The organism is Halioglobus sp. Uisw_031 (genome assembly GCF_047729875.1).
In the GTDB taxonomy this organism is placed as follows: domain Bacteria; phylum Pseudomonadota; class Gammaproteobacteria; order Pseudomonadales; family Halieaceae; genus Marimicrobium.
Genome location: NZ_CP159826.1, coordinates 1,037,403 through 1,095,073 on the forward strand (window position 1 = coordinate 1,037,403; position 57,671 = coordinate 1,095,073).

Consider the following 57,671-nt stretch of genomic DNA (forward strand, 5'->3'; position numbering starts at 1 on the left):
GTTGAATCCGGGAGGTGAAAATGCGCAGCATTGGGACCAATTATAAAATAGTGGTAACTATAAAACAATGGATATATATTGACTGTCATCCAATTCATTCGTCCTCATATCTTTGCGGGAGCAGACATTGATTAAAAAAGAATTAGCGAAATATAGTCGACTGCAACTTGCCCAGCTTGGTCGAGAATATATGCTGTGTGCACAGTTCAATAGCCGCACCGGTTACGCTGCTTTGCGCATCAATCATGGTGATGAAGCATATAAAGAGGTTGCTATCGCCAACTGGATGGGGGCGAGCCCGGTTTATACACGGCGAATGCAAAAAGCGATGGGCTTTGCTGGAGGCACCGACGTTGCAACCATTTTTAAGGGTTTGCAGTTGGAGTGTGGTTTTACACATCAGTATTTCGATGTGCACTTTGAAGTGTCATCCGCCGATAGTGGCCGCTTCTGGCTTAACAGCTGTGGCGCACTATTGGAAACTGAACCACGCGGCCCGGACGCGGTAAAGGTAATGTGTCACGATATCGAAGATCCGACCTTTAATGCCACTGCGATAGCGACCAATGCGCGTGCTCGCATGGTGCCAGTCCATCGGCCGCCGCGTGTGCCCGCTAATAGAGAGCCACACTGTGAGTGGACGGTGTCTATTGACCCTGCTGCTGAAGAAGTGACAGAGCCTGAAATCACTCGGGTGATGAGCCGCACCCGTCTGGCTAACATCGTGATCCCGCGTCCGAAAAGCACTCAGTCCGGGGGTATGGACTATTACGACGGTTCGGTATTCGAGCAATTGCAGCTCGAGCAACTGTCTCATGCGGCTTTGGTTGTTGTGTGCAGTGAACTGGCGGTACAAGTGCATTTGCTAGTGGTGGGACTGATGTACGCAGTGGCTGAACGCTATGGCGAGGCTGCTGCAATGACTGTCGCTGAGTTCCAGATGGCGGGGAGTGGTTGGGTCGTCAGTGAGCGATTGAAAATATGGCTGGGTTGTGACGGTGAGGGCATTGATGACGTTATTTCAGTGCTGCAAGTACACCCTGCGTTTCAGCCGCGTGAGTACTGGTCAATTCAGCTTACACGCTTGGACGACACACGAGCCCTGTTCGAGCTGCTGGACTGCCCTGCGTCTGCAGAGGATCTGCCCTACGGCTGGCACGCCTTGTTGACACGAGGGATGATCGGTGGCTTGGAAGGTATTGCAAAAGGAGTAGACGTTCGAGCACAGGTTGTTGCGAGTGAGAAGAGCTCCCTAGCGTGGGAGATTATTATCGACGGAACCAACGCTTCTTCAGAGGAAATGTTGTCGGTTCAAATCGCCAAAGGTACGGTGTTGTATCAAACCAAACTGCAGGATCACATTCAATTGCTGCAGCTGTAAGTGCGAATCCATGCGATATCACTGCATGTAACTTAGTCGGCTGGGATCTGGAGGAAAATACCTGCGGTCAAAACCGGAAGAGGCTTGCTATGAAAAGAATGGCGTTATTTTCTGCGGCGATGGCAGTACTGATAGGTTTAGTAGCCATGGCGGCCTTAAAGGCTAGAGTATCAGTGTTAGCGAAAGTACCCTGGCTTTAAACCTGCACAAACTGCCGCGCAAATGCTTCAACCCTTTTTTTCTTGTCATCAATGCTCGACAGAACGGTGCGTCCATCCTCATTCAAGAAATTGCAGCCGTTGACCATAGTCACGCCTGCTGCTGCGAGTCGCTCATGGGTGCCGTCACCCGGATTTTTAACACCTGTCCAGATATCGAAAGGTTTATCAGCAGCGGCTTGTTCCTTGCGGATATTGCTGAGCGTGTCGAGAAGAGGGTAGATCTCTGCTTCTTCGTGTGAGGTCGCCATCCAGCCATCGAAACGACAGGCTCTGCGCATTGCGGCGGGTGCGTAGCCCCCGATCATGATGGGTAATGGTTTTCTAATTCCCGGTGACATTTTGACCGGCGGAATATCGTAGTAGGTGCCGTGGTACTCAGTCATTTCCCCTGATAGCAGCTGAGGGATGATCTCCAGCATCTCATCTGCGCGTTTTCCGCGCGTGTGGAAGTCTTGTCCGGCCATTTCAAATTCTGCTTTTTGCCATCCCACACCGGCCCCCAGTGTGACTCTTTCTTGGGACATAAATACTGCAGTGGACAGCGCCTTTGCCGCACTCAGTGGTTCCCGCAATGGCAGTATGTAAATAGTGGACAAAAAGTGTAAGCGCGTCGTCGCTTGAGCGAGTGCCGCGGTAAGAACCCAGGGGTCTGGCCAGTGCGTGTCAGGATTCCACAGAATGTTACCGCTATCCTGGTAGAGGTATTCGTCGACCTGGTCTTTGGTCGTTATCAGGTGGTCGCCATAGGAAACACCGTGAAACCCAAGCTCTTCGCAAAAGGTCGCCAGTTCAACCATTTGGTCCATTTCCACGAAGGCCAGTGACTGCCAGAACTTCATGTGCTCCTCCTTTTTATTTATAGTTGCAACTATATAATAACTTGGCTATGGTGACTTTGATAGTGTGCTTTGAACAGTTTCGGGGTTGAATTTAGAGGGGTTTTTAAATGTCCGCATATAAGCGTGAAGAAATGGAAGAGATGATGCGCCGCTGGCTGGCGGTGAACGATAAGGCGGAGCAGGAGGGCAACTGGCGCCATTTGGCAGACTTCTTTTCTGAGGATTGTCTCTATGGTTGGGACACGCCCAATGGCAAGTATGAATTCAGGGGACGCGAAACCATCCGTGAGACCTGTGTCGGTGCAGCGATGGACCCCTATAAGGGCTGGACTTATCCGTATGAGCGAGTTGTGATCGATGAAACTCGTGGCAGCGCTATGGCGATATGGTGGCAGACTCCGCCGGGTGCGCCAGTGCGTGAAGATGGTACTCCGATGAAAGTCATAGGCGCCTCCTATTTTCAGTATGGTGGGAATTACCAGTGGTGCGAGCAGCTGGACCTATATGACTACACCAACATCACCAACCTGATTAAGGAATGCGTAGAAACGGGTATTCTGAAAGAGATGCCGGTGATGTCGAGCCAGCAGGTGTCAGAGGCAGAGTCGACATGAGTCCGAGTGTTGTCGCATCCTTGAAATTACCGCCCAAGGTAAGCGGTGAAAAGCCGGGCAGTGGTCACATGGAGGAGTTCGGTGTCAATTTTGCGCGCTTTATGATGCGTTGCAATGCGGAATGCGGGGAGCTGGCAGAGTTCAATATGGGTGGTCAGCAGACCGTGCTGATGAGTGGCCCTGAGGCCCAAGAAGCATTTCTTAAAACCTTGGACCTTAAGCTCAGCCGCGCAGCTGCCTACCAGGCAACCGTTCCCGTTTTTGGCAAGGGTGTTATTTTCGACGCGCCGCCTGACAAGATGAAAGCCCAACTAAAAATTCAGGTAGACGCCCTGCGTTACCAAAACATGAAAAACTATTCGACTGTCATCTCTCAGGAGGTGGAAGACTGGGTGGCCAGCTGGGGCGATGAAGGCGAATTAGACTTTCTGGATGAGTTTTTACGATTGACGCTGCATACCGCGACGCACTGTCTACTGGGAAAAGATTTTCGTGACAGGATGACCGAGGAGTTTAGAGAGCTTTATCACGCCTTAGAAAAAGGGCTGCAGGCCATTGCATTCGTCGATCCTTACATGCAGCAGCCCGTTTTTGAGGCCCGCGATAAGGCTTTGATACGACTACAGGCGTTAATTGGCGGGATCATCGCTGAGCGTCGGGCTAGCAGTCATATTGAGTACGGCGATGCGCTGGAAACCTTCATGGCGGGCACCTACACTGACGGCAGTCAATTAACGGAGAATGAGATCACAGGGTTGGTGATCGCGACTATGTTTGCTGGGCACCACACCAGTTCCGGCACGGCGACTTGGACGCTGACAGAGTTGGCTCGTCAGAAGGAGTACTCGGCAGAGGTGTCCGAGGAGCTGCAAGCACTATTCAAAAGCGACAGTGAGATTACACTCGAATCTCTGCGTGAAATTCCGAAACTGGAAGCTTTTATTGAAGAAGTCCTGCGTCTTCACCCGCCGCTGGTCCTGCTGATGCGCAGGGTAATCGAGGATATCGATTATAACGGAACATTGATTGAAGCAGGCAAGACGGTGGCGATATCGATCTACGGCTCACATCGCAACACGGATTATTTCCCAGATCCTGAGAAATTTGATCCGTATCGTCCTAAGCCTGATACGTTGTTTGCCTATATTCCCTTCGGGGGCGGCCCACATAAGTGTGCGGGCAACGCATTCGCCATGATGCAGATGAAGGCAATTTTCGCCGCATTGTTGCCGCGCTATGAATTCGAATTGGTTGATCCCGATGTGACGTACCAAGACGACCTCTCTGCGATTGTGTTAAAGCCAACAGGTCCTTGTCGATTACGTTATACGAAGCGCAAGTAACGGAGGGAGAGTTTGTCGATGAAGATAAAAATCGATTTAGCCCTGTGCCAGGGGCACAGCGTTTGTCTAGGTGAGGCGCCTGAGGTGTTTGCTGTGATTGATCAGGATGATGGTTACCCTCAGGTTAGGGTCTTGCTGGAAAATCCGCCGCGGGAGCTGCACGAAAAAGTGATGAAAGCGGCTAAATACTGCCCTAATAATGTCATTACCGTGTTAGAAGATTAACCGCCATCGTGACTAAGATACTGATAACCGGTGGAACCGGCTTCGTAGGTTCGCATATTTGCAGGCAGCTTATGGCTGCGGGCCATGCGGTACGATTACTGGTGCGGGACAGCAAAAAAGCTGAAGCTTACTATCGGGAGTTGGGAGAGAGAATTCCTGAGATGGTAGTCGGTGACGTCACCGATGTTGCGTCAGTAAAAAGGGCACTAGTGGAGTGTCATGCGGTCGTGCATGCGGCGGCGGGTACACCGATGCAGACAGGTTCGATCGAGCAATTGTTTCGAGTCAACGTCGACGGCGTGAGGCATGTCGTGGGCAGTGCGCTAGCGCTTGGTGTCGAACGAATTGTGTGTATTTCTAGTATCACTGCGATCTTTAATCCAGATGCCTCGAAGGTCACTCCAGATACGCCTCCGACGAAATCAGACTTACCTTATGGACAGAGTAAGGTCGAGGCTGAAATCTATTTGCGCGAGTTGCAGGCGCAGGGTGCTCCCATCTCAATTGTCTATCCCGGTGGCGTTATTGGTCCAGATGATCCCGGGTTTTCAGATTCATTCAAAGCGCTAAAGCATCGGATTGAGAATGGCTTCCGGATCTTCGGTGACGGTGGTATGCAGTACATTGATGTGCGTGATCTTGCCGCCTTTGTGTGTTCTTTGGTTCAAGACGGCGGCTCTGGGCGGTTCCTGATGCCGGGTGTTTACTGCACCTGGACCGAGCTGGCTGATATCATCGAAGGAGTGTCGGGTTGCCAGCTCAAGCGTATTCCTGCCAAGGGCTGGAAACTTCGTTTGGTCGGTCGAGTGACGGATTTTCTCAGACACTTTAAGACGATTGATTCGCCTATTTCAGCGGAAACCATGCGTTACGCCACGCTGTGGCCCAATATCAACAACACCGATGAACTCGCGCTGCGCGAGCTTGGCTTGCGCAGTACAAAAGAGACATTCTCTGACGCTATTACATGGATGGTGAAGGTCGGCCATTTGCAAGCGAGTCAGTGTCCGAAGGTTACTGTCAGTGATTAACCGTGTGAGGCTGTAAATGTCGTTAGAGTTGCAGGGAAAACCTTTTTATTTTGACGATCTCGTGGTCGGTGCGGAACACGCGGCGGCTAGTTATACCGTCACGGCGCAGGCGATAATCGAGTTCGCACAAACATGGGATCCGCAGCCTTGGCACATCGATGAAGTATTCGCCAGTACATCCATTTTTGGCGGTCTCACCGCCTGTTCAGCCCACATATTTTCCATTTTTTGTATTACCAGTCAGCGCTGGCAGAGTGGTGTGGTGCAGCAGGTAATTGCTGGGCTGGGCTTTGATGAGATGCGCATGCATAAGCCTGTTTATGCCGGTGATACGCTTCGGTCTTTGTCTATTGTCGAGACGGCGAGGCTTTCTAAGAGTAAGCCTGACCGCGGTATCGCAACCTACAATACACAGCTCATTAATCAACACGATGAGCTGGTGTTCAGTATCAAGGCCTCGACGCTGATGGCTAGGGACCCGGCAAGATAATAAACGTTCTTTTGCAGGCTAGGTCTCCGCATGCGCACTTTTTTTTGGGCGATGTCTGCAGCTTTAGGCGATAGCTAAAATGTCATACGTCTTATAGCGCATGTATTGACATGCTCTACGTACGCAAAAGTTTAAAAAGCGAGGATAACTAAACATGAAGATAAGAAATAAGAATAATCGCCCTAATTATTTTATAGCGACGCTGCTCTCGGCAGCGATTTGTATACCGGTTTTGCCGGCTAATGTTTGGGCATTACAGGTGCTGGAAGAGGTTATTGTTACCGCCCGAAAGCGAGCGGAAAGTTTGCAGGAAACGCCGGTTGCAGTGTCCTTTCTTAGTGGCGAGGATCTTGCTCAGTCTGGAATGCGCGACGTTTTGAAACTGGCTGAAGTGGTTCCTAATCTAACCTTTACGACAGGCGGTTCCGGCGGCAGCGCAGCGCCAAATATTCGCGGTGTAGGAGCCCGCAATAATGGCGCAAATTTCGATAGTGGTGTTGCTCTTTACCTTGACGGTGTGTATGCATCGCGCGCGGATGGGGCCATTATCGATAGCGTTGATATACGCAGCGTACAGGTCGTAAGGGGGCCTCAGGGTACGCTATTTGGGAAAAATGCTACTGGTGGCGCCATTATTTACGCGACGAATAAACCTACAGAACTCTTTGAGGGTAATGTGGAGGTGGATATTGGCAATTATGATCGTCAGAACGGACAAATAACGGTCAACGTTCCACTAATAGACAATACGCTGTACTCCAGGGCATCACTTTACCGTACTGCGCGTGATGGCTATCTTGACGATGCCGAGACCGGTGAGAATCTTGGCAACGTGGACCGCTGGGGCGGCCAAATGCAGCTACGTTTTATCGCCGGAGACAGCCTTTTAGTCGACCTTAATGGCGTTTATGGCAAGGTGGATCAGACCACTAAGGGTTTTCAGTGTCAGCCGGCGCTGGGCGTTCCAGGGTCGGGTTGGTTAAGCGGGCTGCAGAACGGCGCGATATTAATCCCGTCGACCGGAAAATCATTTCTACAGCATTGTCAGGATTCCTATGTGCTAGACAAGGATCAGGCTTTAACCCCTTGGTCCGATGACCTTCCACCTAAATATGAAGCAACAACAAAGACCATTGCCGCTACCGTAGACTGGGAAATCAATGATATTTTTAGTCTTAAGAGTATCACCGCATGGCGCAATACTAATGCGGGAGAAGCGAATGATATTTTTGGCCTAGGGATTCCCTTTCAAACGCGCACTAATTTTGGGCGCTCTATCACGGCGAATAGGAACACGGACTGGTACAGCGAGGAACTGCAGTTAAGCGGATCTGCATTTGATCAAAAGATTGATTACATTGTAGGGCTATTTGCCTCTAGGGAAGAGACCGATGAGGGCAATGCTGCAGGGGTGGCTGGCCCGTTTTTTGGAGCCCTGGGAGACCCACTGGTTGCGTCTTATCTGGCGCAGGGCACCGAGCTGCGCACTGACAATAAGTCTTATGCGGTATTCAGCCAAGCTGACTGGAACATAACGGATACATGGCGACTCAGTCTGGGGCTCCGGTACACTTGGGAGGAACGTTTGCTGCGCAGAACCACCTATGATCCTGACGTCTCTTCTCTTTCCTCGGGAGCAGCAGCGATCAGCGTGTTCGATCCATTTTATAGCTTTCCTGACGGCCCTGACAGCTTCAATGCCAACCACGGATATGTTCTCGGTGATGATCAGAATAAGAAAATTGATAACGATGACTGGAATCCAATGGGTAGCATCCAATACCTGTTTCAGCGCGGCGATATGTTGGACAATGGAACCGCGTATTTCACGATATCCACCGGCTTTCTTTCAGGCGGGCTTTCTGAGAGTCTGGATTTTGAGACTGGCGAGATTCCTGAATACAAACCTGAGGAAGCAACCAACTATGAGATCGGGCTCAAGGCTGATGTTTTTGACAGTACGTTGCGAATCAATACCGCATTATTTCATACGCAGTATGATAACCGTCAGTTGACCGGTATCGGTGTAAACCCGGAAACGGGAACGATCTCGTCAGTGACGACTAATGCAGCTAAATCCAGTATCTCGGGTCTTGAAATTGAGGCTTTATGGCTGCCGATGACAAATCTTGATATCACTTTTAATGTAGCGCTTAATCATGGCGATATAGAAAAATTTGAGGACACCACGGTAGCGGTTCCTGGAGAGCTACCGGCGGCAGATTGCACGCTAGCGACGATTGGTCCGGGCACGACGGTGGATGGGTGTAATGTTGATCGCAGTGATGAAGACCTTCCTCGGCTGCCCAAGCAAACCTACTATGCTGCGGTGCAGTATTTTTGGGAAACAGACGTGGGTTCGTTTACTCCTCGCTTAGACGCGACGTATAAAAAAGACATTAACAACTGTTTTGACTGGGCGAGTTGCCAGTGGGAAAATGGGAAAGGGATGGAGTATGATTTTTATTCTTTAAACGCCCGGCTTACTTGGCGTTCCACAAGTGAAGCAATTCGCGTGACTGCCTATGGTAATAACCTCACAGATAATCAGTCCGCGGAAGGCGGGAATCCGCTTATTGGTTCGACGGAATCACGAGCCGTGGATTGGAGCGCGCCTAGAAGCTATGGCGTTGAGCTGGCATACACTTGGTAGGGCAGTATTCCCTATGAGTAGGGGCCTTACATGGCAGCAAAAATACCAGGAATATTCGGTTGGTTGTTGCTGCTGCCTAGCCCTCCATCGATCACGATTTCGGTACCTGTAATATAGCTGGATGCAGGGGATAGCAGGAATACAATTAGTTGGGCAACCTCTTCAGCTGTTCCCGGACGCTGCAGGGGAATACGTTCTAACCAGTCATCGTGGATGGCATCAACAGAGCCAGCGGCTGCGGTGAGTGGCGTTGCGATGTATCCCGGGCAGACAGCGGTCGCCCGAATTTTTTCTCGCGCGTGATCTAGAGCAAGCGTGCGAGTGAGGTTGATTACGCCGGCTTTTGCGGCGTTGTAAGCGGCAAAGCCATAATCAGCGCGCACGCCACTGAGTGATGCGATGTTAACGATATTGCCGCCACCGCGCTTGCGTAACAGCGGAATAGCGGCTCGACAGGCATAGAATACCCCATGTAAATCGACGCTGATGACCTTGTGCCATTCCTCCATGGGCATGTCCGCAACGGTGCCCAGGCTGCCAATGCCAGCGCTGTTGACGGCACCGTCGAGTCCTCCAAATGTTGTCTCTGCCAGTTCGCAGGCCGCTTCCAGCTGCGCTAACTGCGTGACATCGGTGTTCAGGTAGCGCAGTTGTTGCGGATATTGCGCTACCAGTGCATTACCTGCCTCGTCATTGATATCGGCAATGACTGCGCAGCCATGGTGCCGTGCGAGGTAGTGCACCACAGCTGCGCCGATACCCGAAGCGCCGCCTGTGACGAGGTAAACCTTCCCGTCAAAATCGATATCCATACTTTTCTTAAAACCTCTTTCTGCTGCGGTTGTAGTTCATCGTTAGTCCACTGGTTGTTTGATCGCACTGATCTGCCGTCCTATGCGAGCTGCTGTCTTTTCCATTAATGTACGGTCAAAACCAAACACGTCGATGGCATTTTCGCCGAGCATATTTCGAATCTCACCTTCCTCGACATCGTGAAACGTTTCACGCAGTTTGTGCTCGGTGTTAGGCCATGTGCCTTCCATGTGGGGATAGTCTGACCCCCACATCAGCTTGTCGACACCGATGTTGTGGCGACTGCCAATTTCATGTGGTGCCAAGAATGAGGCGCCTATGTAACAGTTGCGTTGAAAGTACTCTTCTGGAGTGAGGGATAGGTCCTTCATGAAGTGGGCGAAGATGGGGTTATCGATTTTAAATTTCAGGACCCGCAGGGTCTCGAGAATCCAACCGCAACCGGTTTCGGTAAAGACCATTTTCAATTTCGGGTGCTTTTCAAATACGCCGGACCAGAGCAACGCGGTGAAGGGACGGTGGGCGTACATGTCCACTTCGCTGATAAACATCATAGTGGCACTGGGAACATCACCGTAATCCGGTGACCAGCCAGAATGGGTGTGAATCGGCATATTCAGTTCTTCGCAGACACTCCACAGTGGGGCATAGCGCTTGTAGTCATGGTAAAACGGGTGTGGGCCGGTGCTGGTGGGCAAGAGTACCCCTCCGAACAGACCCATTTTGTGTGCGTCACGGACTTCTTGCACCGATACGCTGATGTCATCGACATTGATAATGGCAACACCGGCATGGCGACCTGGATTGACGCTGCACAAATCTGCTAACCAATGATTGTAGGCGCGGTTGCCCACAAGGCTTTCTTGCTGCGTGACCTCGTGTCGGTATTGCATGAGACCTGCACCAAACGGCGCCATTTGCGGGAAAATCACTTCTCCGGCGATGCCGTCATCTTCCAATTCGCGCAAACGGACGTCGGGCTCGTATTCGCCGCGGCGTGGCGCGATCATGCTGTCCGGGTCACACAAAAAATCCCACAGCTCAGTATCACTGGCGCGTGCCGCAGTGGATGCCGCTTCCGGGTCCATCCGTCCGGCCCCCTGGTTTCCGGAGCGACTATTAAACTCTTCAGCGGCTTCCTGATCAAAAAATGTACCCATACGCTTCATCATTTCGCGCGCATATTGAAGCCACCAAGTGTCTGCAGCGGCGTGAAATTCTTTCGGCATATAGGGCTTGTAGCCGTCTGGTAGAGCGCCCGCATGACAATCCGAACTGATCATTACAACTTTAGACATGCTGCCTTACCCCATATCGTCTTCTACGAAAGTTGTGGAGTGTATTGGAGTGGCTGGGTGCCTGACAAGTTGGTATAAACGCCAGCTCCGTCTATTCTTCAGTGCAGTACACTTGTCTGTGCCATGCCGTGGTCACTGAAGTAGAATCTGAGTATTCGTCGCCGATGCAGAAGGAGCTGCTAGCAGTGCTCCGTGGTCATTGTGATAGCCTGAATGAATGGGCGATGAATCCAATGACATGGCATAGAACGGGTTATTCGAGAGGGCCAAATCTTTTATGGTATCCTCTGGTTACATGCCATAAAATAATTTGTATATATTATTCAGTAGCTTAGAGGTCCGTCAGTCGATATGCTGGGGGAATTCAACGGGGGATTGGAGCGCTAATAATGACCAACTCGGAAGACGCATTACTGCAGTGCTTGCTCACCCTGTGTCGCTTCCACGCAGTCGGCACTACGGAGGCAGCAATATACGCAGGCCTGCCATTGAAGGATGGGAAGCTGACGCCAGTTTTGTTTGAGCGCGCTGCAGGTAGAGTGGGGCTGGCCAGTAGAATTGTTTACCGGACCATTACTGATATCGAGCCAGCACTTTTGCCCGCTGTGGTCATCCTTAAGGGTGAACGCGCCTGCTTGCTGACAGGGTGGGATGAGAGCGGCGAAATCGCCCACATTGTTTATTCAGCGCACAATGAAGCAGTGGTAAACGTACCCCGAGAACAGCTGCTTGATGACGCCTCGGGTGAAGTGATTCTCTGTCGGCCTCGTTTCCGTTTCGATTCCCGAGCGCCCCGCGTCGGCACTAGTGTGCGCGGGCATTGGTTCTGGGATGCTATCCGAGCGAATGCGCCGATTTATCGAGATGTCTTATTGGCCGCTTTTTTTATTAACGTATTTGCACTGGCCATGCCGTTATTTGTTATGAATGTGTACGACCGTGTGGTTCCCAATAATGCAACGGAAACCCTGTGGATGTTGGCTGCAGGGGTGATACTTATGCTGCTGGCAGATATAAGCTTGCGCACCATGCGGGGTTATTTTCTTGACCTTGCCAGTCGCCGAGTCGATATCCAGTTGTCCGCCTTGATTATGGAGCGGGTGCTGGGGATCAGGCTGGAACATCGTCCAGCTTCGGTCGGCTCTTACGCTGTGAATCTTCGTTCTTTTGAAACTGTGCGGGATTTCATTACTTCTGCTTCAATCACCACCATCATTGATATTCCCTTTGCCTTGATTTTTGTCGTGGTTATCGGTTGGATTGCCTGGCCTGTGTTGATACCAGTAACCATAGGTTTAGTGGTAGTCGTGGGGTACGCTCTGTCGGTGCGCGGTAAACTGAAGGAACTGGCCGAGACGACCTACCGTGCGGGCGCCATGCGTAACTCGACTCTCATTGAGAGCCTCGTGGGGCTCGACACTATCAAGGCCCTAGGGGCGGAATCGCGTATGCAGCGGCGCTGGGAGGATGCAACGAGTTTTCTCGCACACGTTGGCGTTAAGCTCCGGTTGATATCCAATTCGGCTGTCAACGTGACCCAGTGGGGCCAGCAGTTGGTCGCGGTGTTTGTCGTTGTAACCGGGGTTTACCTGATCACTGCTGGCGAGCTCTCCCTCGGTGGGTTAATCGCCTGTTCCATGCTTGCGGGCCGTATCATGGCGCCTTTTGGCCAACTGGCAGGGCTGATCACCCAATATCACAATGCTCAGATTGCGCTGACAAGCCTTGAAGAAGTCATGGCAAAGCCGGTGGAGAGGCCGGACGGTGCTCAGTTCCTGTCCCGCGATCTGTTCAAGGGTGAGGTTGAGTTCAAGAACGTCTCATTCTCCTACCCGGATGCACAGATGGAATCACTCAGTAATGTGTCCTTCAAGATTAAACCGGGGGAGCATGTTGCCATTCTCGGCCGTGTGGGCTCGGGTAAGTCCACGCTGCTAAAGTTGGCCATCGGATTGTTTCAGCCGACCTCCGGTGCAGTTCTCATCGATGGCATTGACCTGCGCCAGCTCGACCCCTCGGATCTGCGTTCTCAGGTCGGTTACGTGCCGCAGGATGTCATGCTTTTTTACGGGAGTCTGCGCGACAATCTGACGCTATCCCACCCGCAGGCTTCTGATGCAGCCATCGTGCGCTCGATTGATATTGCTAACCTCGCCGAGTTTGTGAACCGGCATCCTCAGGGCTTTGATATGATGATAGGGGAGCGCGGTGATTCGCTTTCCGGGGGTCAACGAAAGTCAGTGGCCCTAGCTCGGGGTGTAATAGGCGAACCCTCATTGCTGTTGATGGACGAGCCGACCGGTTCCATGGATCACTCCACCGAGGCCGCCGTGCAAAAGCAACTTTTGCAATTTATCAAAGGTCGCTCCTGGCTTGTCGTAACGCACCGTAACTCGCTGCTGGAAATGGTCGACCGAATCATCGTGATCGATAATGGAAAACTAGTCGCTGACGGGCCGCGTGAGAGCGTGGTAGAGGCACTGCAGCAGGGCCGAATAGGCAAATCGAAATGAGCGACGAACAGCCCACAGTGTCTGATCCTATGTTGGAATTGGCAGGCGAAGCTGAGAAAAAGCCCTCTGTGTTGCGAAAGGTCGTCGATTGGATTTTTTCGCCCTGGATAAAGGAGGAATCGACGAGCGCCTTTGATTGGCAGCAGGATGCGCGCCTAGCCTATTTCGACCAACAGCCGCTTCGTGCTCGCGCAATTCTTTATGCTGTGGCGATCACAATGATATGTCTGATCATATGGTCTGCTCTAGCAAAAATTGATGAGGTAACCCGTGGTCAGGGTAAAGTGATTCCGTCTCGCCAGGTGCAGGTGATTCAGTCGCAGGACGGTGGTGTTGTCACCGAAATTCTGGTTCGCGAAGGTGATTTTGTCGAGAAAGAGCAGTTGCTTGTGCGTCTCGACCAGACACGGTCACAGTCTAGCTTTCGAGAGAATCGTGCCGAGTTTCAGGCCCTTTCAGTCAAAGCCGCACGTCTGCGAGCGCTGGTTGAAAAAACGGAATTCGTGCCCGATCCTGCGCTTGCAGAGGCGGTACCGAATATCGTCGCTGAGGAGATAGCTCTGATGGTGTCTAGACGCTCAGAGTTGACTCTGGCCTTGGAAATCGCACAGGCGCAGTGGGTGCAGCGCGGTGAGGAGCTGGTTGAACTGACGGCTCGGGAAGCTCAGGCCGCACGTTCACTGGAGCTGGCGAACAGGGAGTTAACTATAACCCGTCCGATGGTATCCTCTGGCGCAGTCTCTGAGGTAGAAATCCTGCGCTTGGAGCGAGATGTTAATAAGTTGAGCGGGGAGCGCCAGCAGGCCGATGCGCAGATGCATCGAATAGAGTCGTCTATTGTTGAAGCACAAAGCAAGCTTAACAGTGTCCAAGTGGAGTTTGATAACGAGGTTCGAGAGGAATTGGCGGACATTCTTTCCCGGATAAATTCTCTGCGAGAGACGGGAGAGGGGCTGTCTGACCGAGTCAGGGGGACCGAGGTTCGTTCGCCGGTTAAGGGCACGATAAAGCAGCTTTATTTTTACACGATTGGAGGCGTAGTGCTGCCTGGCAAAGAGATTATCGAAATTGTGCCTGCTGACGACACGCTCTTTTTAGAGGTTAGAATTCACCCTAAGGACATTGCATTTATGGTGCCAGGACAAGAGGCGTTGGTAAAGTTCACCGCCTATGACTTTATTGTCTATGGTGGCCTTAAAGGCGTGGTGGAGCACATCGGAGCGGATACTGTGATGGATGAGGAGGGAAACCCATTCTATGAGGTCACCGTGCGCACGATTAAATCAAGTCTGGCCAGCGATAAACCCATCATTCCGGGCATGGTGGTGGAAGTGGATATTCTCACGGGCAAGAAAACGGTATTAGCCTATTTAATGAAACCTATACTGCGAGCGAAGCAGTATGCAATGACGGAGCGTTGATGGAGAGGATATTTGTTACCACGATTGGTTATATGCGAGAACGGTGGCAACTGGCGTTTCCTGCTGCCCGTCTTGTCTCAACCATCGCTGAGGTAGATGGCCTGAATAGCTCGGTACCGACAAGTCTGTGGCTCGATGTCGGTGTTATCGCGCCAGAATCCCGACTGTCGTGCATTGTTGCCGCATCCGCTCTGGGATGTCCCGTTGTCGTCATGACCGGCGTGCCAAAGGAGGCCGAGGCCTTCACCGCACTCAACGCAGGCGTCCGAGGGTATTGCCACGTTAAGGCCGCTTCGGAGCAGTTGCTCGAGATCGCCCTGGTTGTTGAAAATAGTGGGCTGTGGATGCCCAAGGAATTAATGCAGCGTCTCCTCGCGGTATCGACCCGGATATTGCCTCCCAGCGCGCCTGATATACCTCAGCTCAATAGCCTTACCTCCCGTGAGTCTATGGTAGCCGAGCGCGTGGCGCATGGTGCCAGCAATCGTGAGATCGCTGAGGCGCTGGAAATTAGCGAGCGGACTGTTAAAGCGCACCTAACGACGAGTTTTGAGAAGCTGGAAGTGCGTGATCGGGTGCAGCTGGCATTGAAGATGAATAATATTGCGATCTACAGCACGATAAACTGATTTCTCTGATTTCTCTGAGTTGTCAGTTGTGTCGGACTCGCCAGATCGGTCACGGTGATCTCGGCGATAACCTCTAAATATAAATTCAAAAACTACCCAAAAGTACAATGTCTATGTTTTTAGGGGGGCATAGTATTAGGTTGTGAGTTCCCGTTAAGCCAAACGAATCGTTGGCTTATAGCGTAACTAATAAGGTGATTTATATGAGTGAAGCAATGGCAACAGTGACAGCTATCACTGGCAGCGCACAGGCTTGCGATGCGAACGGTGACCTAAGAATCTTGAAGGCCAATGATACGCTGTTGGAAGGCGAGATAATCATCACCCCCAATGGAAGCCGAGTGGAGCTGGCTTTCGCAGACGGTAACTCGTTGCTAGTGACTGATATACCAGAAATGGCCATCACACGAGATCTGGTTGCAGGCACCGCTGCGAGTCCCGGTGAGAGCGCAGTCGCAGATGAGACGCTTCAGGGCATATTGTCTGCCTTGGAAGCTGGGGAAGGCGTATTGACCCCGCCGCCTCTGGTTTCGACGGACTCGAGACATTCGGCGGGGTCCAGAAAGAGAGCCATTCCTGGTATTAAGTGGGCTGAGCTATTAAATCGACGCATTAGTCCCAGGGCATGACATTGTATTTAATCTGAACGAACAGCTAAGCATGACGTTGTATTTAATCTGAACGAACAGCTAATTTATAAAAAATAAGTAGGGTGATCGATATGGTTGATGAAGCAATGGCAACAGTGACCTCCATAAGTGGCAGTGCCCAGGCGCGCAACGCCAATGGCGACTTAAGGATCTTGAAGGTTGGCGATACGCTGTTGGAAGGTGAGACAGTCATTACCCCCAATGGCGGCCGGGTAGACTTGACGTTGACAGACGGTAGCGTGCTTCTAGTGACGGATATCCCAGAAATGGCCATTACTCGGGATCTCGTTGCGGAGACTGCTGTCGGTCCCGACGAAAGCGCAGTCGAAGATGAGACTGTTCAGGCCGTATTGTCTGCCTTAGAAGCGGGGGAAGACTTGAGTGATCTGCTCGATCCCACTGCTGCTGGTTCCGGTGGACTCGAGACGGCCGGTGGCCTTCAGGGGGAGGGCCATTCTTGGGTGCGAGTGGGTCGAATTATTGAATCGACTGATGAATTTCAAGGTGTAGCCGGAAGTGTTGCTACTGATTCCACTGTGAGTTTCCCAGATATCGATTTTATGCCGGTGGAAGCTGTTAACGATGTCGGCACTACCGAGCAAGCCGTGCCCGTCATTATCGACGTCCAATCCAACGATATATTTCAGGTAGGCTCGAATCTTATTGCCGTGACCGATGGCAGTAATGGCACCGTGGTGATTAATGCGGACAATACTGTCACCTACACGCCTGAGGACGGTTTCTCTGGTGTAGACACATTTACGTATACTGCCCTGTCGGCCAATGGCAATGGCGAGAGCGTTGCGACAGTGACAGTGACGGTCGATCCGCCTGTAGTGCCGCCGCCACCACCGCTGCCACCAGATCCGCCAGGGCCGCCACCACCGCTGCCACCAGATCCGCCAGGGCCGCCACCACCGCTGCCACCAGATCCGCCAGGGCCGCCGCCACCAGATCCGCCGCCGCCAGAGCCGCCCGTCATCCCCACACTGCTTGTGGATGAGACGGTAGGCCAGCAGGCCGATCCTAAAGACACGGTCGCTGACCGTGTGTCGTCGGCTGACTTCAGTGGTGCCTTCGCGAGTGTCGCTGGGGCGACTTACGCCTTGAGCGTGTCTGATGCCAGTGGTGCCCCGGTGCCTACTGGTGTGGGATCAGGCGTGTTTGCGGTGGATAGAGGTCCAGGTGCTGTTGGTCAAGGACAAGAGATCCTGTTGTACAACACGGCTGGGGTTATTGAAGGCCGAATTACCAATCCGATTACTGGTAGTGGTGAGTGGGTTTATTTCACCATCAGTACGAATGATGCAGGTACGATTACGCTGTCTCAGTCGTTCAGAGATCCCTCTGACAGTTACAATTTGACGATGTTTAATCCGGACGGTTCGAATCCTGATGATGTTGTGTCACTGGATGGCACTGGGCTTTATCAGATTAATCTGACGCAGACTGCTGGTGGGGCTAGCGAGAGTGTGGATCTGGCAGCCGGTGTGTTCAGCTTTGCTGATGCTGTGCCGGAAGCGCGAGATGACTTTGCTGGCGATGCACTTGTGGTCTCTGGTGGCTCTGTCGAATTTAATGTCTTTGACGATAACGGTGCTGGTCAGGATTTGACAGGTGTCGATGCGGTGACCGATATCGCGGCCCTTGGCTCGAGTATTGTTGTGACAAGCGATCCTGATAAAGGGTCGTTGGCGTATGACGGTTTCGGTGGCTTCACGTATACGGCTGCTGGGGGAGCATTCGGTGCTGATAGCTTCGAGTATACGATCACCGATGATGACGGCGATGCGTCTACTGCCACCGTTTATCTGACGATTGATGTCCCGACGACGCTCATTGTGGATGAGACGGTAGGCCAGCAGGCCGATCCTAAAGACACGGTCGCTGACCGTGTGTCGTCGGCTGACTTCAGTGGTGCCTTCGCGAGTGTCGCTGGGGCGACTTACGCCTTGAGCGTGTCTGATGCCAGTGGTGCCCCGGTGCCTACTGGTGTGGGATCAGGCGTGTTTGCGGTGGATAGAGGTCCAGGTGCTGTTGGTCAAGGACAAGAGATCCTGTTGTACAACACGGCTGGGGTTATTGAAGGCCGAATTACCAATCCGATTACTGGTAGTGGTGAGTGGGTTTATTTCACCATCAGTACGAATGATGCAGGTACGATTACGCTGTCTCAGTCGTTCAGAGATCCCTCTGACAGTTACAATTTGACGATGTTTAATCCGGACGGTTCGAATCCTGATGATGTTGTGTCACTGGATGGCACTGGGCTTTATCAGATTAATCTGACGCAGACTGCTGGTGGGGCTAGCGAGAGTGTGGATCTGGCAGCCGGTGTGTTCAGCTTTGCTGATGCTGTGCCGGAAGCGCGAGATGACTTTGCTGGCGATGCACTTGTGGTCTCTGGTGGCTCTGTCGAATTTAATGTCTTTGACGATAACGGTGCTGGTCAGGATTTGACAGGTGTCGATGCGGTGACCGATATCGCGGCCCTTGGCTCGAGTATTGTTGTGACAAGCGATCCTGATAAAGGGTCGTTGGCGTATGACGGTTTCGGTGGCTTCACGTATACGGCTGCTGGGGGAGCATTCGGTGCTGATAGCTTCGAGTATACGATCACCGATGATGACGGCGATGCGTCTACTGCCACCGTTTATCTGACGATTGATGTCCCGACGACGCTCATTGTGGATGAGACGGTAGGCCAGCAGGCCGATCCTAAAGACACGGTCGCTGACCGTGTGTCGTCGGCTGACTTCAGTGGTGCCTTCGCGAGTGTCGCTGGTGCGACTTACGCCTTGAGTGTGTCTGATGCCAGTGGTGCTGCGGTGCCTGCGGGCGTGGGATCAGGCGTGTTCGCGGTGGATAGAGGTCCAGGTGCTGTTGGTCAAGGACAAGAGATCCTGTTGTACAACACGGCTGGGGTTATTGAAGGCCGAATTACCAATCCGATTACTGGTAGTGGTGAGTGGGTTTATTTCACCATCAGTACGAATGATGCAGGTACGATTACGCTGTCTCAGTCGTTCAGAGATCCCTCTGACAGTTACAATTTGACGATGTTTAATCCGGACGGTTCGAATCCTGATGATGTTGTGTCACTGGATGGCACTGGGCTTTATCAGATTAATCTGACGCAGACTGCTGGTGGGGCTAGCGAGAGTGTGGATCTGGCAGCCGGTGTGTTCAGCTTTGCTGATGCTGTGCCGGAAGCGCGAGATGACTTTGCTGGCGATGCACTTGTGGTCTCTGGTGGCTCTGTCGAATTTAATGTCTTTGACGATAACGGTGCTGGTCAGGATTTGACAGGTGTCGATGCGGTGACCGATATCGCGGCCCTTGGCTCGAGTATTGTTGTGACAAGCGATCCTGATAAAGGGTCGTTGGCGTATGACGGTTTCGGTGGCTTCACGTATACGGCTGCTGGGGGAGCATTCGGTGCTGATAGCTTCGAGTATACGATCACCGATGATGACGGCGATGCGTCTACTGCCACCGTTTATCTGACGATTGATGTCCCGACGACGCTCATTGTGGATGAGACGGTAGGCCAGCAGGCCGATCCTAAAGACACGGTCGCTGACCGTGTGTCGTCGGCTGACTTCAGTGGTGCCTTCGCGAGTGTCGCTGGTGCGACTTACGCCTTGAGTGTGTCTGATGCCAGTGGTGCTGCGGTGCCTGCGGGCGTGGGATCAGGCGTGTTCGCGGTGGATAGAGGTCCAGGTGCTGTTGGTCAAGGACAAGAGATCCTGTTGTACAACACGGCTGGGGTTATTGAAGGCCGAATTACCAATCCGATTACTGGTAGTGGTGAGTGGGTTTATTTCACCATCAGTACGAATGATGCAGGTACGATTACGCTGTCTCAGTCGTTCAGAGATCCCTCTGACAGTTACAATTTGACGATGTTTAATCCGGACGGTTCGAATCCTGATGATGTTGTGTCACTGGATGGCACTGGGCTTTATCAGATTAATCTGACGCAGACTGCTGGTGGGGCTAGCGAGAGTGTGGATCTGGCAGCCGGTGTGTTCAGCTTTGCTGATGCTGTGCCGGAAGCGCGAGATGACTTTGCTGGCGATGCACTTGTGGTCTCTGGTGGCTCTGTCGAATTTAATGTCTTTGACGATAACGGTGCTGGTCAGGATTTGACAGGTGTCGATGCGGTGACCGATATCGCGGCCCTTGGCTCGAGTATTGTTGTGACAAGCGATCCTGATAAAGGGTCGTTGGCGTATGACGGTTTCGGTGGCTTCACGTATACGGCTGCTGGGGGAGCATTCGGTGCTGATAGCTTCGAGTATACGATCACCGATGATGACGGCGATGCGTCTACTGCCACCGTTTATCTGACGATTGATGTCCCGACGACGCTCATTGTGGATGAGACGGTAGGCCAGCAGGCCGATCCTAAAGACACGGTCGCTGACCGTGTGTCGTCGGCTGACTTCAGTGGTGCCTTCGCGAGTGTCGCTGGGGCGACTTACGCCTTGAGCGTGTCTGATGCCAGTGGTGCCCCGGTGCCTACTGGTGTGGGATCAGGCGTGTTTGCGGTGGATAGAGGTCCAGGTGCTGTTGGTCAAGGACAAGAGATCCTGTTGTACAACACGGCTGGGGTTATTGAAGGCCGAATTACCAATCCGATTACTGGTAGTGGTGAGTGGGTCTATTTCACCATCAGTACGAATGATGCAGGTACGATTACGCTGTCTCAGTCGTTCAGAGATCCCTCTGACAGTTACAACTTGACGATGTTTAATCCGGACGGTTCGAACCCTGACGATGTTGTCTCACTGGATGGCACTGGGCTTTACCAGGTCAACCTGACGCAGACTGCCGATGGGGCTAGCGAGAGTGTGGATCTGGCAGCCGGTGTGTTCAGCTTTGCTGATGCTGTGCCGGAAGCGCGAGATGACTTTGCTGGCGATGCACTTGTGGTCTCTGGTGGCTCTGTCGAATTTAATGTCTTTGACGATAACGGTGCTGGTCAGGATTTGACAGGTGTCGATGCGGTGACCGATATCGCGGCCCTTGGCTCGAGTATTGTTGTGACAAGCGATCCTGATAAAGGATCGTTGGCGTATGACGGTTACGGCCAGTTCACTTATACGGCTGCTGGGGGAGCATTCGGTGCTGATAGCTTCGAGTATACGATCACCGATGATGACGGCGATGCGTCTACTGCCACCGTTTACCTGACGATTGAAGAGTCAGTGGTGGTACAAGCGGCTCGGCTCAACGCAGCAGGTGGCGATGCGGATACGTTGGTGGCTGTTGAGGGTGCGCCAGATGTGTTCGCCTGGTCACTGGGTGATGGAACTGCCGATGGTGATCTGATCGTAGGCTTCAACCTTGATGAGGATGCGATTGATATCGCAGACTTGCTGGTCGGTCTGGATACAACGGACCTGAGCCAGTTCCTTGACGTCGGCCTGGCTGATGATGGTGCAAGTACGGTGATCAAGGTCAGTGCTTCTGGTGACTTCGGATCTGCTGATCAGGTTATTACCGTACAGGATGTTGACCTGTTTGCAGGTGTCGACTTCGGTGATCTATCTGCGGTCAATTCCGCTCTGCAGAGTTTGGTTGATGCAGGCAAGCTGATCGCTGAATAAAGATTGAATAGGCGCTACACTTATTCTCACAATCTTGTGCGATTGTGAGGATTTTTATTTGGAGACGCGCAATATGCCCTTTGTTAAACGCGATGAGCATGGAATGGTAGTCGCTGTCAGTCGGGAGTCGGCAGCAGGGTGCACTGAGGAGCTTGCGAAAGATGATCCGGCAATGTCTGCGTTTTTGGTGGAGATTAGTAGCGAGTCATCTTCTCTTGATGCCTCCGATCAGGACCTCATTCGGGTATTGGAGGATGTGGTGGATTTGCTGATTGCAAAGGGGCTAGTTCTGTTTACGGAGCTACCGGCGGACGCGCAGCAAAAAATTATGCGACGTCAGGCAATGCGTTCCGAGGTGGGCAACTTACAGGATTTAATCAGCAAAGATTGATTGCTCCACTTTTCTGCAGGTCTCACAGGCCTCTACGCTTCCCCGCCCCCCAGATCCTGATTTCGGTCATCATTGATCCGCGTGCGCTATGGTGCAGTGCGCAGCATAGGCGTCGTATCGACAGTATTAAAATTCGCCATCCCTTAAGTAGCCCATACCGATAAATTTTTAGTGAATAATGCCAATTTTTTATTATTTAACGGGTTTTTATAATCTATACTTACAATATTGTCGATGTTCTAGATTTTTTGTCATGGAGTTCATCGGCACAGAAACAATAACAATAACTTATGATGCAAGCTGTAACGTCACAATCTCGGGTTAAATGTAGTGATAATGTAGGGATATCCCCCTTTATTTTTGGCTCGCTGATGAGTTATCGTCAGGTTAGTATGGGCGACGGACGGAGAATTTGATCAAAAAGTGACCAGAATAAAGTCAATTGTAGCGATAGAAAAAGCAGCCCTGATGGATTTCGGTGGGGGCTGTCTAATTGCAGTTCCTAAAATACTGACTATACTCAAAAATGTGACTAGAAAGGGACTGGGACCGTTGGCGCAACAGTAATAAGGACATACCACAGTATGTCTATGTGCGTGACGTCTAGAATTGTTGAGATAAAGGATACGGTATGTTTAAGAAAATTAGATTTTACCCGGCATTTATTGTCGCAATCATTGGAATGACTGCGGCTCACGCGCAAACAGAACCTCAAGCTGCAGCCGCAAATGTTTCTGGGCTTAAAGAGGCGATCACTCAAGGTGTAATGATCAGTCCGCGCGTTAATGCAGACTGGTATAACTTTGCTGCGAAAGGCTATGCAGAACAAAGTGCGCGTGGCAGTTATTATCCCAGTGTGGACCTGGCGTCGCGCATAGGTCGTGAGGACCGGGACACACCACTTATCGATCTTGGTGACTTTGGATACGATGCCACTCAATTCAGCATCACCCAGATGTTGTTCGATGGCTTTGCCACTCGTGACGAAGTAGCACGTCTGGGTTATGACAAATTGTCCCAGTACTACAATTTTAAGCGGGCCTCTGAAGAGGTCGCTCTAGAGGTTGCGGTGACGTACCTCGATACGGTGAAGTATCAACGCCTAGTGGATTTCGCCAGAGCCAACCTACAGGTGCATCGCTCGATTCATGCGCAGATCGCTGAGCGTGCTGAAGGTGGCGTGAGTCAGGGTGTTGATCTTGATCAGGCAGTCGCGCGGGTAGGCCTAGCTGAAACGAACCTAGTGATAGAGGTCGCCAATCTAAACGATGTCCTGAATCGGTTCCAAAGACTGGTCGGCGCTTATCCTGGTGCAAATCTGGCAGTGCCTGCAGTGCCGGAAGGTGAGATACCTGAACTGCGCGGAGCCGCTCTGGAAATAGCCTATCAGCGTAGTCCCGTGATTAATTCTGCAATTGAAAACTTGCGTGCGGCTCAGGAGGCATTGAATTTAACTAATGCACCTATGATGCCGCGGTTTGATCTGCGCTACCGCAATGAGGTGGCGCACGATACTGATAGTATTGACGGACGCTTTAGTACTGAGGCTGTTGAACTTGTAATGACTTACAATCTGTTCCGAGGCGGTGCGGACAGCGCGCGTAAACGTGAGTACTACAATCTCTATAACGCCGCGATCGAAGAGCGTAAGCAGGCATGTTTGAATGTGCGGCAAGAAATTAGTAACAACTTTAACGAGCTGGCGGCGCTGCGTGAGCAAGTGGTGTTGACAGAAGTGAGTCGCAAGGCCCAGAACGCGACACGCAAGGCATACAGAGACCAGTTTGATCGCGGTCGACGCTCGCTACTCGACTTGCTCGACAGCCAGAATGAATATTTCGATTCCGAACGCTCGAACATCAATGCGATTGTCGATGAGGTAGCCTCTCAGGCTCGCACATTGGCCAATATGGGACTGTTGCTGGCGTCGCTGGAAGTCGACGGACTGAATGCTGAAAAGGTCGCTGGAATGGATCTTGATTTGACACGTGATCCTAGCGATAAAAACACGCAGGCATTGTGTCCTGGAGAGCCTGCGACAGCGCCTCCTTCCGATACGCTGGAGGAATTGTCCGATGGCAGTGATCGCTACCGTCCACTCGTCGGCGGCGGGGTCGCGCTGGAGGTTGACGTTCAGTTTGAAAGTAATTCATCAGTCATTACTTCGGCCTATGACACCGAGATCGGCGTCGTAGCGCAGACACTAGCGAATAACTCTGACGCTCGTGCCGTGGTGGAAGGCCACACTGACTCGATCGGCGATCCTAAATATAATCTGTGGCTGTCCCAGCGACGTGCAGAGGCTGTTCGCCAGTTACTCATTGATCAGTATGGAGTGAAGTCGTCGCAGGTTACGGCTGTGGGTCGCGGCGAAGAGTCACCGATAGCAAACAACCGCACGGCGGATGGTCGTAGACTAAATCGTCGGGTAGAACTGATAATGGATGCCGAATAAGCAACCTGTCGCCCGGATACTTTTTGGCGTACTTTTGTTGAGCGTTTGCGGTCTTTGAATGCAGTTTGCACTGTAAACTGGATGCGAGAGAAGCGTTATTACTGTGGTCCGCTGGGATCACGCCACATTAACCACAGGGGCGGTGCAGAGGAAGAAAATCGGATCTGCCTCAGCACTTTGAAACCATGCCCTTTATAAAAGGGTAGGTTTTCCTCCTTTGAATTTTCAAGGTAGGCCGGCACTCCCTCAGCATCACACCGCTTTAACATATGACTGATGAGTGCAGTACCTAAGCCCTGACCTTTATTCTCAGGCGTTACACCGATAGCGAAGAGATAATAGTGGGGACGTTTTGGGTGATATCGTTCTGTCTTGATGGCGCTTAACAGCAGACGGTATATACCAATGAGGCCACCGATCTTCAGAACAGTGACTGCGCTCGATAGGTTTATTGGCCATTTTAGCTTCTGGCTCGGCCCCAGCCATGACGCGGCGCCCCGCCCCGCAGGGTCCAGATAACTCAGTTCATGCCAGACTAACACAGGCAACGTAAACTCAAAAAATAGCTCAAGTGACGGCGGATTGTTGCAGACCCAATTGATCACAGGATCATCCTGAAAAGCCTCGGTAAGGATGCGCGTGGCTTCATCTAAATTTGAATTGTCTACCAACTTAAAACTCATTAGAAAGTGTTTTGCTCTCAGTGATTTTTTACTGTGAACATACTATAGCTGGCTAGCAGCTGCTGTAAACCGGCGGTTGATAATTTTCGTCAAAATGTATTCTCACAAGACTACCTCACTCTTCTGCCTGCACGTATTTGGTGTTCCATCTGTGATTTTCTTGCGCCAGAATGTTGGATATCCCATGCAATTGAAATCGATCTGGTAGGGGGAGATATGGCCGTACGTGAACAAGAGCAACGCAGAGAGACAACCAGCACAAAGGTAGCTAATGGCAGCCACGATGGGGAAGTGCAGCGTGGGCAGGTCGGAGCGGAGACTATCACTGAGATTAGTGATAAAGACTATCGCTCGTTTTGCTTGCCCTGCGATCTACTAGAGGAAACGGATGAACGCGAACAAGGCCGCTAACCTATTTCAGCGTTCACCCGGTGCGCGCTATTCCTGCGGAGTGATGGCGTTAATGTGATCCAGAGCATCGCTGTACTCGGTCAACAGACGGAACACAATGTCGCGACAGGACTCAATCGAATTGATCTGCCCCACGACCTGGCCAACTGGATTGAATGCTATCTTCTGACAGTCGCCGCTGCCAGCGTAACGGTGAGTACGGCGTACCGCATCGAAAGTGAGATAGCCCTGCAGAGGCATGGGGAGGGCATCGGGTGTGTCCTCTCTATCCCAGGCTTCTGTCCACTCGTTTTTGAGCATGCGGGCGGTCTTGCCTGTAAAAGAGCGGGAGCGCACGGTATCTTCAGAAGTGGCATTCATATAGGATTCACGCTGGGCGGGTTCGGCGGCGGCTTCTACTGAGTTCAACCACATAGACCCCATCCAAACACCGGCCACACCCATACTCATGGCAGCCAGCATTTGGCGTCCGTCGGCGATACCGCCCGCGGCCAACACGGGCAGAGGTGCAATGGCATCCACCATTTGTGGCCACAAAATCACGGAAGTGACTTCTCCTGCGTGGCCACCACCCTCCGAGCCCTGGCAAATCACAAAGTCTAACCCTGCGTTTTTATGGGCGATACCGTGCTTGAGACGCCCGGCGAGAGCACCAATCAGGCGACCGGAATCCTGAACCTGCTTGATGATTTCAGCGGGCGGTGTCCCCAGTGCATTAACGATCATGCGGCATTTGGATCGAGTCAGCGCCTCATCCACCAATGCCTGAGCCTGAACGGCAGAGAAACTGAGACTGACCTCATCATCTTGCTCAGGCCATTCCGGAACGCCAGCATCGGCTAGTAATTTCTCGGAAAAATCACGATGCTGCTGGGGAATTGCAGCCTGTAGCATCTCAACCAGTTCTTCCGGGCTGGTCAAGTCCATACCCTCGTACTTCTGTGGGATGGCTGTATCGACACCATAAATGTGATCGCCAATATGTTCATCAATCCAATCCAGCTCTTCTTTTAGCTTGGCCGGAGAGAAGCCTACAGCCCCCAGTACGCCTATGCCGCCAGCCTTGCTCACCGCCACGACGACATCGCGACAGTGGGTAAAGGCAAAAATGGGTGCTTCGATACCTAACTGCTTACAAAAATCAGTCTGCATAGTGTTCCTTGTGTATTTTGCTAGAGCGAAACGGCTTCTTAACCAAAGTCAGAGTATACGAGTTGATGCGCTGGATAAATGGCGCGAGAGGCCGATGAAACTAGCAAAAGTTAACGTCGTTGGCGTTGATACAGGCCGCAGCACTAAAGCCCACCGCGGCACAGCCAATAGACAAAGATAAAAACTAGGATCCAAACGGCATCCACAAAGTGCGAGTACCAGCCGACACCCTCAAGCGCAAAGTGATCTCCCGGGTAGTCAAAATGGCCTTTGATGGCGTGGCAGAGCATGGTGCTGAGCATTAGCATTGCAAAGGGGAGTCGCTAAAACCTGATATTGTTCATACGCGCCAATGCCGTATCTTGTGCGTCGATTTCTGTGTGATCAGTGGTGTTACCTAGTGGAAGATGAGCGAACTCATACGTCTCATGGCGTGAGCCCTATCTGTATTTTTTACCGTAACATCGCAGCGCCATAGTTGTGCATCTCAATGAGGATACGAATGGATGGAGCTGCGATCACTGTGATAATGATCAGAGGAATTACGGTCCAGAATATTTCTAGAAACATATTTTGACGAAAGGTGGAGGCCATCGCGCCCTTTGATTTTCGGTGACGAATGACGCTATAAATAATGACCCCATAGACAACTGCCATGATTCCAATGACAATCCAGATGACCATTATGTGTAGGTCGTAGAGGTTGAGGCTGACTGGAGTCACACCTTTTGGCATATTGATCTGTGCAGTTGCTAGCGCGGGGACGCATAGTGCAGCCAATCCCATAGAACGACTTAGACCTACCATAGTGAGTAATCCTTTGCCGCTTGAGCTTGTTTATTCGCGCTATACTCCAACTGTGGATAAGCTGTATAAGCGGTAGTGAACTCGAGCTTGAATGAAATAGGATGCAAGGCGTCGCTAGAAGCTGCGGTGACGAATGCGTATATTACTACGAAGGGCTGACAGGCTTGTGGGATGCTCAACAGCACTCTTACTGCTCCATTGGTGGGTCGTGGACTTAGCGATCACCCGCAATTGTAGCGCGCCAGCGCCTATTAGTCCCGCTATGCGCATGGTTTGGGCAGGGCCCTTAGCAGGCTCTCTGCCGAGACTCATTGTAAGTAGTGAATGAGGTTCCCCAGCAGCGTTTACCCTTTCAGATACCAGATTGCCGAGATAGCCACCTTGTCAGTAGCCAACGGCGCGATAAGTTTTCCACCTTGTAGGGTCTCCCAATCAGCAGCACTAGGTGTCATTATTACGTTTGCGGCATTACTTCTGGATTTTTTATCGCAACACTTCCGGTTGGCTCGACTGCACTGGCCAATGGAGGAAATGAGCAAGTTCCAGGGTTTGTTCTGGATACTACCGGCCGCAGCGATTATATTGCTTGCCTGACTTTTTAGTCCGATCATTAAAACAACGGAGTATTGCTATGGGCAGGGCCTATCAGAATCGCAAAGACTCGATGGCTAAAACCTCTGACATGAAGGCCCGAATTTACAGCCGGCATGCTCGTGAGCTCTATGTTTCTGCCAAGTCGGGGGGCGTTGACCCGGAAGGTAATCTGTCACTGCGCGGTCTGATCGAGCGGGCTAAACGGAACCAGGTTCCCGCCCATGTCATTGAAAAGGCTCTGGATAAGGCGCGTGGCGTGGGCGGTGAGGATTTTGCCACCGCACGCTATGAAGGTTTTGGTCCGGGCGGCACCATGGTGATTGTCGATTGCCTGACTGACAATCCTAACCGCACGTTTGGCGATGTACGCCAGTGTTTTACCAAGTCAAAATGCAAGTTGGGTTCACCCGGTAGCGTCAGCCATCTGTTTGACCACAGCGCCATCCTAGTGTTTAAAGGCAGCGAAGAAGAGGCAGCACTGGAGGCCCTAATGATGGCGGACGTGGATGTCTCTGATATTGAGAGCGAGGGCGGCAAGGTGACGGTATTTGCGCCACAAACCGAATATTACAAGGCCAAACAGGCACTACTCGACGCCTTTGAGGGGGTCGATTTTGAGGTAGATGAGATCCAGTTTATCCCGCAAAATAGCGTATCACTTGGCGAAGAAGAGCAGGTTGCATTCGACAACTTAGTCGATATGCTCGAATATCTGGAAGATGTACAGAACGTCTATCACAACGTAGGGTGACGCATTGCAGAGGCGGTGGTATATTATCAAACACGTGAGATCTAAGATCTTAAGAGTGTTCAGTATCAGCCCCTGTTGAAATTAATAAGTCCTTTGGAGAACGTTATGTTAAATATAAAATTGCTCGGCTTTTTGTCAGTTGTCTTCGTCACCTTCGTTGTCACCGGTTGCAGCGACGAGTCCAAGCAGACTATGCAGGACAGTGCCTCAAGTATCAGTGATACGGTTAGTGAATCAGCTAAAAATACCGGTGACGCATTGAGTTCCGCCGCCGATAGCGCTGGCGATATGGCGAGTGACGCCTCAGATAAGGCACAGACGATGGCCTCAGACGCTGCGAGTTCGACGAGCGATGCCATGGATTCTGCTGGCGATATGGCTGATCATGCCGGTCATAGTATCGAAGCTGCTGCCGATAGCGCTGGCGATATGGTTGATGATGCAGCCGACAGTGTCAAAGATGCGGCGACTAACACTGCCGATAGCGCTAAAAACGCAATGTAAGCCTACATTTGGCTAGAGATAAAGCCCCTGCTGGGGCTTTTTTTGTATTGACGTCCGGTTCTACGGTTATTCGAACGCCTCTCGCAGCAATTGAAATGAGCGCTTACGGTCTTTTAGGTAGTAGATATTTGTTACTGCCATAATCTCATCTGCATTGTGTAGCGCGGCGATCTGCTCAATTTTTTGCTTTACTTGTTGCCGTGTCCCAGAGGCTCGGCTGTTCTGCCGACTGGCAATAAACGCTTTCTCATGCACTCCTAAGGAGTATTCTACAGCCTCCTGCGGTGTCATTGATCGGCCATTGGACTGACCGGTGAAGAAACGAAACAGATTGAGATCATAGGTCAGCTGCAGAGCGCTGGCTTGTTCCTCCGTATCAGCACAGAACACGCTTAGCGTAAGAATGGCATAGGGATGCGCGAGCTGTTTGCTGGGCTGAAAATGTGCCTTATACAGCCCGATCAGTCTCGAATCTGCCTGCGGATTGATGAATAGAGCAAGGTTGTATGGCAGACCGCGCTGCGCGGCAAGTATCGCGCTGTCGGAGCTGGAGCCGAGCATCCATAGTGGGATGTCTTCGGGCGGACGGGGGCTGACAATCGGGCTGGCTGTGTCAGACCATAGATACTCACTGAGTTTTGCTGTTAAGTGCGGGAATGCGTCGAATTTTGGGTGCCCATCGGTAGCTAGTGCGACAGCGGTGGCCATGTCCGCGCCTGGCGCCCGACCGATACCAAGGTCTACTCGCCCGGGATAGAGATTTGCCAGCACGGAGAACACTTCCGCCACTTTATAGGCGCTGTAATGCGGCAGCATGATGCCGCCTGAACCGATGCGGATGGAGCGAGTTGCCGCACCCACTGCGGCTAACAACACTTCCGGTGCACTGCCGGCCACAGAGGGAAAGGCGTGGTGCTCCGAAACCCAAAACCGCGTGTAATCGAGTTCCTCGCACCACTTGGCCATCTGGAGGGTTTCCTGCAGCGCGGTAGCGGACTGGTCTGGCGCTCGGGCCAGTGATTGATCAAGGACAGAGAGTTTCAGTGCCATACTTACGCTAGCTTCCATGTGAGGTTAAACAACGCTTTCCTGGGTTTTTTGGGGGCTTGTGTCGATATCTCAGTGAGCGTTAGGTTAACTCCGTTGGGCTGAGCGGTCGCCGCAATCGGGTGAAGTTTTGTCGGCACGGGGTTACCTAAGATTGCATAATAGGCGTCCAGTGGGACGACCCTGCGAAGCCGAAGGGATCTGCGGGTTACTGGGGTTAACATCATCGTGTACCAGATGATCTCATGCCCATTAGAATGAGCCAAGAAAAACAAGAAAGACTGCCGACTGATCCCCTTTTAACTCGCTTGGTTTTCCAGAGGCAAGTTAGGTTAATATAGAATAATTCAAACGTATCTGAAGCGTTGACTGGTAGGATGATTGGATGGAATTTCTGTCAAATTGGCAGCAGCCGCTGTTGTGGGCTAGCGGTCTTTCGCTGCTCGCGCTGATTGCGACGATTGTCGGTGTGCCTTGGGTGGTCACACGATTACCCAAAGATTACTTCGTGCGCTCAGAGCGCGTGGTTTGGCGGGCATCCTTTGATGCGCCGTTACTTTCATTGATCACCTCGATGTTGAAGAATCTTCTGGGTCTGCTGCTGGTCGTTCTCGGTTTGATTATGTTGGTGACACCGGGGCAAGGAATTGTGACACTGTTGATCGGTCTACTGTTGATGAACTTTCCTGGAAAGTATCATTTGGAACGCTGGCTGGTACTGCGGCCAGGCGTGCTAAAAGGGCTTAATTGGCTGCGACGCAGGCAGGGACAATTGCCTTTTGATCAACTATAGAGCTATTTTTGACAGGCGATGGCTCAAGCATTGGTGCATAGCAGAGTCAGATAACACATTGTTCACACGAGGTTTGATATGCAAGTAATTCCTGGAATCGATGCTCAGGTGATCAAGCAGTTTGCACCTAACCCGGGGCGTAAGCCGCTATTGCCAGAGCTAAGTGAGCAGGCTCAGGTCGCCTTGATGTGTCGTATGTTGTTCAGAGAAGGCTGGAATGAACATATCGCTGGCCACATTACCTACCGCCTTGATAATGGCACTATGTTGACTAACCCATGGGAACTGGCTTGGGATGAAGTGACCGCCAGCGATATTCTGACGCTGGATGAGTCTGGCACTATCATCGAAGGAGAGTGGAACGTGACACCCGCCCTAGGGTTGCACGTGCAATTGCATAAACTGCGCCCTGATGTCAATGTGATCATCCACAATCATGCTCGTTGGAGTGGCCTCTGGGCCAATATGCATCGTGTGCCTCCGGTGTATGACCAGGCGGGTGCTTATGTGGACGGTCCGCTGCCGCTTTACAATGAGTATGACGGTACGTTTGAAGACGAAGACAAATCTCTGGCTGCAGCGAAAGCGCTGGGTAGCGCCAAATGGGCTTTGCTTGCGAATCACGGTTCTCTAGTGGTGGGAAAAGATTTGCGTCAGGCTCATCTTCGGGTCGCCACGCTGGAATGGCGCAGCCAGCGCGCGTATGAATTGGAGCTGGTCGGCGGCGGTGTGCCGCTTACCGATGAACAGGTTGCCGAGATCGCGTTGCCAGACGCACATGGATTTCCGTTTCTATGGGAAGCGATGGCTCGACGAGAGTTGCGTGAAGACCCCGGTATTATCGATTAATTGAGGCACGTTTTATGGTACTGCAAGTAACAGCTCTTGAAAATGTTGGAGTAGAAGTCAGCGGCTTTGACATTACTCAGCCCATGGAGGATGCCGTAGCTGCCGAACTGGTGTCGTTATGGAATGAACACTCTATCGTGCTATTTCGTGGCCAGAACGTGAACCCCGAAAATCAGATTGCGTTTAGTCGTGCGTTCGGTGAGTTGGCGCTGCACCCTTTGGCCGCGACCCGGTCTCAGGAATATCCGGAGCTGTTTATGCTCGTTAATGAGCCCGACAAAGAAAAATTTATGACGGCCAATTACAATGGGCAGAACAAAGTTGGAAAGCTTGACTGGCATATGGACCTACACTATACCGGCAAGCCCAATCGTGGGGCGTTGCTGCGTGGAGTGGTGTGTCCGAGTGAGGACGGGCTGACCGGTTTCGGTGATCTTGCAAAAGCTTATGATGCACTGGACAAGGAAACGCAGCAGTTAATCGAAAATATAGAAGTCACATACGCCTTCAGCATGCAGCGCCGGCATATGCGTTATGTTGATTTACGGGGTTACGAGCCTGGACCTTATAGCCCGAAAAAACCGTCTGATTTGAACTACCCAAATTTCCCCGAAGTTGTTTACCCGGCCGTAGTGACTCATCCTGTCACCGGCCGCAAAATATTGGAAATCTGTGAGCAGTTTCTAGAGCGCATCGTGGCACCGCATCGCGCAGGATTATCTAATGATGAAGCGATTGATCTGCTGCAACGGTTGGTTGAGCACACCCGTAAACCTGAGTTCCATTATTTCCATCAATGGCAACCAGGTGACATGGTGTTATGGGACAATTGGCGTGCAATGCACTGTGCTACCGGCACAAAACCGGGCGTGGAGCGCGTGATTCACCGCACCACCATTATGGGCGATACCACGCTGGGGCGTATGGCAGACGCCTAAGCAGCGCGGTAAAAGTCTGCCCCAGGCCCCGCCAGAAGCTTTCGACGTTGACGGCGATTAATGTCTTCATTAGCATAATAGGGGTCTCTTAACGCCCGATAAGTCCTTGACTCATAAACATGCGCTCCTTATAGTGTCGAGTCTAATGCGCCTGTAGCTCAGCTGGATAGAGTACTTGGCTACGAACCAGGCGGTCAGAGGTTCGAATCCTCTCAGGCGCACCAATTTTGTTGTTCTAGAACAATGACTTAAGAATGTTGAGAATCCAGCCAAGAAGCGATTTTTGGTCATGGTGTAAAAAAGTGGTGTAAAAACTGCCGATTTACCACCAACAATCTATATTTCTTCTCCGTCCGCGGGTTCTACCACTCGGCCTTTTCGGTCGTATACCCTGTGCATTTTCTCCGATCGATGCCCTGCATCTTGCTTCTTTTGATCCGTATAACCTTTGGCTTTTAGGTCGTGGAAAGTGAATGGCAGGATTCCGTTGTCCTTCGCCTTGTTGATTACTCGACGCCAGGCAGAGTCATACCCGTTTTTTGGGATCATTAGGCCTTTTTTATCGTGGAGTAGGTATGCGCCCGCAATTGGAGTGGGGGCCTCGCTGTTCCAGTCCAAGGAAGAATTGACGGCAGCTCGAAGTCGCGGCGTCCAGGCCGTGATCTCCCCATCTGAGCCTTTACTGCGAAAGACTCGTAGACCTTGCTTTCCGATATGTTTGACCTGAATGGATCTGACTTCACTGGATCGTAGCCGACAGAGATAGGCAAGTTCCATCATGATGGGTATATAGCTTCCTACGGACGCACACGCCATAGTGTCATAATATTCTGTGTCGGTGACATAACGGTCCCGGGGTTCCTCTTTATTCAATTTTACTTTAGCACAAGGATTGATTGTGATCTCAACCCATCGTTCCATACCCCAATTCCATGCTGCCTTGAGGTACTGAATATGCCGATTGACTGCAATGGGGGCGTGTTTGGTGTTCCTATCTGTATAGTGATCGAGATACTTTCTAATCGTTGGTTTAGTGATACCGGCTAGTTTGAAATCACCAAAAGACTTAGTACTTTTGGTCGGAAGAGCGCAAATGCGCGATCGGTAGCCTTCATAGTCACTTTGGGTCCGAGGGGCCATTTCTTTAAACTGCCGGCTGGAGTGATATTCGCCCAGTAGCCAGCGCAGGGTGAATTTTGGGTCATCGCCTGACGCCTGCTCATATACCTTCCAGATATGGCTACGAGGCGCGCTCGTCGGCCCTAATGTGACAAAGGTACCCCATCGAATCTTCCCTTGTGCGTGGCCAAGATATTGCCTGTAAACAATTTTATTCCGACGAATATAACAGTACGGGGGTAAATCTGATGTTGCGCGGCTCCGTGTTCTTCCCATCTAAAAATCCGCTGAGCTGCAGAAGCGTAAAGGCGATGAAGGACTTCTCAAGGCGTTGTCAGGCCCGTTGCGTATGGACAAGTTCGCACCGTATTTAGCGAAGGAATGCGCTGCAGAGGAGCGTGACATAATCCTCATTTCGGGTATTGGGTCTGTCTGGCCGCTGTTACGGGCACATAACCTGCTCAATGGTCTGCATTCTCTTTTGGGCCACAAACCCGTTGTACTGTTCTACCCTGGTGAATATACCGGTCAGTCGATGAGCCTGTTTGGAAAAATTTCTAGCAGCAACTACTACCGAGCATTCAAGCTTGTACCCTAAAACAAAAGGTTGATGTAATTCATGAGCATTAAGAGCCTGTTTTTCAAACCATTAGATCGATCTATCAACGGTGTGGTCAAGGCCGACCAAGACGACGACGATACGGTATTTCAAGAGTTGGACGAATACGTTGTAACCAATGAGCTGGAGAAGCACTTTAGAGCATTCTTTGAGTCCTATAGCACTGATCTAAGCGACCCGTCTATCGCCAATTGTGTGGGCGTGTGGGTGTCAGGGTTTTTTGGCGTCCCTGCTGATGAAACTCCGTCCCGGCGAAAAGAGGCAGTGTGGCAGGTGGCGCCCTGGCTGGCGGTACCAGAAGGGGCCGGGCAGGGGCTTCCTTTTCCGTCTCGCGAAAATGGGCCAGGATCCGGTCGATGACGTCCTGGTCCTCAATACAAGCGATGACTCTGACAGATCCGCCGCAGCGGCTGCAGACTTCAATGTCGATATTGAATACTCGCTTGAGTCGCTGGGCCCAAGTCATAGCCGCATGACGCTGGATCGATGAGACGACGTCACTATCGACAGGGCGCATTGCACCTTTGCCTCGTTTTGCCGGAGTGACCAGTCCGCGCCAGCGATGGTTCGGCGCGAGGACGCCATGATAACGGCAAAGGTTTAGGGATTTCCCTATAGTAAGGGTGCACTTTTCAGAGTATGGTCGTTTAGAAAAATGTAGCAGCGTCGCTGAGGGGAAAACTAGTCAAAAAAAGTTCACATATTGTGAGGGCATGCGCCGCTGTTGTATTTTCGGCATTGCTTGCAAGCGGTTGCTCTATGTTCGAACCGTCAACCTATGAAAATAATAGTACGAAGGACGGCAACGCCGTCACTGCGACGGGTAAAGCCGCGGAAGGGGCGGCAAATGCTAATACCTCTCACAACTGCCCCTCGTGTGCGCCTAATGGAAGCGCCGGGGGTTCCGTTTCAACATCGAATCAACCAAGGACGCGCACGCAAGAATCTACCGATAGGATCGTTAACAGCGCTGGCGATACATTGAGTAGTGAAATATCACGAGGTGTGAACCAGGCAATTAGGGACGTGTTTGATTAGTAGCATGGCAAAATGAATATCAGTAAGTTGATCGAGGGTGAAGTCTTATCATGAAAGTGACAACAACCACAGAGTGTGGCGTTCATCCTCTGAAAGTAACGAAACAATAATGAAGCGTGCCAACGCCCAGAAGCGCCGGTGAAGTTCGGATCGTTGCACCTCGCCCATCAACAGGGTGAATGGTTACAGTTTAGTTAGTGTAAAGCGAACACCAAAAAAAGCTAATACAGGAGAAAGGCGTAATGTCGATTAACTTGGTTCAAACTCTGAAATTTACAGAAAAAAATAAATCGAAAAGAATCTTGTTAGGGCAAAGCAGCGGTGACTTGAATCATAAATATGTGTTCTCTATGTTTGTGACCACTTTAATTCTACTTACGTTCGGTGCGTTTTTTATTGTACTTCTTCTCGTGAAAAAGAAACAGTTTCATCCGGATATCTACATATCGGGAACTGACAACCCCATAGATGGCTCCAAAGCAAAAGAATTGCTTCAACACGCTGGTTACAGCCTCGATGCATCAGATGATCCCTTTTTACTTATAAACCTAAATTCCAACGATTTTATTTTGTTTACCCAGAACAGCATTTTTTACGAACTAAAGAAATCCAACAAGTTTGTTGAGCTCAATAATACGGTGGGAAAGTTACCGATTACCGCTGCACGAGACATCAAAACAAAACGAAATATAATGAATGGTGGCGTGTCCATCTCGATGAATGAGGAGGATATTGGTGCGCTTGAATACGGAGCGGACCGCAGAGTTACCGGCATATTGGAAGAGTTATCCAAAGATGTTCGAACTAGTTTGGACTAACATCTGGGGCGCTTATTTGTTGTGCTCTTTTCTCTTGGTTAACCTTATTCCTTTTAGGGAATGGCTTCCCCGCGGTATTCACTGGCACAGCAGTTATTTTTTGGATTTTTGGCGTTTATCTTATGCCTTCTATTTTGGCATATGACCTTACTTCTTACTACCAAGAGTCATACTCGGCGCCACACATCAAGAATCCAAATGCTTCCGTAATTTTATTGCTAAATTTAACGCTAGGTTAGACTTTGTTAGTTTGGGTGTTATGTCTGTTTTTATCTGTAAAACCGGGAAAGGTAAAATATACCAAAGTTGAATATAAACAGGGCGGTTAACTGTCTTTCACATATAGCGACGCGGATCTCAACGACACAGACGGTGATGAATATCTTAACGGACTTTCCCAGTGACTCCATAGCGCAACGAGAGAGTGAAGTCCTATATGACCTTGAGTGGTTCCATCGATACTCATATCGTTCGCTCTCCTTGATGAGGCTATTTTTACAGTAGACTTTTTATTTGTCCTGCACATGGGAACACGGTAGTATATTTTTGAATAGTCACCTAATATGCCTCGCTACTCAGGTTCCGTGCAAGGTTCCGAAAATTCGCAACTTTGCGTCTTGTGTACCCACCCGGAGAAAATTATGGCCGCTATAGACCTCCTAAAGTGGGCTGCGACCGACGATGTATATGCGTGGAAGTACCCCTCGGAGGGGCTTTCTAGTTTCACGCAGCTAATCGTTTCGGAATCGCAAGAGGCTGTTTTTATCGCGGAAGGCCAGTTCGAGGGCCCGTTTGGTCCTGGCAGACACACTCTGAGTTCTAAGAACCTCCCTGTTCTCGAGAAGTTGTTCAAGGCCCCCTTTGGAGGGAAAACCCCGTTCACGGCGGAAGTCTGGTTCGTGAACAGATCTATTCCCTTGGATGTCAAGTGGGGGACAGCCACTCCGATCCAGCTTCTTGATCCAAAGTTCAATATCATGCTTCCCGTTCGCGCTTTCGGCCAATATGGGGTCCGAGTCGACCACTCAATCAAGTTCCTGAAAAAGTTGGTCGGGACAACGTCTCAATTCGACCGGAGTACATTAACAAGCTATTTTCGCGGCGAAATCCTTCGGCAGGTCAAGGATCTGATCGCGACTGAAATCGTCGACAAACAGATTTCGATTCTGCATATATCTTCGAACCTGAACGAGATCTCGAACGCGCTTCGAGAAGCGATGAAGCCGAAGCTCGAAGAATACGGGCTGGCGCTGATCGAATTCAACGTGAACTCGATCAACACTCCCGAAGATGACCCAGCTGTCATGCAACTCAAAGGCGCGCTGTCGAGACGAGCCGAACTGGACATACTCGGCACTACCTATCAACAGGAGCGCTCTTTCGACACCCTGAATGCGGCGGCCGAGAATACGGGCGGGGAAGGGGGGAGCGGACTGATGGGAGCCGGGATCGGGCTCGGCGTGGGTCTTGGGGTGGGAGGCCCCATGGGCAGTGCCATGGGTAACTTATCGGGGCACCTCAATACAGAAGGAGGCCTGAATTGCGACTCCTGTAACAAGACAAGTCCACCCGGATCAAAGTTCTGCAATGGCTGCGGAGGGGGCTTTGCACCAGCATCGGGCGCAGCGAATCCCGAAACTCAGCCTGCCAAGGCCATCGAGTGCGATAAGTGTTCGATGTCCTCTCCTCCCGGATCGAAATTCTGTGCCGTCTGCGGCGATCCCTTTATCCTCTGCCCTACTTGCGGCACCGACAATCCCGACGGGAGTTCGAACTGCAGAAACTGTGCCGAACCCATGCCGCGGGTATGCCCTGGATGCGATCAACAAGTGGCCGGCGACACGAAATTCTGCCCCAAATGTGGTCATAAGCACATGGAAACCTGCGGCAACTGCAGCGCTGAGCAGCCTATTGGGACGCGCTTCTGCGCTGAGTGTGGAACCCCGATCTCGGCAGGCGAAGACTCTTCACCTCAAGGAGATTCCGATGACTGACACAGGCCGGAGAGCCACGCTGATCTACGTGGCGATCCTAGTAGCCACGGTGGCCACGACATTAGCCTTGGCCTTTCTACTCATCCCGGAGTCGGCCCGGGGAGAGCGCTTCAATCTTGCGCTTGGGTTCATTATTTTCGGTGAAATTCTGGCGTCGTCATACGTCATTTGGATCGAGAACAGGGAAGACCCCGGAAACCGAGGACTCGCATATAACCTCGGAATAAGCTATGTAGTCATCACCTATTGTGCCGGAGTCTTGGCGCTCGCAGGCATTTCTGCCACGGAAATCTCCTTTGGCTGGCTCCTGGCACTCTACGTGGTTTGGAACTTCCTGCTTTTTGTCACCTTCTTGGTCGTCGCCCGGGGCGCCGGGTTCGTTGCCGAAATCGACACGCGGCGGTCCGATCGGCAAGAGTTCATGATCGCCCTCCGCCAGGAGTTTTCCGCAGTGCGCGATCTGGCGAATTCTTCGTCGGATGAGACTCTACTAGAAACAGTTTCGATCTTTGACTCGGTTGAAGAAGAACTCACCTACGCGACGACGGAGTCTCTGCCCGGAGTAGGCGCGCTGGATTCTCAGTTGCAGACGGGTCTTCAGTCAATTCGGGAGTCGCTGGAGGGTGGCCGCGAAGCTGCTACCTCGAGCGATACGCCCGCACGTACCCCTGTTGGAGCTGGGCAGGAGGGCTCCGGGGAAGAAGAGGCCTCGGCGCCAGGATCTTCGGTTGTCGCGGCCCGAGTCTCAAAGGAACTCGAAGAGATGAAGCGAGTCATCAAGAGACGGCAGGAACAGTTGAAACAACTGCGATGAGCCTCCGCGTTAATCCATCCTCTGTATTTTCACACCATGGTTTGCGCCCTTTGCCAACAGACTGGCCTGGAACTCAGCCCTCGAGCATGAAATTCTGCATCCGCACTTCAGGCCGCGTCTGTGCTCTGATCTTGTGCGGGATCTCGTCGGTTGAGGCCGCTTTGGCGCAGTCGGGCGACGAGGGGGCGAGTGGCAATCTTTTGCCTGCGATGATTATGATTTATTCGCTCTTTGTGGTTCCCTTCATCGCGCGTGCAAAGAAGAGAAGTGTGTTGGGCTGGACGATATCTTCCCTGTTTTTGTTGGGTATCCCAGGGTTTATCCTACTATTCTTGTCTGCGGTCAAACCGACCACCACAGTCAAGGGCGATCTGCGCCAGGTCCATGTGGCATCGAAGAACGTGCAGAAAATCGAGAAGGCAATCGCTGCAGAGAAAAAGAGCAAATTGACTTGGGCGGTTTTATTGGGGTTCTTCGGGTTCCTTACCTTCGGGATCACCTTTATTATTTTAATCCCTGTTGTTATGTCAAAGAATAAAAAGATAAAAGGTCTTGAAGCAGATCTCGAGTCAGCGGAACGACTGATGATGACATTGTACACCAGCGACGCTCCGCCGGCTCCTAAGGCGACATCCACTCCCCGCCCACTTGAACCGCATCTCGAACCGGCGCCCAAATTCGGGACGAGGACTTGTGTGTTCCAGTGTAAAAGCTGCGGGGCCAACAATTCAACCTCCCTCAGAACGAAGACTGAGGCTGCCGGCCGCAACCGCGGAGAAACTATCGATCTGGATAGAGTAACTTCGTGTGAATATTGCGGGACGAGTCACCAACCTGCCTAGGGCCGCGACGCTGGCGCTGCTGAAGAAGAGTAGACTGAGATTGATGTTGTTCTCACTGCGGCTGGAGAGAAGCAAGTAAACGTTATCAAGGTCCTTCGTGCGATTAGCCGGCCTGGGTTTGAAGGACGCCAAGCTGGCCATTGGGAAGCGGGAAGCCCTCATGAGCACCCTACGATGAGCGATACGGTTTACCTAAAAATTCTTAAAGGGAACACTAAAGCCAATGAGACTATGTGAGTTCTGTGGTGGATCGGTCGACGATACAACCAACCAATGCCCTGCTTGCGGTGCCCCGCAGTCAATACGACCTGTAACCGCCGCTACCGCGCAACCAACTGTGCCGGTAGCGCCGACTCCCGCTGCTACCGGGCAACCAACGGCACCAATAACGCCTAGTGCCGCTTCGCTTAAAAAGGTGGGTGCGCTCTGGTTGGTGTGGTTGTTCATCCCTTGGCTCAGCGGAGTCGGCCTGATCTGGATCGGAGCAAAGGCGGAGAAAAAGGCATGGATAGTGGAGGGCGTGATCTACAGCCTGCCGTTCTTGGCGTTCATGGTTATGGACACCGAATCACAATTGGCCGCAGATTCTGATGGCGTCGTTTTGTGGGCGATCATCGCCTGGGTCGTGAGCCTCGTCCGCGGGTTCAAACTCAAGCAACAATACGAGGACGCGGTGCGAGCCCTCCGATAGCCACTGTCACAAGCAAAATAATACGTAGTGTTTTAACATGCGGTGGCACCCCAAAAACCTATTTTAGTATCAAACGATCGCATATTGTGTGCACCACTACTATACGCTGCTCGAGCTGGGTGCTCTGATACTGAAGCCGATCGAGGTCTATCGTGTTAGCAGAAGCAAAAAGCTGAGATACTCGCCTAAGCGCTGCTCGTAAGACCTGCAAGATCTCCGATACGTCTTTTGGAAAACGCAGAATATACGTATGTCTTCTATTGTGTAATACATGTTCAAAAGTAGGGATTTCCCCCTTTTAAATATTCAGAGCATGATGTAATGTCAATAGACTACTGCTTCAAAGAGTGACCATAAATGTCCTTGGTAGCTTGGTCACTCAAAAAGTTAATAAAAAAGGGTAGTACTCTGATGGCTAGCTTAGTAAATATGGTTAATGAAACGACGGGTGAGACCCAAAAGGCTTACACTGGTTTTTCTTGGACTGCACTTTTTTTCGGCTTTTTTGTGCCAATGTTCAGATCTGATTGGGGCTCAGGATTCTTGTGGCTTGTAATTTTTTTGGGCTTTGCTATCGCCGTCCTAGCGACGGACCCCAACGGTATTGGCGGGTCCTTGGGCCTCGGTCTCATCATGGGATTTATCTATAATAAACGGCATTATGCAAGACTGGTTGCTAAAGGCTTTGCTCCAGCTGCTGGATAACACTAGATCGGCAACCGGCTAATAGGCTGAGTATAAAATGTGATCGATCGTTGCTCCGATATAAGGGTCAAAGAAGGCTAAAGCAGTTGATGTAACCTCCGCGGGGGAGACCAAAGCTGCTCAAATATAACAACGCCGCTGGATGCTTCGGATGCTCCCCGATAAAGATCATGGCGCGTCTGGATGTGGCGTTAACCCTAATGCTTAGCCTTCACAATTGCTGGAATCTGATGTGCCGAAGCCTCGCCACAGAGGCAGCACGCCAATTACAGCAGGAGACAATCTGTTCATGGTGAAGCATATAGCTCGTCTTATGCTAAAGATGAAAAGTTGGTTCTTTATTGTCGTGGCAGGACTTTTTCTTGCCGTCTACATCGCACCAGTTTATTTTTCAGATTCAGGGACGTTTACTAGTTACCAGATCTACGATGTGGTGACAAAAGTAGAGCATCAACTGGACGCATTTCAAGATAAAAATGATGAAGACAGGAAGGTATTTGTCATCGATATTGACGAGTCTAGTCTTGCAGCATTGGCCTCCGAATATGGTCGTTGGCCCTGGTCTAGATCAGTAATGGCTGAATTTATCGAATATCTTTCTATTGCTGAGCCTGCAGCAATTGGCATAGATGTCATTTACAGCGACCCGGATCTGAACGACATCGACGGTGATGAATATCTCAACGAAGTCGTCACATCACTGAGCAGCGTGTACTTGTCAGCTTTGAGATTGCCACAACATAACGACAAGTTGTCAGCAATCAGAACCACTTTACTGCCAAACATTGATGCAAAAGAAAATATCAATGAAGATAGTACGGTTGCTATGTTGTTACCGTTTCTGTCTGGAGCGCTTGAATCGCAGCGTTTCGGGCTAACCAACTTTGCCCATTTGCTGACTGACGACGGTATTGTTAGGCATTATCCTGTCGCTATGGATCTGAATGGCTACCGCATTCCCAGCTTGGCTTCACAGTTAGCTAGGGCAACCGGTGTTCAGCTTCCCCGCGAGAACCAAATTTTATTGAACTATCTTTCTGCGAATGAAAACGTTGACGTGCTGAGCTTTAATGCCACCTTCACCCGCCTTAAAGCTGAAGATGAGGCCCTGCTAAAAAAACTCAATCAGGCAGTGGTGATTATTGGTTCGTCAGCACCTGGCCTTTTTGATATTAAAACCACCCCGATTTCGAATGAAACTCCGGGCGTCATAATTCTTGCTTCTGCGGTAGAAAATTTAATTAACAACAATTGGTACCAAGAACTGAACTCTCTCCCGGGACTGTTCTTTTTAATACTGATGTTGTTATTTGGGTTGATTCGATTTATCAAGGGGTCCAGCGTCGAATCAGCTGACGCAATCTTTATAGCTATGGACGGACTCGCTCTAGCCCTGGCAGCCATAATGCTTGTTGCCTCTAAAAACTTTGCAGATATTTCTTTTGCAAGTCATTTTGCACTGGCATTCTACATCGTATGTCGGGTTTTTCAGGTGATATATAACCAACAATTAAGACAAGGCCGGTTACTTATCGGTCACAAAGGACACGCTAAGTTAGATCTTGTCTGCGGTAGTTATCATTTTGAAACTGCACCTGGAAATTCCCATAAACTTAAGACTGCTCTTTATAAAAAGAGCCCATTCATCGCTGTGTCATCCTCTATATTCGATACAGACGTTGGGCTTTTAGCTGAGTATGCGTCGCAAGGGGGGTTGTTTTACTCAATTGTGCCTGAAGGCGAGGGGGCGAAGGTGCAACAAGATATAGAGAGCGCTATCCAGAAATTTTCAATAGGAGAAAATAAGGTAATGTCCACCGTAGATCTTTTAACTTTACAAGAAAACAGTCTGTCTTCTTTAAGAGAGGTTCTGTCCGAAAAATTACCGCGACTGTTGCATTTAGCTAACGCAGGAAAATAACTAAAAAAAGGAAATAACATGAGTCTATTAATGCAAGGAGTTCTTCTGGCCTCGTTGGCGGTAGTATTGGCCGCGAGCGCTCACGCTGAATTTACAATGAAGGAAACCAGTCTTATGTCAAAGGCATCAAAAAAATCTGACATAATTGAGACGCTTTCCGCGGGCGAGGAGATCACCATACTCGGAAAAAAAGGGTTATGGTTGGAGGTCAGTACTGCTGATAAAACCGGTTGGTTACGCAGACTAAATGTTAGCAGTACAAAACCTGTAAAAAAAGATGCTGAAGGCGCTGCTGGTGCTTTGACATCTGCTGTCTCGATCGGGTCAGGTCGGGCGGGGAGCGGCAATGTCGTGAGCTCAACCGGTGTGCGCGGTCTCGACAAAGACTCTCTGGCGGAAGCTGAGTTCGACGAGGAAGAGTTCAACGAGTATGTTCAACTCGCTGTCTCAGCGAAAGAAGCCGAAGAATTCGCTATCGAAGGGGGACTCAAGTAATGAAGATGAAATTTAAGTTTGCGGCATTAGCCGTCGTAGCGAGTGTATCAAGCGTATCTATGGCCTTTAACTTTGACATTAATACCGGCGTAAACATGCTGAAAAAGGTAGCAGAGAATAAGGCGCTTATTACGGGATACACATATGATGAGGAACGCCAAATAGGCAGGCACTTATCTGGCAGCATTCTAGGAGCCTCTAAATTAGTTGATAACGCTGACCTCCAAAACTATGTCAATAAAGTGGGCCTTTGGGTTGCATCCCAATCAGACCGACCAGATATTGACTGGGTTTTTGGTGTCATTGACAGTGAAAGTATCAACGCATTTGCCGCGCCCGGTGGGTATGTCTTGATTACAGTGGGGCTTTACAACGAGCTTCAGACGGAAGCGCAATTGGCGGCGGTACTAGGTCATGAGATTGCACATATAACCGAGAACCATCATTTGAACTTGATACGAAAATCGATGTTGGTTAGTGAAGGTGGCGAATTAGCGAAGGACGCCGCCAAAGGAAGCGGCGGTATAGCGGAAGGTGTAATTCAAAACGCTCTCGGTTCTGGTGCTGAAATGATGGCTCGCGGTCTAGATAAGGACTCAGAATATACGGCTGATAACATTGGCATGGGGTTTGCTGAAAAGGCGGGTTACACTCCAATCGGTATGGCAGAAGTTGCAATGACGCTCGCAAACAAGCCATTAGACGACTCGGGAATGACTCTCCTCTTTTCAACACATCCAAGCCCTCAAGACCGACTTGAGAGCCTCGATATTGCTATGGAAACGGATGATATTCTCGACTCACTCGATAATCCAGACCTAGCGTCACGTTTTTCCGAACACGCTGTAGTGGCCGAGTAAATTTAGAAAAATTTTAGTGGGGCAGTTTAGAGATCTCCTCTGAGGAGCCTGCAGTTAAAGCGCCGGGCTCTGTTTGCACTGCAATATCCGTATCTTTGTAGGCGGGATGGGCAGTTTAAAGGCGCATGCAACGCACATGGAAATCGTAATGGCGTCATCGCCACTGCGATATATCTAAATTAGGATGGAGATATTATAGTGGAAAAAACAGTACGTTTTGGCAACGTGGGCGAATCTATCGGTGCAGGCTGCGTACTTGCAGTAATGTTTGGTTTCTGTGCTTGGTTGGCGTTTTATTTATTATCATCTTCAGATGGCTGGGGTTTTTGGAGTGTGATGGCGACAATAGGAGCGGTTATTTTTGGTGCAATGCTCTATTTTTTTCCCACTTTGGTAGCGTTTGATGTTTCTGGTAGAATCGAAGAAGTTAAAGAAATAAGGGACTGTTACCCAGAAGTTGGAATATATAAAGAAATTACAGTCTCACATCAGTATTTTTGGATTATCTTTATAGGAAATCTTTTTTTTGGTGCTACAGGGGTTGTATGGCTCGTACTGTTTTTTTGGGCGCATGCTCCAGGAACGGTAATCATCCCAGATGTGATCGTGACTAAGATCAAAGAAAAAAATCAACCCGATAAAGAATTAAAACCAGAGTCTGATCTCGAATCAAAACCAGAAGCAGAGCCAGAAATAGAACCTGCTCTCGAATTTGGGACGAGGACTTATGCGTTCCAGTGTGAAGGCTGCGGGGCCAAGGATTCAGTTTCAATCAAGACGAAGACTGCGACTGCCGGCCCTGCTGGCGTAACCCGGGGAGAAACCATCGATGTGGATAGCGCGACTTCGTGTCAGTATTGCGGGACGAGTCACTACCTCTGAGTATTCGAGACGGGGCCCTGCTTGTCATCGGATTTCCAAGAGTGAGTGCCCGCACTGTGAATTTAGGTGACTACGTTAGTAGGGGTCTTTACCCTTACCGAGGGCCAATTTTACATGATGAGCAACAACTGGGAGTAAAGCGGTGAGTAAGAAAATTGAGTGTGAAAAGTGTGATGGACAAATGAAAAAGTCTAGCTACAAGCAGGATGAGGGCGACGTGCAAGGCATTTTTACCTTGTTTGGGAGTGTGATGAGTTTCGGTATCGGGTCGGTACTTGCTTTGATTGCATACGCCGGGGTTACCAAATTGAACGATCCCAACTACGCACCAGGTGCTGCGAATGGTGTGAGATTTTTTGATTACACTCCTGAGGGGGTAGCAATCACTGCTTCTGTTGCACTATTCTTTTTCTACGTGACATTTTCCAGCAACAAGAAAGAAGTTGCTATACAAAAGTGTCAAGACTGTGGACACTTTTACGAGATTAAGTAGGGAAAATGAACAGATACCATCACCGGAGGACCAAACAAACCAAAGAGACAGAAAGTATAGGACAAATAAACGGCCTGTTGAGATTAAATTTCTTGACTGATTGGACTTCCCAGACTTTGTTAGACACTTTCTAGCCGAGAAAAATAGTCTTTTTCAAACTGCACTGGAGAAACGCCTCCCGTGTGACTGTGTCGCTTCACCGGATTGTAAAACATCTCGATAAAATTAAATATCTCTGTCTTCGCATCATCGCGCGTTGAGTATATCTTACGTTGCGTCACTCGTTTTTTAAAAGTCGCAAAGAAGCTCTCATCTACGGCGTTGTCATGACAATTTCCACGGCGACTCATAGAGGGCTCCAGATTGTTTGAGGCTAAAAACGAGAGATAGTCAGCACTTCCGTATTGGCTTCCTTGGTCGCTATGAACTAATACGCCCCCCTTGGGTTGTCTCTGCCACACTGCCATCATCGACGCTCGAATGACTAAGTGCCGATCAATATTTTTATCCATCGACCAACCAATAATGCGACGGGAGAATAAATCGAGTACGGTTGCAACGTACAAAAAACCTTCGTGTGTGCGGACGTAAGTAATGTCACTCACCCACGCCTGATTCGGCATACCTGGACTAAACTCTCTGTTTAGAACGTTATCAGCAATACTGCCCAACTTACCGCCTTTGATGTAACGGCGTTTATAGCCTATTTGCGCTTTGAGCTTGTTTTCTCCCATGATTCGGGCAACGCGGTGAACACTGCACGCTTCACCGCCATCAAGAAGATCTCGATGAATCCAAGGGCTACCGTAGGTACCACCGCTGGCAATGTAGAATTCCTTGATCCGCTTTAGCAATCGCTGATCTTCAACAGCGTGATTGGATAATGGTTTATCCAGCCACGCATAAAAGCCGCTGCGATGTATTCTAAAAATACGACACATGGCTTGAATAGAAAATTCAGGACGATGATCACGAATGAATGCGTACTTTACTCGTGGTCTCTGGCAAAGTACGCGGCGGCCTTTTTTAGGATATCGCGCTCCTCAGTCATTCGCCGCAAGTCAGCCTTGAGTCGCGCGTTCTCAGTTTCGAGATCCGCCTTGCCGGCCTGGCCGGGGTTGGCTTTGCCGTACTTCTTGATCCAGGCATAAAGGCTGTGAGTGGTCGTGCCGAGTCTTTGCGCAACATCAGCTACAGAATAGCCTCGCTCAGAGACCTGTTTAACCGCTTCTTGCTTGAACTCGTCTGTGTATCGCTTGCCTCTCATAAACACCTCTCATAGAGTTAGATTCTAACGCTATTAGGTGTCTAGTAAACTCTGGGAAGTTCACTTCGCGATGGTCTGGCTGATAGATTGCTTACTTACTTGCTCTACGGCTGAGTGGGCACGGGTTCAGCCCGCTCCGGAGCGGCTACTTTTTCTGTATTTGCCTTACGAATACTGTCTCTTATGGCGTGCCTCCACTCACGCCGTCGCTGAGCACCCAAATTTTGCGTCGTCATAAACTCTGCTAGTGCTTTTGGCTCGGCCCTGCTGTTAAAAGCATTCAGTGCTGGATCTTGTGTCTCTCGCATCCATGTCGCCATCAAAAATCTTAGGTCGGTAAGTTCTTTTTGATATTTGGGGTCGGCGATAAGGTTAACGAGGCAGTCTGGATCCGCTTGTACATCATACAACTCCTCTACCACGCGGTATGTTAGGAGCTCTAATCTGCTGGCAATCTTTTCATCTTTCTCTGCCAGCTCCACCATGCGCTTGTAGGTGTTCATGTGCATGGTGGCTGAAGCCATGCGGCGTTTCCCATTGGACTAGGGATTAAAGATATAAAGAAAGCGTTTAGTTTCAATTGCTCGCATCGGGGTGCGCTCGCCAGACGAGTTTTCAGCATATTCCTTGAATATTCTGTCCCACCCATCTTGAGATTCCCCACGCATCAGCGGTAGCAAGGAACGCCCTTGAATACCCTTGGGGATTTGGGCGCCAACCGAATCCAGTAGTGTAGGCAGAATATCGATGGCTGACACCATATGAACATCGTCAACCGTATTTTCCTGGACAATGCCGGGCCACCGAAAAATGAGAGGCGTGAGCGTACTGTGGTGATAAAGCTGAGTTTTTACAAAGGGAAAGGGCATTCCGTGATCTGAAAGAAACATAACCAGTGTATTGTCGGCTTCGCCGGACGCCTGCAGTGCTGCCAAGATCTCGCCCACCGCATCATCGGCACGTCTTACCGTTGAGTAGTAATGAGCGAGCTCTTGGCGGACAATCGGATCATCAACCAGATAGGGTGGCACGTATACCTCATCGGGTGTAAAAATTCGTGAAGGGACGAATGGATCTTCCACCGGCTCGCCCCTTCTGTTTAGACCATAGAATGGCAAGTGTGGGTCGCTCACATTGATTAGCAACGAAAAGGGTTTTCCCGCTAATTTTGCCGCCGCAATTCCCCGTGCGGTGGAAACACCAAATGAGATAGGGTCTTTCCGATGCAGTAGATCGCCAGTTGGCAGACTATCCAAGACTAAATCCCATGGATAAGGAGAATAGGGCGTAGAACCGGGGACTTTATGGCGAATCGCGGTGAAGTAACCTGCCTCTTGCATTAAGTCTGACAGTGTCAGATATCCTGGGTTCGCTACCTGATAGAAACCTTCAACTTTGTTGGAATGAGGGTACCGCCCGGACCACATGACATTGCGTGATGGCGTGCAGTTTGCGACCTGCACGTGTGCTTTTTCAAATCGGATGCCCTGGCTTGCCAGCTGATCAATATTGGGTGTTGTGCCGGGTACAACCGCGCCGAATGCACCCACCGAGTCAGCATTCATATCATCAACGATGATCAACAAGAGATTTGGCTTAGCTACGCCCGCCGGACTGAAATATGCGCACACCAGTGCGACCAGAAGCGCTGAGATAAGTCGATGCCGTTCTCTCAAGGGTGCGGATAGTATGTCGGCAATTGACTTCACGCAGGCTTGCAAATCATATAGTGCTGAACAGATTTTTCGGGATCGTTGAGTGATTCAACTTCCCAGCCAGTGTCTTGGACCAAGCGCAAGGCATTTTCTCTGGAATACACGGCACGCAACAGAGGCTTTCCTGGCACCCAATCGACGAAGTCAGCAGGCGGAGTAAGAGCAGCATCTTTCTCCAGCATTGCGGCCTCGATATAAGGACGCATGCTATCAACAAAACCATGCCCTCCGTCGGTTAGCTCATTGACAAACAAACTAAAAAAAATTCTTCCCTCGGGTCTTATGTAGCGTCGAAGCACCTGCAGCATGCTTACATAGTCGTGCGGGGCCAGGTGGGTGAAGACCGAGAATAAGCAAATTAAATCAAAGCCTTCTTCTTGAGCTGGTAGTCGGGTGTTGGCCGATAACGGTTTCCCCTCCGGGTTGTACATTTCATTGTGTGTATCAGAGGGAAAAAAAGTAAAACGATCATCGGTCACATTGACCTTAAGGAATTCAATAAGCGGTGTGTGGACATCTATGCCCACGTAGCTCCTTACTGGTAACTCCCTGTCGAGTATTGCCTGCACCAGCTTTGTACCACAACCCATATCCAGGACGTCGGTCTCGGCCAGGGTAGCTTTGCCCAGATTGCGACACATGAGTTGTATCAAGTCATAACCAGATTCTACGGACTCGACTTCGTTGTCCGCCTTGCCTCCGCGTCGAAACTCTCGCGGAACACTTAATCTTAAATTGGACATTAAATATGCTCCGGTAAGTTTTTTATAATGTCTAGAAAATATTTAATGTGCGAGCTAAGCAATATATTACCCCATTACCGCCTGCATAGCAGCAGATCTGTATTGGCGGCGTCCCACCCTTTTTTCAATAGAGCGATGTACCCTAAGGCAGTTTTTCACGAGGCGTAAGCCCGTAGCGTAGGCCAGGAAAAAACAACCCCACGGGTCTGACGTCAACATATCGCGCATTATCGACGATTGAAGTTGCTGTCTCGCCATTCTGTATTCACACAGCAAACGCATTGTTGTTAGGTTCGATAAAAGTGAAACCTCTACCGCCAGATTAGCCAAATATTCATTGATGACGGTGAGGAGCCTGAGCGTCCCAGAGGTGGGCTCACTACGCGAACCCTTGTCTGTGAACATTTGAATGCAGCTTTCGGAAGGCTGTGATGAAGAAAATTTCCTTGCGGGCAGATTTACCCGACAACGCTAGGCTAGTAGACTAGCCATCTCTCCTTCTCAACGGCTGGAGCTCTAATAATCAATAGGAGAACACTCCATGTATCCAACGCTAATCGAGTATCTTGATCACTGGGCGACCCAGTCCCCTAATGATGTTTGGCTGCGGGAGCCCCACGGTGAGAATTTAACGGAGTGGACCTGGTCGCAGGTGCAAGCCGAGGTCGGTGCCATCGCGGCCTGGCAGGAGAGCTTCTTGGGTGGCCCCGAGATAAATGTGGGCTTGCTATCTCGTAACCGAGCACACTGGTTTATGGCTGACCTTGGCACTATTGCCGCCGGCAATGTGACGATTCCCATGTTTATCACACTGCCGCGCGATACCGCCGAATACGTTATGAGTTTTACTGAAATGAAGCTGCTATTCGTCGGTGAAACTGAAAATTGGGAAGCGGTAAAAACCGTTCTGCCTGAGGGTATTGTCCTTGTGACGTTGCCTGGTGTAACGCTTGACGAGCCACACCTGCGCTGGGAAGACTTGGTGGCTGCGCACGCGGGGCAGAGTTCTTCGTATGAATGTCAGCCCAGTGATCTCGTTTCTATCGTCTTCACCTCGGGCACCACGGGTGTTCCTAAGGGGGTTATGCAAACGCACGCCTCAAATGAGATACCGGTTAACCGTTTCCAAGAGTCTTTTGCCACGCCGCCTCGCGGCCGCTATTTTTCCTATCTGCCTCTGGCACATATTGCCGAGCGGCAGATTGTGGAGTATGCCTCGCTGATTAATGGCGGAGTGGTGTATTTCAACGAGAATATGATGACGCTACTGCGCGATTTACCCGCCTGTCGGCCCCACATCATGTTTGGGCCGCCACGGGTATGGGAGCAATTACAACAGGTGATCATCGGTCATTTCGGCTCACAGCAAGCGGTGACTGATGCACTGGAGCGGGACCCGGAAGGTTCGGGTAAACACATTCGCGACATGCTGGGACTTGACGATGCGCTATACCTGCTCACCGCGGCGGCGCCGACCCCGCCGGCCCTCATTGAATGGTATGGCCAGTTCGGTCTGGATTTGATGGAGGGCTTCGGTCAGACCGAGGCTATGGGTCTTTCGGCCAACACCCACGAGCACCGCAAGGTCGGCTCGATAGGCCAAGTAGTGGGTAATGTGGAAGTGCGTATCAGCGAAGAGGGGGAGTTGCTGGCACGGGCAACAGGGCTTGCCACGGGATATTACAAGGACCCCGAGAAAACGGCCGAAACCTTTCGCGAGGGTTGGATTTATACAGGCGACAAAGCCCGGATTGATGAGGAAGGCTTTATTTTCTTGACCGGCCGGATGAAGGATTATTTCAAAACCATACAGGGTAAGTTTGTCGCACCTACACCGATAGAGAACGAATTTGCCAAGCATCCGCATACGGAACAGCTGTGTCTGCTGGGGCGTGGCTATTCCAAGACTGTCATGGTGTGTGTGCCCAGCGCCCTTGCCCAGCAGGAAGAGCCCGAGCAACTTGTTGCGGCACTGCAAGAGCATGCGCGGGTGGTCAACGAGAGCGTGGACAAGCATGCCCGTATCGGCGCTGTAATAATTTCAGCTGAGGCCTGGTCGATTGATAATGGCATGCTGACGCCGACGCTTAAGATCCGTCGTGAGCAGATCGAACAGAGATTCGGCGAACGAGCTCAGCAACTTGCTCGAGCGGCAGCAGAGCAGGGCGAACTGTTAATTGAATGGCAGTAGGGTGAGTGAGTTGCTCCGCCCTACTCAAACAGCGATGCCCAGTTAATGCCGTTAATGTGTCCGCCGCCATCGACATATAGAGTATTGCCTGTCATGTAGCGTGCGTCCTTGCTGGCGAGGAATAATGCCACGCCGGAGATGTCTTCGTAGGGATCTCCCATATAGCCCATCGGGATCTGCTTATTGACCCGCGCAGCCATTTCCGGTGCAAATTCTTGCATAGAAAGAAAGGCTGCAGTAATAGCGCCAGGACAAATGGCGTTCACGGTAATCCCGTGAGGCGCCCACTCCCTCGCGGCACTGCGAGTGAGGCAGCGTAGGGCTTCTTTGGCGATATTATAGTCTGAGGTTTGCGGGTGTGCATTTACCCCGTTGAGCGAACAGAGATTGATAATGCGTCCAAAGCGCTGCTCTTTCATTGAGTCAAAGGCCGCATTCATGGCCCAGCGGGCGGCGAATAATCCGCCGTCAAGTTGGCGTTGAAACTCTGCGTCGGACTTCTCTTCAAGCGCGGTCAAAGTGCCGAGAGGAACCGCATTGTTGATCAGAACCTGGACCGCGCCGAACTGCTCTATGGCGCCGCTTAGCAGCGCTAAAACCTGTTCCTTTTGGGTGACGTCACAGTGTCGGTAGACCACCTTGGCTCCCTCGGCTTCGAGTGCGACCGTCAAAGCCTCGCCTGCCTCATCGTTAATGTCTGCGGCCACCACCTGATAACCCTCCGTCGCAAACCGCGTTGCGAAAGCCTTTCCTAGTCCATCTGCGGCCCCTGTTATTACCACGACCTTATCCATTACGCTCCCCAAGGATTGTGACAGTGAAATTATCTGAACATTGTGTTTACCGTATCAATATAAACTTAGCGCGGTTGAAAGGGACAGTGTGTGAGGCTAAAAAAACGTATAAACCTCAATAGGTGCCCGTTAGAAGGCGTACGTCAAGGTAACGCCGTAGTTACGCGGTTCGTTCCACTGCCCAAAGGATGCTAACGGAGGGATGAGCACTGCCCGGTAATAACGCTCATCCGTGATATTGCGACCATAGACCGAAACCGTCAACATATCGCGCAAGCGAAAGTCGATATTTGCATTCCAAAATCCGAGTGCATCAACGTCGCCCAGCGGATCATTATTGAAAATCGTGACATAACTATCGCGCCATGCGTAGTTCACGTTGTAGGACATCTCGCTGTCGTCGAACACAGGCTGCACATAGCGTACTCCTGCGCCAAAGGTAAATTCAGGTGTGTTGCGCATTTTAAGTTTAGAGGCGTCATCAGGCACTCCTGGAATGCCGGCTATTTGAAAGTTGTCGTAACCGGCATCAAGATAGCCACCTTGCGCCACTAGCGTTAGGCCGTCCGCCAACAGCGCTGTCATCTCTAACTCCAGCCCCTGCATAGTCGCTGATGAAGCGTTCAGGACGACCGTGTCTACGAGGCCTGATGGGTCTGTGACAATGATATCCTCTTGCTTGTCCTTATATTCGCTGGTGAATACTGCAGCATTGATACGTAGGCGCTGGTTCCACCAATCACTCTTTACACCGGCCTCGTACGTCTCCACTGTTTCGGGATTATATTGGCGAACATTGTCTACAGAGGTGATGCGCCCGAAAAATCCGCCGCCTTTGAAACCTTCGGAGTATGAGACATAGGCCATAAGATCGTCTGTAAAGTCGTATTGTGCGCCGATACGGGGCGAGACCTGATCCCAGTCAGCGTCGACTTTGACAGTCTCTCCGCCGGGAACGAGTGGAGAGCCGTCTTCTGACTCAAACTGAGAGCTGGAAGGTTCCAGACTTCTTTCGTCATAGGTGTAACGCGCAGCCAGATTGAGTGTGAGCTTATCGGTCAGCGACCAGTCTGCGCTGGCAAATGCGGCATAAGACGTGTTTTCTCCACGCTGTTTGATGATTGCGCGGGTGCCGACCGGCCATGTGCCACCAAAGGAATTTGTTGGGAAAGGTCCTGTTGGAAGATATTTCCACAAATCATAGCTGGTCTGCGCTGCATCGTACTCAGAATGCCAGTAGTAGAGGCCAGCGGTCATCACCACGTCACCGATATTGCCAGTAGTGCGTAGTTCTTGACTGAATTGGGAATAGCTCTCGTCAACATTGACATACAAAAATTCGAGACTGTTTGCATCATATTCTTGGCGAGAGCGCTCGTCACGATCAATATAGCCGGTAATCGACGTAATCATCCAGTCGCTGAGGTCATAGTTCATTTTGAGGTTAAAAAAGTCATTCGTAGTGTCGGCTGAGTTAGGGGCATTGGTGGAACTGTGGTCCTCATCGCTACCTGTATCGAACAGGAAACAACCACCAAAGTCAGGTGATAATAGGCATGCGGCATCTTGGGGCACAGAGAATTCAAATTTATTGAAGTCTGCCCAGGCTCCCACTTCAGACTTATCACGTGTGCGTTCAGCCGTGAATAAAACATCGAGTTCGTCAGTGAACTGGTAAGCTAGGGTTACGCCGTAGTCTGCTAGATTCTGACCGCCTTGGTCTTTATTGTAGGTCGTATTTTTAATGTAGCCATCGCTTTCAAGTTTGGAGGCAAAGAGTTTTACACCGCCTTTATCAGTCAGCGGTAAGTTTAAAAGACCGCGAATATCCTGACGGCCGTTCTCCCCAAGCGTACCCTGGACTTTTCCTCCGAATTCTTTGGTTGGGGCCGTGCGAATAATGCTAAGCGCACCACCGATAGTGTTTTTTCCAAAGAGCGTGCCCTGCGGACCACGCAAAACTTCGATGCGTTCGAGGTCAAAGTTTTCCAGTATCTGTCCGGAGTTTGTGCCGAGATAAACGCCGTCCAGCAAGACACCAATGCCTGGATCAAGGCTTTTGTCAATCTCTTGATAGCTAACCCCTCGTATGGCTATTGCAGCACCCGACTGCAGCCCCGGCACTCTATCAATGAGTAAGTTGGGGACGAATCCTTGGATGTCCTGCAAATTCCGAATGCTGGACTGCGCTAACTCTGCAGCCGTTATTGCGCTTACCGCGACAGGCACTAGCTGCATGGACTCTGCTCGTTTTCGTGCGGTAACAATCACCTCTTCAAGCGCAAGTGTGGGCGCATCGTCGTTCGCATGAGTCGTGATCGGAGTGGTTACTCCAATAAAAAAACATGTCAAGGCAGGCACTAATGCAGTTTTCTCTAACATACGTATACATTCCCAGTTATTACTTTTGCCTCAACCAGAGCGTAGCGCGGCTCCAGAGGTCTGATGTTAGTTTATCAGCATCTGGCGTACAATCGTTGACGTAGGGCTATTGGAAGGTTTTTTTGACCAGTCCGGAGCTCGGGGTACGCTTTCGTTTTGAGTCATTTCAGCTAATAGTGTGCTGGTTGAGTGACTGTCCTAGGCTCTAGTATGTGAAAATGCCCTAACCCACCAAACAGTAGTGAGAAACATATGAAGGTACTCGTTGTCGGCGGCACAGGTTTAATTGGTGGTGATATTGCGCTGTACCTAACATCGCGAGGACATAATGTGACTATTATGGCACGTAAACCTTCTGTTGTGCCTTGCTTGGCTGCGCTGCCATTTATGCAGGGCGACTATGTCAACGATAGCCTTGACGACGAGCGACTCAGTGGATTTGACGCGCTTGTGTTTGCTGCAGCCGCCGATATCCGCGCCCTGCCCATGGACGGCAGTGTGAGCCCCGAGACCTTTTATAGCGAAGTGAATGACCGCGCTGTACCGCGATTTTTTGCTGCTGCCCGAGATGCTGGGATTGCGCGAGCAGTTTACATTGGCACCTTTTACCCGCAGGTCGCCCCCGAGCGCATCGGTATTTGTCCCTATGTCACTTCGCGGCACCTTACCGACACCGCGGTGCGCGCACTGAGCAGCGCGACGTTTAACGTGTGCAGTCTGAATGCGCCTTTCGTACTGGGTCACATCGATGGCCTCGACATTCCGCACATCGGGGCGCTGGTCGCTTACGCTAAAGGGCAGCTCGGTGATCTGCCGGTGTTTGCGCCACCGGGTGGCACGAATCACATTAGCGCTCACTCTATCTCTGTCGCGACGCTCGCTGGGCTGGAGGACGGCGAATCGGGCAAAGCCTATCTGGTCGGGGATGAAAACATGAGTTGGAAACACTATCTTGAGTTGTGGTTTTCTGCCGCTGGCAATCCGCAAGAGCTGGCGGTAAAAGAGGACGAACATCCCATGCTGCCATCAGTGATTATGTTTGCAGGTGCCGGTGCTACCGTACACTATGAAACGGAGGCGTCAGAAGAGCTGGGCTATCCCCGTCAGCAGATCGCAGGTCTGATTAAACAGGTGGTAGACAGTTACTCGATTTGAATGTATCCGGTTTAAGTGACGAATGATGGAGCATTACCGCTGTCACGCAATACCTGCCGTTCTTGGACATACAATAGGGTGTGTTCCCTGCTTGGATATGCCGTTGCAACATTCTTTAAACCGCAGAAGATGTTGTAGCCACGGGTGAACGTCTAAGGTGATGCAGCACATTGATTTTTTATCAGTTGGATCAATGACTTAGTCTTATGTGAATTAGTAAAAAAAAATAAAGATCCAATCGCAGATACGGTGCGTAAGGCCCATATATCCAGCCGAGGGTGCGTCGGCTCGATTGAAAGTGCAGGAGAACAATAATCATCATACATTTACTTACAGGTGGATACAGTTATGACTGAAAACTTACAGGCCAACGATGCGGTTGGTATTTCCTTTTGGCTGATTTCGATGGCGCTTGTCGCTGCGACGGCCTTTTTCTTCCTCGAACGTGACCGTGTGTCACCTAAGTGGAAAACGTCTCTTACGGTATCAGGTCTAGTCACTCTCATTGCTGCAGTGCATTATTTTTATATGCGTGATGTTTGGGTGAGTACAGGTGAAACACCGACTGTCTACCGCTACATTGACTGGTTACTAACGGTTCCACTGTTGATCATAGAATTTTACCTGATTCTGTCTGCGATCACTAAAACGCCCGTCGGTGTGTTTTGGCGTTTGCTGATCGGTTCTCTCGTCATGCTGGGCTTTGGATTTGCCGGCGAAGCGGGCGCGATGGACGTGAGTTTGGCGTTTTGGATTGCAATGGCGGCTTGGGTCTTCATTATGTGGGAGATCTTTTTCGGTCAAGCGAGCAAGATCAACGCTGGCAGCGGAAACGCCAATGTGCAGAAGGCCTATAAGGCGATGGCATTGCTGGTGACGATAGGTTGGGCAATTTACCCTATCGGATACTTTATGGGTTATATGATGGATTCAGCGAATCCGGATGCGTTGAATATCATCTATAATGTCGCCGATCTGTGGAATAAAATCGCCTTTGGCCTAGTCATCTGGGCTGCAGCAAT

General features: G+C 50.8%; 51 protein-coding genes and 1 tRNA gene (1 of these 52 only partly in view). 37 read left to right on the top strand and 15 right to left on the bottom strand.

The annotated features are described in order from the left end of the window. Positions 1-127 precede the first annotated feature (127 nt). The gene (locus ABXT62_RS04815) at positions 128-1,381 is read left to right on the top strand and encodes a hypothetical protein (protein WP_415357466.1); all 1,254 of its coding nucleotides are present in this window, start codon (positions 128-130) and stop codon (positions 1,379-1,381) included. Positions 1,382-1,577: 196 nt separating this feature from the next. Here ABXT62_RS04815 and ABXT62_RS04820 read toward each other — a convergent pair whose 3' ends face one another. After that, the gene (locus tag ABXT62_RS04820) at positions 1,578-2,441 is read right to left on the bottom strand and encodes an LLM class flavin-dependent oxidoreductase (RefSeq protein ID WP_415357467.1); all 864 of its coding nucleotides are present in this window, start codon (positions 2,439-2,441) and stop codon (positions 1,578-1,580) included. 107 nt (positions 2,442-2,548) lie between these two features. Here ABXT62_RS04820 and ABXT62_RS04825 point away from each other — a divergent pair, with 107 nt between their 5' ends. The 6 genes from ABXT62_RS04825 to ABXT62_RS04850 all read left to right on the top strand — a co-directional run bounded on the left by ABXT62_RS04825 (position 2,549) and on the right by ABXT62_RS04850 (position 8,797). Further along, positions 2,549-3,055 (top strand): hypothetical protein, encoded by a 507-nt coding sequence (locus tag ABXT62_RS04825; protein ID WP_415357468.1) that lies wholly within the window; start codon positions 2,549-2,551, stop codon positions 3,053-3,055. Further along, positions 3,052-4,398, top strand: coding sequence for a cytochrome P450 (locus ABXT62_RS04830; protein WP_415357469.1), 1,347 nt, complete (start codon positions 3,052-3,054; stop codon positions 4,396-4,398). The genes ABXT62_RS04825 and ABXT62_RS04830 overlap by 4 nt, the downstream gene beginning before the upstream one ends. An 18-nt stretch (positions 4,399-4,416) precedes the next feature. Beyond that, positions 4,417-4,623, top strand: coding sequence for a ferredoxin (locus tag ABXT62_RS04835; protein WP_415357470.1), 207 nt, complete (start codon positions 4,417-4,419; stop codon positions 4,621-4,623). 8 nt (positions 4,624-4,631) lie between these two features. Beyond that, the gene (locus ABXT62_RS04840; RefSeq protein ID WP_415357471.1) at positions 4,632-5,654 is read left to right on the top strand and encodes an SDR family NAD(P)-dependent oxidoreductase; all 1,023 of its coding nucleotides are present in this window, start codon (positions 4,632-4,634) and stop codon (positions 5,652-5,654) included. Positions 5,655-5,670: 16 nt separating this feature from the next. Beyond that, positions 5,671-6,144 carry a MaoC/PaaZ C-terminal domain-containing protein gene (locus ABXT62_RS04845; protein ID WP_415357472.1) on the top strand — a complete coding sequence of 158 codons (474 nt, stop codon included), beginning with the start codon at positions 5,671-5,673 and terminating at the stop codon, positions 6,142-6,144. A gap of 154 nt (positions 6,145-6,298) precedes the next feature. Continuing rightward, on the top strand, positions 6,299-8,797 hold the full coding sequence (locus ABXT62_RS04850; RefSeq protein ID WP_415357473.1) for a TonB-dependent receptor: 2,499 nt from the start codon (positions 6,299-6,301) through the stop codon (positions 8,795-8,797). 26 nt (positions 8,798-8,823) lie between these two features. Here the strand turns inward: ABXT62_RS04850 and ABXT62_RS04855 are convergent, their stop codons facing one another. After that, positions 8,824-9,609, bottom strand: a complete 786-nt coding sequence (locus ABXT62_RS04855; RefSeq protein ID WP_415357474.1) for an SDR family NAD(P)-dependent oxidoreductase — start codon at positions 9,607-9,609, stop codon at positions 8,824-8,826. Between the two features lie 42 nt (positions 9,610-9,651). Next, positions 9,652-10,908 carry an amidohydrolase family protein gene (locus tag ABXT62_RS04860; RefSeq protein ID WP_415357475.1) on the bottom strand — a complete coding sequence of 419 codons (1,257 nt, stop codon included), beginning with the start codon at positions 10,906-10,908 and terminating at the stop codon, positions 9,652-9,654. A gap of 389 nt (positions 10,909-11,297) precedes the next feature. Between ABXT62_RS04860 and ABXT62_RS04865 the strand changes: the two genes are divergently transcribed. From ABXT62_RS04865 to ABXT62_RS04895, 7 genes are all read left to right on the top strand, one after another. Next, a complete protein-coding gene (locus ABXT62_RS04865) occupies positions 11,298-13,421 on the top strand; it encodes a type I secretion system permease/ATPase (protein ID WP_415357476.1) in 2,124 nt (707 codons plus the stop codon). Next, on the top strand, positions 13,418-14,842 hold the full coding sequence (locus ABXT62_RS04870; protein WP_415357477.1) for an HlyD family type I secretion periplasmic adaptor subunit: 1,425 nt from the start codon (positions 13,418-13,420) through the stop codon (positions 14,840-14,842). Before ABXT62_RS04865 ends, ABXT62_RS04870 begins: the two co-directional genes overlap by 4 nt. Beyond that, positions 14,842-15,471, top strand: coding sequence for a response regulator transcription factor (locus ABXT62_RS04875; protein ID WP_415357478.1), 630 nt, complete (start codon positions 14,842-14,844; stop codon positions 15,469-15,471). Before ABXT62_RS04870 ends, ABXT62_RS04875 begins: the two co-directional genes overlap by 1 nt. A 203-nt stretch (positions 15,472-15,674) precedes the next feature. Continuing rightward, on the top strand, positions 15,675-16,100 hold the full coding sequence (locus ABXT62_RS04880; RefSeq protein WP_415357479.1) for a retention module-containing protein: 426 nt from the start codon (positions 15,675-15,677) through the stop codon (positions 16,098-16,100). Between the two features lie 92 nt (positions 16,101-16,192). Next, on the top strand, positions 16,193-21,736 hold the full coding sequence (locus ABXT62_RS04885; RefSeq protein WP_415357480.1) for a retention module-containing protein: 5,544 nt from the start codon (positions 16,193-16,195) through the stop codon (positions 21,734-21,736). A gap of 73 nt (positions 21,737-21,809) precedes the next feature. Then, positions 21,810-22,127: a hypothetical protein gene (locus tag ABXT62_RS04890; RefSeq protein WP_415357481.1), complete on the top strand. Its 318-nt coding sequence runs from the start codon at positions 21,810-21,812 to the stop codon at positions 22,125-22,127. 631 nt (positions 22,128-22,758) lie between these two features. Then, the gene (locus ABXT62_RS04895; protein ID WP_415357483.1) at positions 22,759-24,582 is read left to right on the top strand and encodes a TolC family outer membrane protein; all 1,824 of its coding nucleotides are present in this window, start codon (positions 22,759-22,761) and stop codon (positions 24,580-24,582) included. A 98-nt stretch (positions 24,583-24,680) separates the two neighbouring features. Here the strand turns inward: ABXT62_RS04895 and ABXT62_RS04900 are convergent, their stop codons facing one another. Then, on the bottom strand, positions 24,681-25,265 hold the full coding sequence (locus tag ABXT62_RS04900) for a GNAT family N-acetyltransferase (protein WP_415357484.1): 585 nt from the start codon (positions 25,263-25,265) through the stop codon (positions 24,681-24,683). 216 nt (positions 25,266-25,481) lie between these two features. On the opposite strand from ABXT62_RS04900, the gene ABXT62_RS04905 reads away from it, so the two are divergent. Then, positions 25,482-25,676 (top strand): hypothetical protein, encoded by a 195-nt coding sequence (locus ABXT62_RS04905; protein WP_415357485.1) that lies wholly within the window; start codon positions 25,482-25,484, stop codon positions 25,674-25,676. A 27-nt stretch (positions 25,677-25,703) separates the two neighbouring features. Here ABXT62_RS04905 and ABXT62_RS04910 read toward each other — a convergent pair whose 3' ends face one another. The 3 genes from ABXT62_RS04910 to ABXT62_RS04920 all read right to left on the bottom strand — a co-directional run bounded on the left by ABXT62_RS04910 (position 25,704) and on the right by ABXT62_RS04920 (position 27,635). After that, positions 25,704-26,828 carry an NAD(P)H-dependent flavin oxidoreductase gene (locus tag ABXT62_RS04910; protein WP_415357486.1) on the bottom strand — a complete coding sequence of 375 codons (1,125 nt, stop codon included), beginning with the start codon at positions 26,826-26,828 and terminating at the stop codon, positions 25,704-25,706. 143 nt (positions 26,829-26,971) lie between these two features. Next, positions 26,972-27,136 carry a cytochrome c oxidase subunit 3 gene (locus ABXT62_RS04915; protein WP_415357487.1) on the bottom strand — a complete coding sequence of 55 codons (165 nt, stop codon included), beginning with the start codon at positions 27,134-27,136 and terminating at the stop codon, positions 26,972-26,974. A gap of 145 nt (positions 27,137-27,281) precedes the next feature. After that, a complete protein-coding gene (locus tag ABXT62_RS04920; protein WP_415357488.1) occupies positions 27,282-27,635 on the bottom strand; it encodes a cytochrome c oxidase subunit II transmembrane domain-containing protein in 354 nt (117 codons plus the stop codon). 631 nt (positions 27,636-28,266) lie between these two features. On the opposite strand from ABXT62_RS04920, the gene ABXT62_RS04925 reads away from it, so the two are divergent. Together ABXT62_RS04925 and ABXT62_RS04930 are read left to right on the top strand one after the other, a co-directional pair. Beyond that, a complete protein-coding gene (locus tag ABXT62_RS04925; RefSeq protein WP_415357489.1) occupies positions 28,267-28,980 on the top strand; it encodes a YebC/PmpR family DNA-binding transcriptional regulator in 714 nt (237 codons plus the stop codon). 105 nt (positions 28,981-29,085) lie between these two features. Continuing rightward, positions 29,086-29,484, top strand: a complete 399-nt coding sequence (locus ABXT62_RS04930; RefSeq protein WP_415357490.1) for a hypothetical protein — start codon at positions 29,086-29,088, stop codon at positions 29,482-29,484. 66 nt (positions 29,485-29,550) lie between these two features. On the opposite strand, the gene ABXT62_RS04935 is transcribed toward ABXT62_RS04930, so the two are convergent. Beyond that, positions 29,551-30,534 carry an LLM class flavin-dependent oxidoreductase gene (locus ABXT62_RS04935; protein ID WP_415357491.1) on the bottom strand — a complete coding sequence of 328 codons (984 nt, stop codon included), beginning with the start codon at positions 30,532-30,534 and terminating at the stop codon, positions 29,551-29,553. A 382-nt stretch (positions 30,535-30,916) separates the two neighbouring features. Here ABXT62_RS04935 and ABXT62_RS04940 point away from each other — a divergent pair, with 382 nt between their 5' ends. The 4 genes from ABXT62_RS04940 (at position 30,917) to ABXT62_RS04955 (ending at position 33,335) form a co-directional block, all read left to right on the top strand. After that, positions 30,917-31,324, top strand: coding sequence for a PGPGW domain-containing protein (locus tag ABXT62_RS04940; RefSeq protein ID WP_415357492.1), 408 nt, complete (start codon positions 30,917-30,919; stop codon positions 31,322-31,324). Positions 31,325-31,402: 78 nt separating this feature from the next. Further along, the gene (locus ABXT62_RS04945) at positions 31,403-32,173 is read left to right on the top strand and encodes a class II aldolase/adducin family protein (RefSeq protein ID WP_415357493.1); all 771 of its coding nucleotides are present in this window, start codon (positions 31,403-31,405) and stop codon (positions 32,171-32,173) included. 14 nt (positions 32,174-32,187) lie between these two features. Then, on the top strand, positions 32,188-33,111 hold the full coding sequence (locus ABXT62_RS04950; protein ID WP_415357494.1) for a TauD/TfdA dioxygenase family protein: 924 nt from the start codon (positions 32,188-32,190) through the stop codon (positions 33,109-33,111). A 147-nt stretch (positions 33,112-33,258) separates the two neighbouring features. Further along, a tRNA-Arg gene (locus ABXT62_RS04955) sits at positions 33,259-33,335 on the top strand. Between the two features lie 112 nt (positions 33,336-33,447). On the opposite strand, the gene ABXT62_RS04960 is transcribed toward ABXT62_RS04955, so the two are convergent. After that, positions 33,448-34,032 carry a hypothetical protein gene (locus tag ABXT62_RS04960; RefSeq protein WP_415357495.1) on the bottom strand — a complete coding sequence of 195 codons (585 nt, stop codon included), beginning with the start codon at positions 34,030-34,032 and terminating at the stop codon, positions 33,448-33,450. Between the two features lie 490 nt (positions 34,033-34,522). On the opposite strand from ABXT62_RS04960, the gene ABXT62_RS04965 reads away from it, so the two are divergent. The 13 genes from ABXT62_RS04965 to ABXT62_RS05025 all read left to right on the top strand — a co-directional run bounded on the left by ABXT62_RS04965 (position 34,523) and on the right by ABXT62_RS05025 (position 46,402). Then, positions 34,523-34,828: a DUF1788 domain-containing protein gene (locus ABXT62_RS04965; RefSeq protein ID WP_415358166.1), complete on the top strand. Its 306-nt coding sequence runs from the start codon at positions 34,523-34,525 to the stop codon at positions 34,826-34,828. Positions 34,829-34,849: 21 nt separating this feature from the next. After that, positions 34,850-35,209 carry a hypothetical protein gene (locus ABXT62_RS04970; protein WP_415357496.1) on the top strand — a complete coding sequence of 120 codons (360 nt, stop codon included), beginning with the start codon at positions 34,850-34,852 and terminating at the stop codon, positions 35,207-35,209. 920 nt (positions 35,210-36,129) lie between these two features. Further along, positions 36,130-36,705 (top strand): hypothetical protein, encoded by a 576-nt coding sequence (locus ABXT62_RS04975; protein ID WP_415357497.1) that lies wholly within the window; start codon positions 36,130-36,132, stop codon positions 36,703-36,705. A gap of 641 nt (positions 36,706-37,346) precedes the next feature. Then, a complete protein-coding gene (locus ABXT62_RS04980; RefSeq protein WP_415357498.1) occupies positions 37,347-38,699 on the top strand; it encodes an SPFH domain-containing protein in 1,353 nt (450 codons plus the stop codon). Then, positions 38,692-39,513 (top strand): hypothetical protein, encoded by an 822-nt coding sequence (locus tag ABXT62_RS04985; protein WP_415357499.1) that lies wholly within the window; start codon positions 38,692-38,694, stop codon positions 39,511-39,513. The genes ABXT62_RS04980 and ABXT62_RS04985 overlap by 8 nt, the downstream gene beginning before the upstream one ends. Before the next feature lie 86 nt (positions 39,514-39,599). Beyond that, positions 39,600-40,355 (top strand): hypothetical protein, encoded by a 756-nt coding sequence (locus ABXT62_RS04990; protein WP_415357500.1) that lies wholly within the window; start codon positions 39,600-39,602, stop codon positions 40,353-40,355. Positions 40,356-40,578: 223 nt separating this feature from the next. After that, entirely contained in the window at positions 40,579-41,046 is a 468-nt protein-coding gene (locus tag ABXT62_RS04995; protein ID WP_415357501.1) for a hypothetical protein, read from the top strand. 357 nt (positions 41,047-41,403) lie between these two features. After that, the gene (locus tag ABXT62_RS05000; protein ID WP_415357502.1) at positions 41,404-41,751 is read left to right on the top strand and encodes a hypothetical protein; all 348 of its coding nucleotides are present in this window, start codon (positions 41,404-41,406) and stop codon (positions 41,749-41,751) included. 232 nt (positions 41,752-41,983) lie between these two features. Next, a complete protein-coding gene (locus ABXT62_RS05005; protein WP_415357503.1) occupies positions 41,984-43,672 on the top strand; it encodes a CHASE2 domain-containing protein in 1,689 nt (562 codons plus the stop codon). 18 nt (positions 43,673-43,690) lie between these two features. Next, positions 43,691-44,167, top strand: coding sequence for an SH3 domain-containing protein (locus tag ABXT62_RS05010; protein ID WP_415357504.1), 477 nt, complete (start codon positions 43,691-43,693; stop codon positions 44,165-44,167). Then, entirely contained in the window at positions 44,167-45,027 is an 861-nt protein-coding gene (locus tag ABXT62_RS05015) for a M48 family metalloprotease (protein ID WP_415357505.1), read from the top strand. Before ABXT62_RS05010 ends, ABXT62_RS05015 begins: the two co-directional genes overlap by 1 nt. 198 nt (positions 45,028-45,225) lie before the next feature. Then, positions 45,226-45,909 (top strand): superinfection immunity protein, encoded by a 684-nt coding sequence (locus tag ABXT62_RS05020; protein WP_415357506.1) that lies wholly within the window; start codon positions 45,226-45,228, stop codon positions 45,907-45,909. Between the two features lie 142 nt (positions 45,910-46,051). Beyond that, positions 46,052-46,402: a hypothetical protein gene (locus tag ABXT62_RS05025; RefSeq protein ID WP_415357507.1), complete on the top strand. Its 351-nt coding sequence runs from the start codon at positions 46,052-46,054 to the stop codon at positions 46,400-46,402. Between the two features lie 119 nt (positions 46,403-46,521). Here ABXT62_RS05025 and ABXT62_RS05030 read toward each other — a convergent pair. The 4 genes from ABXT62_RS05030 to ABXT62_RS05045 form a co-directional block, all read right to left on the bottom strand. Further along, a protein-coding gene (locus ABXT62_RS05030; RefSeq protein WP_415357508.1) for an IS3 family transposase occupies positions 46,522-47,669 on the bottom strand; the annotation gives its coding sequence in 2 pieces (ribosomal slippage) (positions 46,522-47,426 and positions 47,426-47,669; 1,149 coding nt in all). Positions 47,670-47,773: 104 nt separating this feature from the next. Beyond that, positions 47,774-48,193, bottom strand: coding sequence for a hypothetical protein (locus ABXT62_RS05035; protein ID WP_415357509.1), 420 nt, complete (start codon positions 48,191-48,193; stop codon positions 47,774-47,776). An 18-nt stretch (positions 48,194-48,211) separates the two neighbouring features. Then, positions 48,212-49,378: a sulfatase gene (locus tag ABXT62_RS05040; protein ID WP_415357510.1), complete on the bottom strand. Its 1,167-nt coding sequence runs from the start codon at positions 49,376-49,378 to the stop codon at positions 48,212-48,214. After that, the gene (locus tag ABXT62_RS05045) at positions 49,375-50,127 is read right to left on the bottom strand and encodes a class I SAM-dependent methyltransferase (RefSeq protein WP_415357511.1); all 753 of its coding nucleotides are present in this window, start codon (positions 50,125-50,127) and stop codon (positions 49,375-49,377) included. Before ABXT62_RS05045 ends, ABXT62_RS05040 begins: the two co-directional genes overlap by 4 nt. A gap of 541 nt (positions 50,128-50,668) precedes the next feature. On the opposite strand from ABXT62_RS05045, the gene ABXT62_RS05050 reads away from it, so the two are divergent. Then, complete coding sequence (locus tag ABXT62_RS05050) at positions 50,669-52,318, top strand: AMP-binding protein (RefSeq protein WP_415357512.1); 1,650 nt, start codon at positions 50,669-50,671, stop codon at positions 52,316-52,318. Between the two features lie 20 nt (positions 52,319-52,338). On the opposite strand, the gene ABXT62_RS05055 is transcribed toward ABXT62_RS05050, so the two are convergent. After that, on the bottom strand, positions 52,339-53,112 hold the full coding sequence (locus tag ABXT62_RS05055) for an SDR family NAD(P)-dependent oxidoreductase (RefSeq protein WP_415357513.1): 774 nt from the start codon (positions 53,110-53,112) through the stop codon (positions 52,339-52,341). A gap of 129 nt (positions 53,113-53,241) precedes the next feature. Next, entirely contained in the window at positions 53,242-55,494 is a 2,253-nt protein-coding gene (locus tag ABXT62_RS05060) for a TonB-dependent receptor (protein ID WP_415357514.1), read from the bottom strand. A gap of 252 nt (positions 55,495-55,746) precedes the next feature. Here ABXT62_RS05060 and ABXT62_RS05065 point away from each other — a divergent pair, with 252 nt between their 5' ends. After that, entirely contained in the window at positions 55,747-56,649 is a 903-nt protein-coding gene (locus ABXT62_RS05065; protein WP_415357515.1) for an NAD-dependent epimerase/dehydratase family protein, read from the top strand. 348 nt (positions 56,650-56,997) lie between these two features. After that, positions 56,998-57,671, top strand: partial view of a bacteriorhodopsin-like gene (locus ABXT62_RS05070; protein WP_415357516.1) — the 5' portion only. The gene runs 19 nt beyond the window's last position; only the first 674 of its 693 coding nucleotides appear in the window; its start codon is at positions 56,998-57,000; its stop codon lies off the right edge, out of view.

Coding starts and splice junctions, on each gene's coding strand:
- ABXT62_RS05035 (WP_415357509.1), bottom strand. CDS start 48,193: ATGGCTTCAGCCACCATGCACATGAACACCTACAAGCGCATGGTGGAG.
- ABXT62_RS04825 (WP_415357468.1), top strand. CDS start 2,549: ATGTCCGCATATAAGCGTGAAGAAATGGAAGAGATGATGCGCCGCTGG.
- ABXT62_RS04995 (WP_415357501.1), top strand. CDS start 40,579: ATGAGACTATGTGAGTTCTGTGGTGGATCGGTCGACGATACAACCAAC.
- ABXT62_RS04900 (WP_415357484.1), bottom strand. CDS start 25,265: ATGAGTTTTAAGTTGGTAGACAATTCAAATTTAGATGAAGCCACGCGC.
- ABXT62_RS05045 (WP_415357511.1), bottom strand. CDS start 50,127: ATGTCCAATTTAAGATTAAGTGTTCCGCGAGAGTTTCGACGCGGAGGC.
- ABXT62_RS04970 (WP_415357496.1), top strand. CDS start 34,850: ATGAGCATTAAGAGCCTGTTTTTCAAACCATTAGATCGATCTATCAAC.
- ABXT62_RS04845 (WP_415357472.1), top strand. CDS start 5,671: ATGTCGTTAGAGTTGCAGGGAAAACCTTTTTATTTTGACGATCTCGTG.
- ABXT62_RS04915 (WP_415357487.1), bottom strand. CDS start 27,136: ATGCTAATGCTCAGCACCATGCTCTGCCACGCCATCAAAGGCCATTTT.
- ABXT62_RS04910 (WP_415357486.1), bottom strand. CDS start 26,828: ATGCAGACTGATTTTTGTAAGCAGTTAGGTATCGAAGCACCCATTTTT.
- ABXT62_RS04925 (WP_415357489.1), top strand. CDS start 28,267: ATGGGCAGGGCCTATCAGAATCGCAAAGACTCGATGGCTAAAACCTCT.
- ABXT62_RS04895 (WP_415357483.1), top strand. CDS start 22,759: ATGTTTAAGAAAATTAGATTTTACCCGGCATTTATTGTCGCAATCATT.
- ABXT62_RS05015 (WP_415357505.1), top strand. CDS start 44,167: ATGAAGATGAAATTTAAGTTTGCGGCATTAGCCGTCGTAGCGAGTGTA.
- ABXT62_RS04835 (WP_415357470.1), top strand. CDS start 4,417: ATGAAGATAAAAATCGATTTAGCCCTGTGCCAGGGGCACAGCGTTTGT.
- ABXT62_RS04935 (WP_415357491.1), bottom strand. CDS start 30,534: ATGGCACTGAAACTCTCTGTCCTTGATCAATCACTGGCCCGAGCGCCA.
- ABXT62_RS04945 (WP_415357493.1), top strand. CDS start 31,403: ATGCAAGTAATTCCTGGAATCGATGCTCAGGTGATCAAGCAGTTTGCA.
- ABXT62_RS04860 (WP_415357475.1), bottom strand. CDS start 10,908: ATGTCTAAAGTTGTAATGATCAGTTCGGATTGTCATGCGGGCGCTCTA.
- ABXT62_RS05065 (WP_415357515.1), top strand. CDS start 55,747: ATGAAGGTACTCGTTGTCGGCGGCACAGGTTTAATTGGTGGTGATATT.
- ABXT62_RS04960 (WP_415357495.1), bottom strand. CDS start 34,032: ATGGAACGATGGGTTGAGATCACAATCAATCCTTGTGCTAAAGTAAAA.
- ABXT62_RS05000 (WP_415357502.1), top strand. CDS start 41,404: ATGTCCTTGGTAGCTTGGTCACTCAAAAAGTTAATAAAAAAGGGTAGT.
- ABXT62_RS04920 (WP_415357488.1), bottom strand. CDS start 27,635: ATGGTAGGTCTAAGTCGTTCTATGGGATTGGCTGCACTATGCGTCCCC.
- ABXT62_RS04975 (WP_415357497.1), top strand. CDS start 36,130: ATGTCGATTAACTTGGTTCAAACTCTGAAATTTACAGAAAAAAATAAA.
- ABXT62_RS05050 (WP_415357512.1), top strand. CDS start 50,669: ATGTATCCAACGCTAATCGAGTATCTTGATCACTGGGCGACCCAGTCC.
- ABXT62_RS04875 (WP_415357478.1), top strand. CDS start 14,842: ATGGAGAGGATATTTGTTACCACGATTGGTTATATGCGAGAACGGTGG.
- ABXT62_RS04950 (WP_415357494.1), top strand. CDS start 32,188: ATGGTACTGCAAGTAACAGCTCTTGAAAATGTTGGAGTAGAAGTCAGC.
- ABXT62_RS04940 (WP_415357492.1), top strand. CDS start 30,917: ATGGAATTTCTGTCAAATTGGCAGCAGCCGCTGTTGTGGGCTAGCGGT.
- ABXT62_RS04850 (WP_415357473.1), top strand. CDS start 6,299: ATGAAGATAAGAAATAAGAATAATCGCCCTAATTATTTTATAGCGACG.
- ABXT62_RS05055 (WP_415357513.1), bottom strand. CDS start 53,112: ATGGATAAGGTCGTGGTAATAACAGGGGCCGCAGATGGACTAGGAAAG.
- ABXT62_RS04980 (WP_415357498.1), top strand. CDS start 37,347: ATGGCCGCTATAGACCTCCTAAAGTGGGCTGCGACCGACGATGTATAT.
- ABXT62_RS04890 (WP_415357481.1), top strand. CDS start 21,810: ATGCCCTTTGTTAAACGCGATGAGCATGGAATGGTAGTCGCTGTCAGT.
- ABXT62_RS04990 (WP_415357500.1), top strand. CDS start 39,600: ATGAAATTCTGCATCCGCACTTCAGGCCGCGTCTGTGCTCTGATCTTG.
- ABXT62_RS04820 (WP_415357467.1), bottom strand. CDS start 2,441: ATGAAGTTCTGGCAGTCACTGGCCTTCGTGGAAATGGACCAAATGGTT.
- ABXT62_RS05010 (WP_415357504.1), top strand. CDS start 43,691: ATGAGTCTATTAATGCAAGGAGTTCTTCTGGCCTCGTTGGCGGTAGTA.
- ABXT62_RS04930 (WP_415357490.1), top strand. CDS start 29,086: ATGTTAAATATAAAATTGCTCGGCTTTTTGTCAGTTGTCTTCGTCACC.
- ABXT62_RS04870 (WP_415357477.1), top strand. CDS start 13,418: ATGAGCGACGAACAGCCCACAGTGTCTGATCCTATGTTGGAATTGGCA.
- ABXT62_RS04885 (WP_415357480.1), top strand. CDS start 16,193: ATGGTTGATGAAGCAATGGCAACAGTGACCTCCATAAGTGGCAGTGCC.
- ABXT62_RS04880 (WP_415357479.1), top strand. CDS start 15,675: ATGAGTGAAGCAATGGCAACAGTGACAGCTATCACTGGCAGCGCACAG.
- ABXT62_RS04865 (WP_415357476.1), top strand. CDS start 11,298: ATGACCAACTCGGAAGACGCATTACTGCAGTGCTTGCTCACCCTGTGT.
- ABXT62_RS04855 (WP_415357474.1), bottom strand. CDS start 9,609: ATGGATATCGATTTTGACGGGAAGGTTTACCTCGTCACAGGCGGCGCT.
- ABXT62_RS04985 (WP_415357499.1), top strand. CDS start 38,692: ATGACTGACACAGGCCGGAGAGCCACGCTGATCTACGTGGCGATCCTA.
- ABXT62_RS04830 (WP_415357469.1), top strand. CDS start 3,052: ATGAGTCCGAGTGTTGTCGCATCCTTGAAATTACCGCCCAAGGTAAGC.
- ABXT62_RS05060 (WP_415357514.1), bottom strand. CDS start 55,494: ATGTTAGAGAAAACTGCATTAGTGCCTGCCTTGACATGTTTTTTTATT.
- ABXT62_RS04905 (WP_415357485.1), top strand. CDS start 25,482: ATGGCCGTACGTGAACAAGAGCAACGCAGAGAGACAACCAGCACAAAG.